The 57,671-nt window shown below is 28.9% G+C and carries 40 protein-coding genes, 7 tRNA genes, 2 rRNA genes, 2 pseudogenes and 1 riboswitch (2 of these 52 running past the window's edge); of the genes and pseudogenes, 41 read left to right on the plus strand and 10 right to left on the minus strand.

The window, feature by feature from the left end; genetic code table 11:
* The 15 genes from DIC82_04155 to addA all read left to right on the plus strand — a co-directional run.
* Positions 1-1,699: ribosomal RNA gene (locus DIC82_04155) — 23S ribosomal RNA — on the plus strand (it extends 1,215 nt beyond the left edge of the window).
* A 179-nt stretch (positions 1,700-1,878) separates the two neighbouring features.
* Positions 1,879-1,995 (plus strand): 5S ribosomal RNA (gene rrf / locus DIC82_04160).
* Between the two features lie 9 nt (positions 1,996-2,004).
* Positions 2,005-2,081: transfer RNA gene (locus DIC82_04165), tRNA-Met, on the plus strand.
* Position 2,082: 1 nt separating this feature from the next.
* Positions 2,083-2,158, plus strand: a tRNA-Ala gene (locus DIC82_04170).
* A 214-nt stretch (positions 2,159-2,372) separates the two neighbouring features.
* The gene (locus tag DIC82_04175) at positions 2,373-2,894 is read left to right on the plus strand and encodes a transcription repressor NadR (protein AWK50293.1); all 522 of its coding nucleotides are present in this window, start codon (positions 2,373-2,375) and stop codon (positions 2,892-2,894) included.
* 2 nt (positions 2,895-2,896) lie between these two features.
* Positions 2,897-4,291, plus strand: coding sequence for an FAD/NAD(P)-binding oxidoreductase (locus DIC82_04180; protein AWK50294.1), 1,395 nt, complete (start codon positions 2,897-2,899; stop codon positions 4,289-4,291).
* Between the two features lie 16 nt (positions 4,292-4,307).
* Positions 4,308-4,535: a hypothetical protein gene (locus DIC82_04185; GenBank protein ID AWK50295.1), complete on the plus strand. Its 228-nt coding sequence runs from the start codon at positions 4,308-4,310 to the stop codon at positions 4,533-4,535.
* A gap of 367 nt (positions 4,536-4,902) precedes the next feature.
* Positions 4,903-6,180 carry a serine--tRNA ligase gene (locus DIC82_04190; GenBank protein AWK50296.1) on the plus strand — a complete coding sequence of 426 codons (1,278 nt, stop codon included), beginning with the start codon at positions 4,903-4,905 and terminating at the stop codon, positions 6,178-6,180.
* Positions 6,181-6,560: 380 nt separating this feature from the next.
* Positions 6,561-6,651: transfer RNA gene (locus DIC82_04195), tRNA-Ser, on the plus strand.
* Between the two features lie 39 nt (positions 6,652-6,690).
* Positions 6,691-6,781, plus strand: a tRNA-Ser gene (locus tag DIC82_04200).
* Positions 6,782-7,060: 279 nt separating this feature from the next.
* Positions 7,061-7,151: transfer RNA gene (locus DIC82_04205), tRNA-Ser, on the plus strand.
* A gap of 34 nt (positions 7,152-7,185) precedes the next feature.
* A tRNA-Ser gene (locus DIC82_04210) sits at positions 7,186-7,276 on the plus strand.
* Between the two features lie 253 nt (positions 7,277-7,529).
* Positions 7,530-8,012, plus strand: a complete 483-nt coding sequence (locus DIC82_04215) for an N-acetyltransferase (protein AWK50297.1) — start codon at positions 7,530-7,532, stop codon at positions 8,010-8,012.
* A 35-nt stretch (positions 8,013-8,047) separates the two neighbouring features.
* Positions 8,048-11,503, plus strand: coding sequence for a helicase-exonuclease AddAB subunit AddB (gene addB / locus DIC82_04220; protein ID AWK50298.1), 3,456 nt, complete (start codon positions 8,048-8,050; stop codon positions 11,501-11,503).
* A 13-nt stretch (positions 11,504-11,516) separates the two neighbouring features.
* Positions 11,517-15,260, plus strand: a complete 3,744-nt coding sequence (gene addA, locus DIC82_04225) for a helicase-exonuclease AddAB subunit AddA (protein AWK50299.1) — start codon at positions 11,517-11,519, stop codon at positions 15,258-15,260.
* 164 nt (positions 15,261-15,424) lie between these two features.
* Here addA and DIC82_04230 read toward each other — a convergent pair whose 3' ends face one another.
* A complete protein-coding gene (locus tag DIC82_04230; protein AWK50300.1) occupies positions 15,425-16,606 on the minus strand; it encodes a murein L,D-transpeptidase in 1,182 nt (393 codons plus the stop codon).
* A 163-nt stretch (positions 16,607-16,769) separates the two neighbouring features.
* Here DIC82_04230 and DIC82_04235 point away from each other — a divergent pair, with 163 nt between their 5' ends.
* The 3 genes from DIC82_04235 (at position 16,770) to DIC82_04245 (ending at position 18,526) form a co-directional block, all read left to right on the plus strand.
* Complete coding sequence (locus tag DIC82_04235; protein AWK50301.1) at positions 16,770-17,252, plus strand: DUF1189 domain-containing protein; 483 nt, start codon at positions 16,770-16,772, stop codon at positions 17,250-17,252.
* 105 nt (positions 17,253-17,357) lie between these two features.
* Positions 17,358-18,263, plus strand: coding sequence for a two-component sensor histidine kinase (locus tag DIC82_04240; protein AWK50302.1), 906 nt, complete (start codon positions 17,358-17,360; stop codon positions 18,261-18,263).
* Between the two features lie 188 nt (positions 18,264-18,451).
* Positions 18,452-18,526, plus strand: a tRNA-Arg gene (locus DIC82_04245).
* A gap of 46 nt (positions 18,527-18,572) precedes the next feature.
* On the opposite strand, the gene DIC82_04250 is transcribed toward DIC82_04245, so the two are convergent.
* Positions 18,573-19,466 (minus strand): phosphatidylserine decarboxylase, encoded by an 894-nt coding sequence (locus DIC82_04250; protein AWK53032.1) that lies wholly within the window; start codon positions 19,464-19,466, stop codon positions 18,573-18,575.
* Positions 19,467-19,909: 443 nt separating this feature from the next.
* On the opposite strand from DIC82_04250, the gene DIC82_04255 reads away from it, so the two are divergent.
* Positions 19,910-20,494, plus strand: a complete 585-nt coding sequence (locus DIC82_04255) for a TetR/AcrR family transcriptional regulator (GenBank protein ID AWK50303.1) — start codon at positions 19,910-19,912, stop codon at positions 20,492-20,494.
* 47 nt (positions 20,495-20,541) lie between these two features.
* Positions 20,542-21,330, plus strand: coding sequence for a haloacid dehalogenase (locus tag DIC82_04260; protein ID AWK50304.1), 789 nt, complete (start codon positions 20,542-20,544; stop codon positions 21,328-21,330).
* 79 nt (positions 21,331-21,409) lie between these two features.
* On the opposite strand, the gene DIC82_04265 is transcribed toward DIC82_04260, so the two are convergent.
* Positions 21,410-23,005: an ABC transporter ATP-binding protein gene (locus DIC82_04265; GenBank protein AWK50305.1), complete on the minus strand. Its 1,596-nt coding sequence runs from the start codon at positions 23,003-23,005 to the stop codon at positions 21,410-21,412.
* 183 nt (positions 23,006-23,188) lie between these two features.
* Positions 23,189-23,782: a hypothetical protein gene (locus tag DIC82_04270; protein AWK50306.1), complete on the minus strand. Its 594-nt coding sequence runs from the start codon at positions 23,780-23,782 to the stop codon at positions 23,189-23,191.
* A 222-nt stretch (positions 23,783-24,004) separates the two neighbouring features.
* On the opposite strand from DIC82_04270, the gene DIC82_04275 reads away from it, so the two are divergent.
* The 11 genes and pseudogenes from DIC82_04275 to DIC82_04325 all read left to right on the plus strand — a co-directional run bounded on the left by DIC82_04275 (position 24,005) and on the right by DIC82_04325 (position 37,234).
* Entirely contained in the window at positions 24,005-24,649 is a 645-nt protein-coding gene (locus DIC82_04275; protein AWK50307.1) for a hemolysin, read from the plus strand.
* A 310-nt stretch (positions 24,650-24,959) separates the two neighbouring features.
* Entirely contained in the window at positions 24,960-25,775 is an 816-nt protein-coding gene (gene proB / locus DIC82_04280; protein ID AWK50308.1) for a glutamate 5-kinase, read from the plus strand.
* A gap of 15 nt (positions 25,776-25,790) precedes the next feature.
* Positions 25,791-27,053, plus strand: coding sequence for a glutamate-5-semialdehyde dehydrogenase (locus tag DIC82_04285; GenBank protein AWK50309.1), 1,263 nt, complete (start codon positions 25,791-25,793; stop codon positions 27,051-27,053).
* A 162-nt stretch (positions 27,054-27,215) separates the two neighbouring features.
* The gene (locus DIC82_04290; protein ID AWK53033.1) at positions 27,216-27,671 is read left to right on the plus strand and encodes a GNAT family N-acetyltransferase; all 456 of its coding nucleotides are present in this window, start codon (positions 27,216-27,218) and stop codon (positions 27,669-27,671) included.
* Between the two features lie 78 nt (positions 27,672-27,749).
* Positions 27,750-28,109, plus strand: coding sequence for a methylglyoxal synthase (gene mgsA, locus DIC82_04295; protein AWK50310.1), 360 nt, complete (start codon positions 27,750-27,752; stop codon positions 28,107-28,109).
* Positions 28,110-28,403: 294 nt separating this feature from the next.
* Positions 28,404-28,651 (plus strand): annotated as a pseudogene (locus DIC82_04300) (ferrous iron transport protein A).
* Positions 28,652-28,656: 5 nt separating this feature from the next.
* Complete coding sequence (gene feoB, locus DIC82_04305) at positions 28,657-30,771, plus strand: ferrous iron transport protein B (protein AWK50311.1); 2,115 nt, start codon at positions 28,657-28,659, stop codon at positions 30,769-30,771.
* A gap of 232 nt (positions 30,772-31,003) precedes the next feature.
* Complete coding sequence (locus DIC82_04310; GenBank protein AWK50312.1) at positions 31,004-31,783, plus strand: short-chain dehydrogenase; 780 nt, start codon at positions 31,004-31,006, stop codon at positions 31,781-31,783.
* A gap of 599 nt (positions 31,784-32,382) precedes the next feature.
* Positions 32,383-33,432, plus strand: a complete 1,050-nt coding sequence (locus DIC82_04315) for a carbamoyl phosphate synthase small subunit (protein AWK50313.1) — start codon at positions 32,383-32,385, stop codon at positions 33,430-33,432.
* A gap of 14 nt (positions 33,433-33,446) precedes the next feature.
* Positions 33,447-36,665, plus strand: coding sequence for a carbamoyl-phosphate synthase large subunit (locus DIC82_04320; protein ID AWK50314.1), 3,219 nt, complete (start codon positions 33,447-33,449; stop codon positions 36,663-36,665).
* A 332-nt stretch (positions 36,666-36,997) separates the two neighbouring features.
* Positions 36,998-37,234: a hypothetical protein gene (locus tag DIC82_04325; GenBank protein ID AWK50315.1), complete on the plus strand. Its 237-nt coding sequence runs from the start codon at positions 36,998-37,000 to the stop codon at positions 37,232-37,234.
* A gap of 52 nt (positions 37,235-37,286) precedes the next feature.
* On the opposite strand, the gene DIC82_04330 is transcribed toward DIC82_04325, so the two are convergent.
* Together DIC82_04330 and DIC82_04335 are read right to left on the minus strand one after the other, a co-directional pair.
* Positions 37,287-38,396, minus strand: a complete 1,110-nt coding sequence (locus DIC82_04330) for an HD family phosphohydrolase (protein AWK50316.1) — start codon at positions 38,394-38,396, stop codon at positions 37,287-37,289.
* A gap of 154 nt (positions 38,397-38,550) precedes the next feature.
* Positions 38,551-40,449: a glutamine synthetase gene (locus DIC82_04335; protein AWK53034.1), complete on the minus strand. Its 1,899-nt coding sequence runs from the start codon at positions 40,447-40,449 to the stop codon at positions 38,551-38,553.
* 504 nt (positions 40,450-40,953) lie between these two features.
* Here DIC82_04335 and DIC82_04340 point away from each other — a divergent pair.
* The 5 genes from DIC82_04340 (at position 40,954) to DIC82_04360 (ending at position 46,797) form a co-directional block, all read left to right on the plus strand.
* The gene (locus DIC82_04340) at positions 40,954-41,733 is read left to right on the plus strand and encodes a glutamate racemase (protein AWK50317.1); all 780 of its coding nucleotides are present in this window, start codon (positions 40,954-40,956) and stop codon (positions 41,731-41,733) included.
* 101 nt (positions 41,734-41,834) lie between these two features.
* Entirely contained in the window at positions 41,835-42,359 is a 525-nt protein-coding gene (locus DIC82_04345; GenBank protein AWK50318.1) for a peptidylprolyl isomerase, read from the plus strand.
* 60 nt (positions 42,360-42,419) lie between these two features.
* Positions 42,420-42,797 carry a DUF3783 domain-containing protein gene (locus DIC82_04350; GenBank protein AWK50319.1) on the plus strand — a complete coding sequence of 126 codons (378 nt, stop codon included), beginning with the start codon at positions 42,420-42,422 and terminating at the stop codon, positions 42,795-42,797.
* A 15-nt stretch (positions 42,798-42,812) separates the two neighbouring features.
* Positions 42,813-43,481, plus strand: a complete 669-nt coding sequence (locus tag DIC82_04355) for a DNA-binding protein (GenBank protein ID AWK50320.1) — start codon at positions 42,813-42,815, stop codon at positions 43,479-43,481.
* Between the two features lie 124 nt (positions 43,482-43,605).
* Positions 43,606-46,797, plus strand: coding sequence for a peptidoglycan-binding protein (locus tag DIC82_04360; GenBank protein AWK53035.1), 3,192 nt, complete (start codon positions 43,606-43,608; stop codon positions 46,795-46,797).
* Between the two features lie 100 nt (positions 46,798-46,897).
* On the opposite strand, the gene DIC82_04365 is transcribed toward DIC82_04360, so the two are convergent.
* Both DIC82_04365 and DIC82_04370 read right to left on the minus strand, forming a co-directional pair.
* Positions 46,898-47,881 (minus strand): radical SAM protein, encoded by a 984-nt coding sequence (locus DIC82_04365; GenBank protein AWK50321.1) that lies wholly within the window; start codon positions 47,879-47,881, stop codon positions 46,898-46,900.
* A gap of 182 nt (positions 47,882-48,063) precedes the next feature.
* Positions 48,064-49,137, minus strand: a complete 1,074-nt coding sequence (locus tag DIC82_04370) for a transporter (protein ID AWK53036.1) — start codon at positions 49,135-49,137, stop codon at positions 48,064-48,066.
* Between the two features lie 287 nt (positions 49,138-49,424).
* Here DIC82_04370 and DIC82_04375 point away from each other — a divergent pair, with 287 nt between their 5' ends.
* On the plus strand, positions 49,425-50,351 hold the full coding sequence (locus DIC82_04375) for a TIGR01212 family radical SAM protein (protein AWK50322.1): 927 nt from the start codon (positions 49,425-49,427) through the stop codon (positions 50,349-50,351).
* 107 nt (positions 50,352-50,458) lie between these two features.
* Entirely contained in the window at positions 50,459-51,187 is a 729-nt protein-coding gene (locus tag DIC82_04380) for a 2-phosphosulfolactate phosphatase family protein (protein AWK50323.1), read from the plus strand.
* A gap of 152 nt (positions 51,188-51,339) precedes the next feature.
* Here DIC82_04380 and DIC82_04385 read toward each other — a convergent pair whose 3' ends face one another.
* On the minus strand, positions 51,340-51,561 hold the full coding sequence (locus tag DIC82_04385; GenBank protein ID AWK50324.1) for a (2Fe-2S)-binding protein: 222 nt from the start codon (positions 51,559-51,561) through the stop codon (positions 51,340-51,342).
* A gap of 162 nt (positions 51,562-51,723) precedes the next feature.
* Between DIC82_04385 and DIC82_04390 the strand changes: the two are divergent.
* Positions 51,724-51,891: pseudogene (locus DIC82_04390) on the plus strand (DNA-binding response regulator).
* Positions 51,892-52,178: 287 nt separating this feature from the next.
* On the opposite strand, the gene DIC82_04395 reads toward DIC82_04390, so the two are convergent.
* The gene (locus DIC82_04395) at positions 52,179-52,991 is read right to left on the minus strand and encodes a MerR family transcriptional regulator (GenBank protein ID AWK50325.1); all 813 of its coding nucleotides are present in this window, start codon (positions 52,989-52,991) and stop codon (positions 52,179-52,181) included.
* A 272-nt stretch (positions 52,992-53,263) separates the two neighbouring features.
* Positions 53,264-53,353: riboswitch (cyclic di-GMP riboswitch) on the minus strand.
* 323 nt (positions 53,354-53,676) lie between these two features.
* Here DIC82_04395 and DIC82_04400 point away from each other — a divergent pair.
* Positions 53,677-54,732: a cell division protein FtsZ gene (locus DIC82_04400; protein ID AWK50326.1), complete on the plus strand. Its 1,056-nt coding sequence runs from the start codon at positions 53,677-53,679 to the stop codon at positions 54,730-54,732.
* 588 nt (positions 54,733-55,320) lie between these two features.
* Positions 55,321-57,671, plus strand: partial view of an isoleucine--tRNA ligase gene (locus DIC82_04405; GenBank protein AWK50327.1) — the 5' portion only. 763 nt of this gene lie beyond the right edge of the window; the window shows 2,351 of its 3,114 coding nt (coding positions 1-2,351); its start codon is at positions 55,321-55,323; its stop codon lies off the right edge, out of view.

The following is a 57,671-nucleotide window of genomic DNA, read 5'->3' on the forward strand; positions in this document are numbered from 1 at the left end:
TGTGAGCGGTAGAGGAGCGTCGTAATCGGGCTGAAGTCGTACCGTAAGGAGCGGTGGACTGATTACGAGTGAGAATGTTGGCATTAGTAGCGAGATGTAAGTGAGAATCTTACAGGCCGAATATCTAAGGTTTCCTGAGTAAAGTTTGTCTTCTCAGGGTTAGTCGGGACCTAAGGCGAGGCCGAAAGGCGTAGTCGATGGACAATTGGTTGATATTCCAATACCACTACAATCGTTATTATCGATGGTGTGACGGAGAAGGATAGGATGTGCTAGCTATTGGATGCTAGTCTAAGCGTTTAGGGAGTTAGGATAGGCAAATCCGTTCTAACAATTCTGAGGCGTGATGGGGAAGGTTCTACGGAACCGAAGTATCTGATTCCATGCTTCCAAGAAAAGCATCTAGAAAGAGAAGTAGTGCCCGTACCGCAAACCGACACAGGTAGATGAGGAGAGAATCCTAAGGCCGACGGAAGAATTGCAGTTAAGGAACTAGGCAAATTGACCCCGTAACTTCGGGAGAAGGGGTGCCTGCAGCAATGCAGGCCGCAGAGAATAGGCACAAGCAACTGTTTAACAAAAACACAGGTCTCTGCTAAAGCGTAAGCTGATGTATAGGGGCTGACGCCTGCCCGGTGCTGGAAGGTTAAGGGGAATGCTTAGCGGTAACGCGAAGGTGTGAACTTAAGCCCCAGTAAACGGCGGCCGTAACTATAACGGTCCTAAGGTAGCGAAATTCCTTGTCAGGTAAGTTCTGACCCGCACGAATGGCGTAATGACTTGTGCACTGTCTCAACTGCAAATCCGGCGAAGTTGTAGTGCGAGTGAAGATGCTCGCTACCCGCGATTGGACGGAAAGACCCCGTAGAGCTTTACTGTAGCTTAGCATTGAATTTCGGTATTGTCTGTACAGGATAGGTGGGAGACTGGGAAACCAGAGCGTCAGCTTTGGTGGAGTCGTTGTTGGGATACCACCCTGATAGTATTGAAGTTCTAACTGGATGCCATGAAACTGGTGACAGGACATTGTTAGGTGGGCAGTTTGACTGGGGCGGTCGCCTCCTAAAATGTAACGGAGGCGCCCAAAGGTTCCCTCAGAACGGTCGGAAATCGTTCGAAGAGTGCAAAGGCAGAAGGGAGCCTGACTGCGACACCTACAAGTGGAGCAGGGACGAAAGTCGGGCTTAGTGATCCGGTGGTACCTCGTGGGAGGGCCATCGCTCAACGGATAAAAGCTACCTCGGGGATAACAGGCTGATCTCCCCCAAGAGTTCACATCGACGGGGAGGTTTGGCACCTCGATGTCGGCTCGTCGCATCCTGGGGCTGAAGTAGGTCCCAAGGGTTGGGCTGTTCGCCCATTAAAGCGGCACGCGAGCTGGGTTCAGAACGTCGTGAGACAGTTCGGTCCCTATCCGTCGCGGGCGTAGGAAATTTGAGAGGAGCTGTCCTTAGTACGAGAGGACCGGGATGGACTGACCTATGGTGTACCAGTTGTTTCGCCAGAAGCATAGCTGGGTAGCTAAGTCGGGAATGGATAAACGCTGAAAGCATCTAAGTGTGAAGCCAACCTCAAGATTAGATTTCCCATAGCGTAAGCTAGTAAGACCCCTTGAAGACTACAAGGTTGATAGGTCAGAGGTGTAAGTATGGTAACATATTTAGCTGACTGATACTAATAGGTCGAGGGCTTGACCAATATATAATCAAGTTGTAAAATATACATTAATATCTATATGCAATTTTGAAAGAACAATTCTTTCAATAAAATAGCACAAACGATAGTTTGAGTCAGTTTTCTTTAAAGGAAACACTAACTCACATACGTTCGTTGGTGTGCAGTTTTTCAACCAAATCGTAGATTTGGGAAAAACAAGCATCTCGTGACGATGGCATAGAGGTAACACTCCTTCCCATTCCGAACAGGACAGTTAAGGTCTATAGCGCCGATGGTACTGCACGGGTGACTGTGTGGCAGAGTAGGACGTTGCGAGGTAGATTAAAAGGATCTTTAGCTCAGTTGGTTAGAGCAACCGGCTCATAACCGGTAGGTCTAGGGTTCGAGTCCCTGAAGGTCCACCATGGGGGTTTAGCTCAGTTGGGAGAGCACCTGCCTTGCACGCAGGGGGTCAAGGGTTCGAATCCCTTAATCTCCACCAGTATAAAGTTATGAAGTAATTCATAACTTTTTTTTGTTTACATAATTACTTTATTTAGATAGTCGAAGAACAAAATATATAGATTATAGTTATTATAAATTTTATTACTTTTGATAGTTTTTTAAAGTATAATAATAAGAAGAATGATATAGAGGAAACATATTTATAAATATTAATAATATATGATAATTGTAATTAGTAATAGGAGGAAAGTATGAATTCTATTGATAGAAGAGAAAACATAATTAAACTACTCTTAGAAAGCAATGAACCAATAAAAGGAAGTGTAATAGCAAAAAAGTATTCTGTAACTAGACAAGTAATAGTAAAAGATATAGCAATTCTTAGAGCTAAGGGAAAAAACATAATAGCAACTCCAGATGGATATATGATTAATAAAAATGAAAATAAGGTTAAAGCAATTATTGCAGTAACACATAATGAAGAAGAAATGTTTAATGAAATGAGTATAGTAATTAAATATGGTGGAACAATTGAAGATGTGGTAGTAGAGCATCCTTTATATGGACAAATAGCTGGAATGCTTATGATTAAAAATTATAATGAATTAAATAAATTTGTTGAAAAATATAAAGAGCAAAGGGCTAGATTATTATCAGTATTAACTAATGGAGTTCACCTTCATACTATATCAGCAGAAAGTGAACATAATATTCATTTAATTATATCAGAATTAAAAAAGTGCAATTTTATAGTTTCAGATTTGGAGGATTAATGATGGATTATGATGTATTAATTTTAGGTGGAGGCATAATTGGCTGTGCAGTAGCATATGAACTTTCCAAATACAATATAAATATAGCTTTAATTGAAAAGGATTATGATATAGCAAATGATCTGTCTTGCTCTAATACAGCAGTTATTTATGATGGTTCAGAAACATATGATGACAGCATGTGTAAATTAGAAAAAGTAGGAATGAATTTAATTAAAAAGCACTGTAAAAAGTTTAATATTAAATATAATAAAGTAGGTGCATTAAGAGTTTCATCAAATCAAAATAAATATAGTATGTTTGATATAATGTATAAAAATGCTAGACAACGTGGTATAGATGGAATACATATAATAGATCATAATGAAATTTATAATATAGAGCCTAATTTAGGTATAAATGCAAATAAAGCTTTATATTCTGAAAATGTTGCATTAATTTCTCCTTATAACTTAGCTGTTTCTTATGCAGAAGTAGCGGCTGATAATGGAGTTAATTTTAGATTAGAAGAAGAAGTTATAGATATTAAAAATATTTCTAAGGGATTTAAGGTGACTACAAATAAAAACAAATTTACTTGTAAATTTGTAATTAATACAATTTCGAATGAAATTTCTACTTATAAGCAAAATGAAGTTTATAGTGAGATAAGAAATAAAAAAATGAAATATATATTGTTTAATCAAGAATTAGAGAATAATATAAATGGTGTTGTTATTAATGATATTGATGATGATACTTTTACAATAAATATTTCAACATCATCAAAAGGAAATTTAATAGGAATTAAAAGTAAACATTGTTTGAGTTTAGAAGAGGAGCTAGAATTATCTGAAAGTATTTTAACTGGTATAAAGAAAGAATTAATAACTAATATGTTTACAGAAACATATAGTGGAAATGGTATTTGCATAGATGATAGTAATATTAAAGATGGATATATAAAGGTTACAGGAAATCATTATGCAAAAATAACAATTGCACCAGCTATTGCTTTAGATATTGAGGAAAAAATTAAAATAAATATGAATATAACTAAAAAAAGAGATTATATTGATAAAAAAAGAGAAGTCTATGTATTTAGAAATATGTCTAAAGAACAAAGAAGTAAAGTAATTAATTTAGATGAAAGGTATGGAAATATTATTTGCAGTTGCAATAGTATTTCAGAAGGAGAGATTGTCGATTCTATAAGAAGACCTTTAGGGGCAAGAACTGTAGAAGGAGTAAAGAGACGTACAGGAATAGGCCTTGGGAGTTGTAATGGATCATATTGTAATATGAAAATAATAAAAATTTTAGCTAGAGAAATGAATAAAAGTATTTTAAGCATAGTAGATGATTCTATGGATTCTAAGGTTTTGGTAGGAAGGATTAAGGAATTTAATGAAATATAATTAGGAGGAATTAGTATTGATTAACAAAGATATTTTCACAAGCTTAGTTAGATTAAAAAGTGATATGAATTATAAAGTTGTGTCAGTAAAAAGTAATAAACCTATAGAAAAAGATTTATGGAGAGAATTTTCAAAAGTTCTTAGTAGAATCTATGTAAGTACACCGATTTATATTGGAGATATCATTTGTAAGAATATAATGAATACTGGTATAGATATAATATGTACTAAAAGGATAGATTAATGTTAAATTAATTATTTATAGAATAAGATGAATTTCTTATTTTAATTATGCTAAAATATATTGACAAAAGCAACTATTTTGTAATATATTTAATTTAACTTAATATAAAAAACTTGTGATGAGGACAGTAGTAATTTTATAATTTTAAGAGAATCAGTGGTTAGGTGTGAACTGATAATTATTAATTATGAATCCACCTCTGAGGGACTATGATGAGTAGTACGGTATATATCGTTAAATAATTAAGTGGATAATATTTATTTATTATCAATTAGGGTGGCAACGCGGAGTTCTTCGTCCCTTTTATAGGGAGTGGACTCTTTTTTTGTACAAAAAAATATGATTTTATTTTAGGAGGAAGTATTAAATGTTAGATTTAAAAAGAATTAGAAGTAATCCAGATGAAATTAAGAATGCTTTATCAAATAGAGGAGAAGATTTTGATGTTACAGTTATTGATGAAATAATAACACTAGATGAAGAACGAAGAAGAATATTAGTAGAAGTTGAAGCATTAAAAAGTAAAAGAAATCAAGTTTCAAATGAAATTCCTAAGCTTAAGAAAGCAGGTGAAGATGTTACTGCAATAATGTCTGAAATGAGAGAATTAGGAGATGAAGTTAAAGCTTTTGATACTAGAGTAACGGAAATAGATGAAAGAATAAAGTATATAATGCTTAGAATACCTAATATACCTAATCCACAAGTACCAGATGGTGGAAGTGATGAAGATAATATAGAAATAAAGAAATGGGGAGAACCAAGTAAATTTAGCTTCGAACCAAAAGCACATTGGGATTTAGGAACTGATCTTAATATATTGGATTTCGAACGAGGTGGAAAGGTTGCAGGTTCTAGATTCACTATTTACAAGGGATTAGGAGCTAGACTAGAAAGAATGATAATCTCTTATTTCTTAGATAAGCATACATGTGAAAATGGGTATACTGAAATATTACCACCATATATGGTTAACAGAGAAAGTATGACTGGAACAGGTCAATTACCAAAGTTTGAAGAAGACGCATTTAAAGTTGAGAATAATGGATATTTCCTAATTCCTACTGCTGAAGTTCCTGTTACCAATATGTATAGAAATGAAGTATTCTCTGCGGCAGAGTTACCAATTAAACATGCTGCATATTCTGCATGCTTTAGAGCAGAAGCCGGTTCTGCAGGTAGAGATACGAGAGGGCTTGTTAGACAACATCAATTTAATAAGGTTGAATTAGTTAAGTTCTGTAAACCAGAAGATTCTTATTCTGAATTAGACAAATTAGTTATTGATGCAGAATCAGTATTACAAGGATTAGGATTGCCTTATAGAATAGTTAGAATATGTAAAGGTGATTTAGGATTTACTGCAGCTTTAAAATATGATATAGAAGTATGGATGCCTAGTTATAATAGATATGTAGAAATATCAAGTTGTTCAAATTTTGAAGATTTCCAATCTAGAAGGGCAAACATTAAGTATAGAGAAACTCCAAATGACAAACCACAATTCGTGCATACACTAAATGGATCAGGAGTTGCTATAGGAAGAACAGTTGCTGCTATATTGGAAAACTATCAAAGAGAAGATGGTACAGTAGTAATTCCTGAAATTTTAAGACGATATATGAATTGTGATGAAATAAAATAAACTTAATATGTATTTTATTTATTTTAGTATAGATAAGTACGGTGAAAATTAAAACTATAAAAAATTTCAAGAAAATAAAGGGAATGCATTGTTATGATTACTGAATATTTTGATGTAATTATAACAAGAGCATTACCTTTTATTTATGAGTAAGGTATATATTAAAAATATAAGAGTAACTTGCAATTTGAATATTAACATGTTTATTGAAATTTAAGTTATTTAGTTCAACAATTGGTTATATTTTAGCAGAGTGTTGATTAATGAATACAATAGTTTTAACTTGGAAAGGAAAGATTAATTATATATAATCAAATAATTTAAAAAAAATGTTGACATAGTTATTATTCATTGTTATAATAATAATTGTCGTAAGACGTGGAAAGATGGTCGAGTTGGTTTAAGGCACCGGTCTTGAAAACCGGCGTGCGTGTGAGCGTACCTAGGGTTCGAATCCCTATCTTTCCGCCACTTTTTTTTTACCTAAAAATAGTAATTAAGAGGGCACATGGAGAATTACTCAAGTGGCTGAAGAGGCGCCCCTGCTAAGGGCGTAGGTCGGGTAACTGGCGCCCGGGTTCAAATCCCGGATTCTCCGCCAAGAACATCTAACAAACTTGTTGGATGTTCTTTTTATGTATACAAAAAACAAATTATAAGTTAATAGTTTTTTATTTAGGAAATTATATTAATTATTATATCAATCAAATTATCTAGATGATAAATAGTTTAGATTCAAGTATATATTTAGATATACTTTAAATATATAATAAGGGATAATATATTATGTATTAAAAATTATTTTAATAAAAATGAAATTATTTTAATAAAAATGTTGACAGTTATACTCTTGATTGGTATAATAATTTTTGTGAGTTATGGAAAGATGGTCGAGTTGGTTTAAGGCACCGGTCTTGAAAACCGGCGTGCGTGTGAGCGTACCTAGGGTTCGAATCCCTATCTTTCCGCCACATTATTTTAAAAGTTAAAATATAGAGGGCACATGGAGGATTACTCAAGTGGCTGAAGAGGCGCCCCTGCTAAGGGCGTAGGTCGGGTAACTGGCGCCCGGGTTCAAATCCCGGATCCTCCGCCAAAAACATCTAACAATTTTGTTAGATGTTTTTTTGTTTTTAAGAATTAATAATAATGTAAATATCAATACAATTCTATAAGATAACATGTCAAATATATTAGTATATTTACTTATTATTTTTTGAATATATCTAAAACACAGAAGCTATAAAAATAGATTTTTTTATCAGATGAATATAAATTGTAAATTTAAAATATTATAATTAGAGGTATAATTATAATATTTTAAATTATTTAGCTAAAGAAGGTGAATTATGCTTAAAGGACATAATGTATATTTAAGGCTAGTAGAAAAAAAAGATATAAGTATATTGTACAAACTATCTAGTGAAGAAAAAGTTAGAAAATATAATACAATACCAAATGATATACAAAATAATAATCAAGGAAATAATTTAAGAAAAGCATTAAGTATAATTAATGAAAAAAAGGTTTTGATTGGGTTTATAACGTATAATAAAAGTAATGATTGTAATAATGTATATTCTATAGGAATAACAATTGGCAGTAAGTATTGGGGGAAGAAATATGGTCAGGATGCCATAAAAACCCTATTAAAGTATTTATTTGAAGAACTTAATGCTATAAAGGTAGGATTAGAGGTTATAAAGTACAACTTAAGAGCTATAAATTGTTATAAAAAATGCGGTTTTGTAGAAGAGGGCATTAGAAGAGATAAGGTTCATATTGATGGTGAATATGTAGATACTATAATTATGAGCATACTTAGAGAATAAGTAATTGATATATAAAGTGAGAGGTGAAGATACATATGAGTATAAGATTTATTTACGGAAGAGCAGGAACAGGGAAAAGTAAGTTTTGTATTGATCAAATAAAAAATAATATAGATGAAGAGGCTGACAATAAATTAATTTTATTAGTTCCAGAGCAATATACATTTAATACTGAAAACAAGATTTTAAAGTTTATTGGAGAACGCGCTCTTTTAAGAACAGAAGTATTAAGTTTTAAGAAAATGGCGCATGAAGTTTCTGAAGAATGTGGTGGACGTGTTAAAGAAATAATAAAGGAATCTGGAAGAAACATGCTAATTCATAGAGTATTAAATGAAAATATAGATTATTTAGATTATTTTAAGAAAATATCTAGAGAACAAGGATTTAACGAAATTATATCTGAGGTAATAAGTGAATTTAAAAAATACAATGTTGATATAGGAAACTTGAGTAAAATAGATAAAAAAATAGATAATATTGAATTAATGCAAAAACTCAAAGAATTAACAATAATTTATGAAGCATTTAATTCAAAGATGCATGAGAACTATATTGATGGGGATGATGAATTAACCTTATTAGTCAAGAAATTATTAGAAAATGATATATATAAAGGTGCTGAAGTTTGGATAGACGAATTTACTAGTTTTACACCTCAGCAATTGGATGTTCTGGGATTATTAGCGAAGAGATGTAAGAGAGTTAATATAACTCTTTGTATGGAAAGTAAATCCTTAAGTGGCGAAGAAATAACTGATATATTTTATACAATCAAGAATACAGAAAACAATTTATTGAAAATAATGAAAGAAAATAATATATCTTATGATGAACCTATTGATTTAAATAATAATATACAATATAGATTTAAAGATAACTTAGAACTTAAACATATTGAACGATATTTTTTTACTTATCCATTTAATGAATATTATAAAAGCTGTAATAGTGTATCCCTTTATAAAGCAAATAACATTTATGATGAAGTAGATAGAGTGGCAAAAAGTATTACAGAGCTTGTAAGGGAAAAAGGATATAGGTATAAAGATATATCTGTAGTTTGCAGAAATATGGATGATTATGAAAAAGTAACATCAGTAATATTCAAGGATTACGATATACCATATTTCTTGGACAAAAAAACTCAGTTATTGAGTAATCCATTGATTATACTTATAAGTTCTGCTTTTGAGATTTTATTTAAAAATTGGTCTTATGAGAGTATATTTAAGTATTTGAAAAGTGGATTAGTCGGAATAGACAATTCATATATAGATATTTTAGAAAATTTTATATTAGAAAACGGAATAAAAGGTTATAAGTGGACTGTAGAAGAAATAATTAGTGAAAAATGGTTTAATAATAATGAGGAATTAACAAGTGATAAAATATTAATATCTGAAGTTATGGATGAAATAAGAACACCTCTTATGATTTTTCATAACAAAATAAATGGAAAATATAAAGTTAAGAATATATGTACAGCTATTTATGAGTTTTTAATAGACGTAAAGGCTTTTGAAAGAATAGATGATTGGATTGAAAATTTTGAGAAGATTGGATTGGAAGATAAAGTTAAGGAATACAGTCAAGTTCAAAGTATAGTTATAGATATTTTAGATCAAGCAGTAGATGTAATTGGTGAGGAAACATTAGACTCATTTGAATTTTTCAAGATATTAAATTCTGGCTTTACAAATGAACAAATAGGTGTTATACCTGTAGCTTTAGATCAAGTTAATATTGGTGATATAGCAAGGATTAAAGGTAGAGATGTTAAGGTTCTTTATATAGTGGGAATTAATGACGGTGTATTACCAGCTTCTAAAAAAGATGAGGGAATATTATCTGATAGAGATAGATTAATATTAAATGAAATAGGAGTAAAGCTAGCATCAACTACTAGAAACAAAGTCTTTGAGGAACAATTTTTATTATATACTGCATTAACAATAAGTAGTGAATATTTAATGTTATCATATCCCATGGCAGATTTTGAAGGTAAGTCATTAAGGCCATCTATAGTTATACCTAGGATTAAAAAGATATTACCTAAATTAGTTGAAGAGAGTGAAATATATGATTTAAAAAGCCAAAGGGATAAAATAAGTAAAGTTATTGCACCCATTCCAGCATTTAATGAACTTATAGTTGCTGTAAGAAGAGATTTTGACAAGGAAGATATAGAACCTTACTGGCCAGAGGTTTATAGCTGGTTTAATGAAAATGAAGATTTTAAGGATAAGGTTAAAAATATATTTAAAGGTCTGAAGTATTCCAATGTAGGAGATAAAGTTGTAAAGAAAAAGCTTAGAAAGCTTTATCAAAATGAGATGGGAAAATTAGTGTTTAGTGTTTCAAGGATAGAAAAGTATGCTGAATGTCCATTTTCTTATTTCGTTCAATATGGCCTTAAGGCTAAAAATAGAAAGGTATATGAATTTACACCTCCTGATTTAGGCTCATTTGTACATGAGATGTTAGATTCATTTACAAACAAGGTTAGAGATGAAGGGATTTTATGGTCTGAATTAGATAATGAAAAATGTAATGCTCTTGTATCTAATATAATTGATAAAAAATTAAATGAAGAAAGTAATTCTATATTGAATAGTACAAAGAAGTTTAAATATTTAGCACAACGATTTAAGAGAGTAATTTCTAAATCTGTTTCAGTTATTGCAAATCAAATAGGAAAAGGTGAATTTGAGGTATTTAAGACTGAATTTAATTTTGGAAATTATAGTTCAGGTGAAGCTATAACTCTAGATTTAGAATCTAAAGAGAAAATATATCTACAAGGAAGAATCGATAGGATAGATACATTAGATTTAGATGGAGAAACCTATATTAGAATTATAGATTATAAGACAGGAGCTAAGAAGTTTGATTTAAATGAACTTTATTATGGATTACAAATACAACTGTTAGTGTATTTAGATGCACTTATTAAAAACTCTAAATATATATTAGATAAGCAAGTAAGACCTGGAGCAGTATTATATTTTAAAATAGATGATCCTATAATCAAAGGCAAGAAAGAAATGACTACAGAAGAGGTACAACAAGAAGTCTTAGATGCTTTAAAGATGAAGGGATTAGTTTTAAAGGATGCGAGAGTTGTTAGGGCTATGGATAAGAATATTGAGGGCTATTCATTAGTTATACCAGCTGCATTTAAGACCGATGGGGATTTTAAGGCTAATAGCGATGTAATAACAGAAAATGAGTTTACTTTGCTTAGAAAATATGTTAATAAAAAGATGGTTGAACTGTGTGAGGATATGTTGAGCGGAGATGTTAAAATACAACCTACTAAACATTCCAATAGAACTCATTGTGAGTATTGTGATTTTTCAGCAATATGCCAATTTGATACAAGTATAAAAGATAATAAATATAAAATTATAATGAAGAAATCTCAAAATGATGTTTGGAATGGCATAAAGACGGAAATAGATAATTCTAATGAAGCACGTAATTCTTAGGAGGAATTAATATATGGGTGAAACTAAATGGACTGATGAACAATTAAGTGCAATTGAAACAAGAAATTGTAACTTATTAGTTGCAGCGGCTGCCGGTTCTGGTAAGACTGCTGTATTAGTAGAAAGAATTATAAGGATAGTTACAAATGAAGAAAATCCAGTTGATATAGATAAATTATTGGTTGTAACATTTACCAATGCAGCAGCATCTGAAATGAGAGAGAGAATAGCTAATGCAATATCAAAAGAATTAGAAATAAATCCAAATTCTAAAAATCTTCAAAAACAATTAACGTTGTTAAATAGAGCTAATATTACAACCATGCATTCATTTTGTTTAGATGTAATTAAAAATAACTTTCATAAGATTGATTTAGATCCATCATTTAGAATAGGAGATCAAACAGAAGGCGTATTAATTAAAGCGGAAGTAATAGAGGAACTTTTTGAAGATAAATATGATGATGAAGATATAGAATTTACTAACTTAGTTGAAGCATTTAGTAGTTACAAGAATGATGATAATCTGAAAGATTTGGTTCTAAATATATACAATTTTACTATGTCAGGGCCATGGCCGGAAAAATGGCTTAATGATAGCGCAGAGGCTTTTAAGATTAGCACATTAGTAGAGTTAAATGAAACTAAATGGGTTAAGGTTTTAGTTGAAAGTATAAAAATTGAGATTGAAGGATATATAAAGATGATGGAAAAAGCCATTGAAATAATTAATGAAACTGATGGCTTAGAACCTTATTTAGATAATTTTATAAGTGAACTAGGAGATATAAGAAGTATCTATGAATCTAGTAATAATGGATTAGATGAAATGTATAAAGTATTATCATCAATTGTGTTTAGTAGATTAAAATCCATAAAAAAAGATAAGGTTTCAGATGAAGATGCGCAAAATACTGTAAAAAAGATTAGAGATGATATTAAAAAGAAAATATCCGAACTAATAAATAATACATTTGCAGTAACACCACAGCAAATGTTAGTTAATATTCAGGAGTCATATCCTTATATAAAAAAATTAACAGAAATTGTTTTAGAATTCAGTAATAGATTTAATAAAAGGAAAAAGGAAAAGAACATATTAGATTTTAATGATTTAGAACATTTTTGCTTGAGAATATTAATTGATTACGATGAAGACAAAAATATAATTCCATCTAAGGTTGCTGAAAATTTCAAAGAATACTTTGATGAAGTACTTGTAGATGAGTATCAAGATTCTAATAATGTGCAAGAAACTATAATAGGTTTGGTTTCTAGAAAAGAATCTGATAATCCTAATATGTTTATGGTTGGAGATGTTAAACAAAGTATATATAGATTTAGACAAGCAAAGCCTGAATTATTTATTGATAAATATAATACTTATAAATTAAATGAAGGGAAAAACAGAAAAATTCAATTATATAAGAATTTTAGAAGTAGAAAAGAAGTTATTGATGGAGTAAATTATATATTTAAAGAAGTAATGTCTAAAATAGTTGGGGAATTGGAATATACAGATGAGGAAGCATTAAATTTAGGCGCAAGCTATAAAGATAATGATGACAATGTAATCATTGGTGGTGCAATAGAGCTTAATATAGTAGATAAAAATTATGAAGGAACAATTGAAGATAGTTCAGGAGATTCATTTGAGGAGCAAGAAGAAATTGAGAATGTAAATTTGGAAGGTAGAATTGTTGCTAAAAAAATTAAAGAATTAATGTCTATAAATGGAGATAAAGTATTTAATGTTTTAGATAAGGAAACAGCTGAATATAGACCCTTAAGATATAAGGATATAGTAATTCTATTAAGAGCAACAAAAAATTGGTCTGAGAGCCTATTAGAAGAGCTAGGGGCAGAAGGAATCCCTGTATATGCAGATACAGGATCAGGATATTTTGAGTCAATTGAAATTAGAACTATAATATCTCTTTTAAAAGTTATTGATAATCCAATGCAAGATGTTCCGATGATAGCATTATTAAGATCTCCAATTATGAATTTCTCAGCAGATGAATTAAGTGATGTTAGACTTGTAAACAAAGATAATTATTTTTATGAAAATGTGAAGTATATAAGTAAAGAAGTTTATGACGTTAAAGAAATACTTTATTCAAAAGAATTAATAGACAAATGTAAGTATTTGGTTAATTGCATTGATAAGTGGAGAAATAAATCAATTTATATGGCAATTGATGAGTTCATATGGTCCTTATATATGGATACAGCATACTATGGATATGTCGGAGCTATGCCAAATGGAGTATTGAGGCAAGCAAATTTAAAAATATTGTTCCAAAGAGCAAAGCAATTTGAGAAAACAAGTTTCAAAGGTTTATTTAATTTTATAAACTATATCAATAAACTTATAAAGTCGTCAGGAGACATGGGAAGTGCTAAAATATTAGGAGAAAATGAAGATGTAGTAAGAATCATGAGCATTCATAAAAGTAAGGGATTAGAATTTCCAGTAGTATTCTTATGTGGAACAGGAAAGAATTTCAATTTAATGGATTTAAATAAGAATATGCTATATCACGATGAACTAGGACTTGGACCTGATTTTGTAGATTTAGAAAAAAGGTTTAGTATAGGAACTTTAGCTAAGGAAGCAATAAAAAAGAAGATGAAGCTTGAAACATTATCAGAAGAGATGAGAATACTTTATGTTGCATGTACAAGAGCAAAGGAAAAATTAATTATAACAGGTGCAATTAGAAACACTCAAAAAGCCATAGAAAAATGGATGAGTTCAGCATCATTAAATCATAATATTATTTTACCATCTGAAGTTTTAAAAGGAAGATCATATTTAGATTGGATTGGTATGGCATTATGTCAACATAATGATGGAATTAAACTTAGAGAGGCTATTGGTGTCACAAATGAAATATCAAGAGATGATGACTCTAAATGGGAAATAAATTTATGGAATAAAAATGATTTAATTAATAGAGTTGATTTAGAGGATATAGATACTGATGGTAAATATGAATCAAAAATTACTTATGTTGACTCAATGAATAAAACGATTATGGAAGAAGTAAATAGAAGATTATCATATGAATATCCATTAAAAGCATCAACTATTCTTAAAAGTAATATTTCAGTTTCTGATTTAAAGAGAAAAAATATTGAAGAAGATTATGATATTCAAGAAATTTATAGAGAAAAAGTTATAATTACGCCTAAATTCATTAAGGAGAGAAAGGGTTTAACTCCAGCTGAAAGAGGTACAGCAGTCCACTTTGTAATGAAAAAAATAGATTTTAATAGAGTTTCATCTATAAAAGAAATTGAAGAACAGTTACAGGAGTTAGTTGAAGGTGAATTCTTACTTAAAGAAGAATTAAAAGTTATTAATCCATATAAAATATTAAATTTCTTCAAATCTAGTTTAGGTAGAAATATACTTGAACTAAATGAGAGCGATAAAAAAATTTATAGGGAAGTACCGTTTTATACTGAAATAAGTAGCTTAGAGATAGATAATACTTTAGATGATAAATATAAGGATGAAAAAGTAAGATTACAAGGTATAATTGACTGCTTCTTTGAATATAATGAGGATTTAATACTTTTAGATTATAAAACTGATTATGTGAAAGATGGAGATGAGGATGCCCTTAAAGAAAAATATAAAAAACAATTAGATTATTATAGTGATGCAATATTTAAGATGACAGGTAAAAAAGTTAGCTATAAATATTTATATTCATTTTCTTTAGAGAAAGAAATTCAAATTGATTAAATTAAGGCACATGAAAGAAAATAACAAGTCAAAGATGCGATGTCTATTTTATCTTAAGACAAAATAGGATAGCATATTGACCTGTTATTTTTTGCAAGGTGCTTAAAAAAAGAATAAAAAGTTAATTAAATAATATTTTGTAAGTTTATATTAGATTAGATTGATTATTTAATTATTACTTTACTTCCTTTAGGAACATTAGTGTAAATCCATTTAGCATCATCAATGGAAAGTCTAACACAACCATGAGACGACGGCTTATTCATTGTATAATCTAAAACATTAGTTTTATCTTTATCAAATGGAACTGAATGAAATAAAATATCTCCAGTAATTTGAGTCCAATACTTACCTCCCTGTTCATATTTATCTGAAAAAAACCAATCACCCTTTTCTTTAATAGAAAAAGATCCAGAAGGAGTATCTTCACCACTTATTCCAGTAGAACAAGGACATAGTCTAACTAATTGCCATTTATCAGGTGTTCCTTTATAGATATAAGTTTTTTGATTTTCTAGATTCACGTTGATAAGGTAAGATGTAGTACTTTCAATATTTAATGTATTAATGTTATTTGGAGATATAGTAGTTGTTAATGCACGTGAGGAAGCTTCAATAATAGCAGAGTTCTTATCTAAGTATTCTTGTTGCTTTGCTTTAATTTCCATTACTTTTTCTTTTACATTAATATCATTTCCTAAGATATCACTATTGTTTGAAATTTTGGAGAGGGCTTCATTATAATAATCATTGCTAACTAGATTATCGCAATAAGCTAATAAGTTTTCTTTAAATTTATTTTTTGAATTATTTAAGTATATTAATGACTCAGAATAATTTAAATCTAAAGTAGAGACTTTTTTAAAACAAGATATTGCTTCTATATAGTTTTCAGTATTGAAATAATCTACACCAGTATTATAATTTTTAGTAGAATCCTGAATTAAATCTATTGAAGCAGAGATATTATATAATTGAGCATATGGTATTATATTATAACGTTGTATTTCCTTGAGTTGTATTAATGCATCTTCGGATGATATATTTTTATTTTGAATATCTTCTGACAAAGCAGTAATATTAGTATTAAAATAATTATAAATATCATTATTCATCATTAACAGCTTAAATGGATTAAAATTTTGTTTAGTTAATAATAAATTATTGGCTTCTGAGAATTTATAATCATTAAAATTTGTTTTAAAAGTACCAATGAATTTGTTATATTTATAAGATTCATAAATACCACTTAAACATATAATTATAAGTAATGCTAATAAACATATGATTTTCTTATATATCTTCTTAATTTTTGTTTTATTATGATAAGTTTTATTTATTTTCAAGAAAATGCCTCCTAGTCAAGTAACTAATAAGTTAAAAGAGTATTTGAATAAAACATAAATATTAAAATAACAGTATATCCTCTTTTATCTATAATATTGACAATAAAAGCAAATAATAAACATATGCATTATAAAACTAAATAATACTAATGTGGAGGGAAATGTGAAAGATAAAACTAATTTTTTTAAAAGGGTTATGACTTCTATATATGACATAAAGGTTTTTTCTAAATATGTTAAAGAAGGAATTGTTAAATCAATTTCATATGCAGTGTTACTTACTTTAATTTTAGTTGGAGTAAAAGATATTTTTATTGGATATAAAACTCATAATATTGAAATGATAAGTTTTATATATGCAATAGGTATGGATTTTGGAACAGCATTTTTAAACTTAATGTTTAATTGTTTAATTGTAACTGCGGTTGCATCACTTTTTACACTATTCATGAATATGGTAGTTAAATATGCTGCATTATATTCAGTAACGTTATATGCAGCTACATTGCCATTAATAATTCAAACTATATTGGAAACTGTTAATCCAGATATAAGTTTTGACACTATGTTTATTATAGGGACGTTAACGTATGTTATATTAATATTAAAGTATATAAAAGACGAAATAATAAAAAACCTTAATTAAAATTTTATTTAGGTCAGAGTTGTTAACTGGGAAAAAATATGATATTATATACTAAGGGTATATGGTAAAAAAAGTAAAATAGATAATAAAAAAGGGGATTTGAAAATGGTTGAGGTTGATATTTTAAAAGATGATCAGGTAGATAATGATTATATGTTAATCAAGGGGGAACTTGCGAAACTCTCAAAGGAAGAATTAATTAATAAGCTCATAAAATTATCAGAAGGTAAAAATGCTCAAGAAGATTTTATTTTAAATATTTCTCATGATTTAAGATCACCGCTAAATATAATATTAAGTATTTTTCAATGTTATAAGGATGAATATAAAGACATAGAAAAGGGTAGTGAATTTAAAGAACATATGGAAAGTATAAAAAGAAATGCATATAAGATATTAAAGCTTGTAGATAATCTTATAGATACTACAAAATTAGAAAAAGAATATTATAATCTTAAAAGATATAATTTAGATATAATTAATTTAATAGAATGGAATATATCATCTATAGATAAATACGCTAAACAAAAAAACATATCATTAGTTTTTGATACAAATGTTGAGGAATGTATTATGGCAATAGATCCAGAAGCAATAGATAGAATAATTATGAATTTAATTTCTAATGCAATAAAGTTTTCACCACAGGGAAGTAGTATATATATAAATACCTGGAAGAGCATTAATCAAATAACTATTTCAATAAGAGATGAGGGTATAGGGATACCTAAGGAAGAACAAAGTACTATTTTTAATAGATTTATTCAATCCTCAAAGAATAAAAATAATGAAAATTCCGGAAGTGGGATAGGTTTAGACTTAGTTAGATATTTAACAAAAGCTCATAATGGAAGTATAGAACTTATAAGTGAAGAGAATAGTGGGTCTGAGTTTATAATTAAATTACCTATAGAAATGTTAGAATTTAATGAAATACCACAAAATAAATGCTTAAATACTCAAAACAAAGTAGAATTACTTGAGTTAGAATTTTCAGATATTTATCTATAATAAATTAAGATAGATACTATAAATAGGTTATCTAAAAATAATCAAATAAACTTTATTTTTAGATAACTAATTCAAGATGGAAACACTATTTAATTAAATATTAAAATAATATTATATAAAATTAATATTATAAACTTGATTATTATAAGAGCTTGTGATAATATAAATTTGTTGTTTGAAATTAATATGGAGCGTTAGTTAAACGGATATAACCTACCGCTACGGACGGTAAATTGATGGTTCGATTCCTTCACGCTCTACCAAATTCATAAAAAGAATGGCTTAACCCTTGAAGTTAAGCCATTCTTTTTATTTTATAATTTTAGAACCAATACGTTCACCCAATTGAATTTTACATTCAAAGCCTAAATTAGATTGTTCTAAAATATCAGTATCTATTTTCACAGAATTTCTTTCAAAAAATAGTATTGTTGTTGATCCTCCAAATTTAAAATAGCCTTTTTCATCACCTTTATTTACGCGAATATTAGGTGAATAAGTTTGGAGTATTGAACCAACACAAGTAGCACCAACTTCTATATGTAGCACATCTTTAAAATTATCTGATTTAAATAATGACCATTCTCTTTTATTTTCGCAAAAAAGCTTAGGAATACTCTTCAGTGCTATTGGATTTACAGAATAGTAATGTCCTTTAATATAGTGATTTTCACAAGGGATGCCTGAGTCCACAAAGTGAAATCTATGATAGTCAGTAGGACATAGTCTTAATATAATGCATACTCCATTTGTATATTTATTAGCAATTGTGTCATCATTTATTAATTCTTTTAAACTATAGGTTAAGCCTTTAACTTGAATTATGTTATCTAAATCAATATTTTCATAAGCAGTAATTCTTCCATCACCAGGAGAAATTAATATATTTTCAGTTTTATTTAGTGGTCTAGCCTCAGGTATTAATTCCCTTATAAAAAAATCATTAAAGGAATTAAATTCAGAGGTTTTTTTCTTTGCCATGTCCATATCAATATTAAAACTTTCTATAAATGAGGGAATTTTATTAGCACTTAATTTTGTATCACAAAACATTCCATATATTTTAGAAAATAGTTTCTTTTTAGCAATAAGTTCAGTGATGTTTTTACCAATTGGAGATTCATATGTCCATTCAATGTACTTCTTCCCTGCAATGAGTTCTTCTTCATAGGTTTTTGTAGTTCTATTATATACTTCAATCATAAATTTAATTGTCAAAACTCTACAAAACAATACAGATAGAAATTCCATCAAGCTTTATAATGTTACAGTTATGACAAATAACCTCCATTTCTTATTTTAATTAGGCACGTGCATAAAATAGACTAGCATACTAACTTGTTATTTTTTTATGTGCCTTATATATATTCGAACTAAATTCTATAATAATACTATGGAATTAGTTCGAATTACTAGAAAATATGCTTTTAATAAATTATGTGTAAAAGATATGAATTAGTTTTATTATTTTTACACCTTAAGGCTAATTTTATCACATAAAATGAAAAATTCAAAAATAAGTTAAATTTAATAAATATATTATTAAATAATACGACGTATTCAATTGTAGAATTATGGTGTAATAATCATCTTGATGATATAATAGTTAATGGTAGAATTATGAAGGGGAAATGAGGAGAAGTATTATGAACAAAACAAAAAACTTGATATTTGAATCTGCAATAAAAGTATTTTCTGAAGCTGGATATAGAGGAGCTACAATGGATGATATAGCTGCAAATGCAGGACTTGTAAAAGGTACATTGTATTATCATTTTGCAAGTAAGGAAGAAATATTTAATTTTATTGTTGAAGAAGGACTTCAAATATTACAGAATCAAGTTAGTAAAGTTCAATATCTTAATGTAGGCCCAATTGAAAAATTGGTAAAAATATGTAGAATACAATTAACTTTTCTTTATGGATATACAAATTTTTTTAAAGTAGTAATGAGTCAACTATGGGGAAGTGAAAATAGACAAAATGAATTACGTAAAAAAATAAAAAAGTATATAAATGAAATTGAAATTAATATAAAAGTTGCAATGGAAAATGATGAAATCCAAAAAGGTGATACGGAACTTATAGCATTTCAATTCTTTGGGTCACTATGTTCATCTGCAATATATGAATCAATTTATAATGAAAGAACAAATTTAGAAAGTATTATTGAGAGTACAATAAAATTTACATTAAAGGGATTAGGAATAAATATTGAAACCGTAAATTAAGAATAATATTTGAATATATTAAATCGTGATAATAGGAGAGAAGTTAAATGAGGTTTTTAGCAAGTGATTTAGATGGAACTTTAGTTAGAAATAATAAAGTTATAGATAAAGATCTAAAAGCATTAAAGAGATTGAAGGAACTAGGGCATAAAGTAATAGTATCAACGGGCAGAAGTTTAAAAGGTGTAAAAGATATTTTAAGCGAATATCCTTTTGAGTACGACTACTTGGTTATGTGTAATGGTGGATTAATAATAGACAAGGAAAATAAAATAATACATGAAAAAGTAATACCTAATAAAATACAAAATAAAATAATTACCGATTTCTATAACATGGGAGATTCATTAATATATTATGATGATGGAAATGATACATATATGATAGAAAATGAATCAGTGGATATATCAAATGTAGATGCAGATTTCTTTAATCATTTTTCATATAAAATTACATTGGAGCATGCACTAAGTAACACTATGGATTCACAGATTATGAGTATTTTTAATGTATCACAATCAATAGAAAAATCAGAATTTATAAGAGATAATTTGTTGGAAAAATACAGTAAGCATATAGAAGCATTTAGGAATCAATGTTTTGTGGATATAGTACCTAAATATTGTTCAAAAGGAAATGCCATTATGAGAATATTAGAAGAGGAGAATAAGGGAACAGAAATGTTGTATGCAGTAGGAGATTCTTTAAATGATGTATCAATGTTCAATATTACAAAAAATAGTTATACATTTAATTCAGCAGAAGAAGTAGTAAAGCCACATGCTGATAATCTTGTTGATTACGTTTATGAAGTTGTAGAAGATATGTTAAGATAGAAAACCTATTAATAATTATATAAAGGAATGCCATTTAAAAGGATTTTTGATATTCCCTTTAAATGGCATTTTTCTAATTCTATTTATTAGAATTAGAGAATTCTAAGTATTCATCAAATGTCATAGTTTTATCAATTATAGAACCATCATCTTTAATATCTATAACTCTAGTTGCTATAGTTTGGATGAATTGGTGGTCATGAGAAGCAAATAGTATGTTACTGCTATAATCTTTTAAACCATTATTTACAGCTGTTATTGATTCAAGGTCAAGATGGTTAGTTGGTTGATCTAACATTAATACATTAGCATTAGAAAGCATCATCCTAGATAACATACATCTAACCTTTTCTCCTCCAGATAATACATTAGCTTCTTTTAGTGCTTCTTCTCCGGAGAATAACATTCTACCTAAGAAACCTCTAATATAGCTTTCAGACTTTTCTTCTGAATATTGTCTAAGCCAATCTACTAAAGAAAGGTTACAATCATCGAAGAATTTTGAATTGTCATTTGGGAAGTAAGAATTAGTAATAGTTATTCCCCATTTGAATTCGCCACTATCTGGTTCCATTTCGCCAGCTAATATTTTAAATAATGTAGATACAGCTATTTCATTACCAATAAGAGCAATCTTATCTCCTTTATTAACCATGAAACTTACATTGTCTAAAACTTTAACTCCATCAATAGTTTTAGATAAATCCGTAACTGATAAAATATCATTACCAACTTCTCTTTCAGGTTTAAATCCTACAAAAGGATATTTTCTGCTTGATGGTTGTATATCATCTAAAGTAATTTTATCTAATAATTTTTTACGAGAAGTTGCTTGCTTAGATTTAGAAGCATTAGCACTAAATCTTGCAATAAAGTCTTGTAAATCTTTAATTTTTTCTTCCTTTTTCTTGTTTTGATCTTTTGATAATTGAAAAGCTAATTGACTTGATTCATACCAGAAATCATAGTTACCAACATAAATCTTAATTTTTGCAAAGTCAACATCAGCCATTTGAGTACAAACTGAATTTAAGAAATGTCTATCATGGGATACAACTATAACAGTTCCATCAAAGTTACCTAAGAAGTCTTCCAACCAGTTTACAGCTTTTAAATCCAAGCCGTTAGTAGGTTCATCTAGAATTAATATTCCAGGATTACCAAATAGAGCTTGAGCTAAAAGAACTTTAACTTTTTCTCCTCCAGTTAATTCTGATACATTTTTAAAATGAAGATCTGTTCCTATTCCTAATCCTTGTAGAACTGAAGAAGCTTCAGATTCAGCTTCCCAACCATTAAGTTCAGCAAATTCACCTTCTAATTCAGAAGCTTTAATTCCATCTGCATCAGAAAAATCAGTTTTTGCATATATTTCATCTTTTTCTTTCATTATTTCATATAGTCTTTCATTACCCATTATTACAGTTTCTAGAACTTGAAAATCATCATATTTATTATGTTCTTGCTTTAACACTGACATTCTTAAGTTAGCAGCAATCGAAACTTCACCAGTATTAGGTTCTATTTCTCCAGACAGTATTTTAAGGAATGTACTCTTTCCAGCACCGTTGGCACCAATAACTCCATAGCAATTTCCAGGAGTAAATTTAAGGTTGACATCTTCAAAAAGTTTACGTCCACCAAATCTTAGACTAACATTTGATACGTTTATCAATCTTTCTACCTCATTTCATATTATTATAATTATTATAGCAATGTACAATGCACAGTTTTCAATGCACAATTAAGGCAAATTTCCTTAATTGTGTATTGTAAATTGTGCATTGGTAATTACATAAGTAGTTTCGTTTCATGTTGATTATTATATCATACAATCAATGTATTTTGAATTAGTATATTACTTGTAATCTTTAGGAGTGCCAAAACATTCATCTATTAATCTTTCACTCATACGTCTATAGAGATTGCTCATGTTGACATATGCACATATAAGCAAAAGTTTTTCTTCATATTCTCCTAGAGTGTCATCCTTAGTATTTACCAGCTGTTTTATATTATTATAGATTTTATTTGAAGAATTTTCGATATCTTCTAAATTCAAATCATAGATATCAAGAAAAGATTGATATACATCATTTAAAGGATATTCCTGTTCTTTTTCAAAAGAATCAACTATAGGAGTTAAAATAGTTTTAATATCAGTTAAAGATAGACATCCTTTTAAGTTATAAATTAAACCCATTAAAATAAGATGATTTTTAGTATACTTTTTATTTTTAATTTTCATTAGAAGATTACCTTTTACATAATTATTAATCATGGTTTTAGTAAGAACTTTATCATCATCATTTCTTTTAGTGTAGCTTAATTTACTTTCAAAAAGTTGCATTACTTGATCCATGTACAAATCAATTTCAGGAAAAGCATCTAAATTAATATTATTAGATGCTTTCTGTGAATTTATATAGCTATCAATATTAAAGTCATTCATAAAATTTCACTCCTCACATAGTAATAAAAACTATGTCTTTTATTATAATTTCAATATTAATCGAAAGAAAGTGATAATTCAAGCATTTATGGGTAAAATACTAATTATCAATAGAAAATAAGGAAAAATAACTTTTGCAATATAAATGGATATATGAAATAATTATCAATATACTAACACGTAGTTATCAAAACTATGTGTAATTAAATGGGAGGTAAGAGGATGGAGAAATATTTAAGAGAACCTATTAATGGATTAACTCATTGTATTGGTGCAGTATTGTCATTATTTGCTTTGATTGCTATGTTAGTTAAAGCATATATAACAGAAAGTTCTGCAATAACATTTGGATCAGTATTATTTTTGGGAGTAAGTATGATTTTATTATACAGTGCATCAACAACATATCATTGGGTAAAAGCTAGTGATAAAGTAATAAAAATGCTAAAAAGATTAGATCATTCAATGATATTTATTTTAATTACAGGATCATATGCTCCATTCTGTTTAGTGGCATTAAACGGGAAAATAGGGACGAATTTATTTTTAGCTGTAACAATATGTTCAGTTATAGGAATAGGATTCAAATTGTGTTGGGTAACTTGTCCTAGGTGGTTAAGTAGTGCAATGTATATAGGAATTGGTTGGTTTGCAATAGCTGCAATATATCCAATATCGAAAGTTTTACCAGTAGCAGGGTTAGTATGGTTCGTTTTAGGTGGAGTAATGTATACAATAGGTGGAGTAATATATGCATTGAAAACAGAAAAAAGGATATGGCTATTTGGAAGACATGAGATATTTCATGTGTTCATTATGCTAGGTACATTGTGTCACTTTATTTGTGTATTTTCATATATAATTTAAAGAAGAGATAATATGAAACTAAAAAATGAATATTAAAATTTATATTCTGCTGGTTTTGATTATTAAATAAATATAGGACTAAGGGATTCGATTTGCATCCTTTAGTCCTTTTTTATTTAGTATTAGAAGATTCAATTTCTATTTTAGCAAACCTCCTTAGAAAATACATTTATTAACAATAACTATACTAAAAATTGGAGTTATAATCCAGGTGAAAGTTTAGGGATAATATTTTCTATCTTGATAAGATAAATTAGGTATAGTAAGATAAAATATAAGAAATAAATATCACTTTTAAGGGGATGTAAAAATGGGCTTTCGTCAAAGATTAAAAGATGCCAACAGAATAGTTGTAAAGGTTGGTACATCGACATTAACTTATGATAATGGAAATATTAATTTAAGTAGAATTGAAAAATTAACAAGGGTTCTATCTGATATAGTTAATTCAGGTAAACAAGTTACTCTTGTAACATCAGGTGCAATTGGTGTTGGTGTGAATAAATTGAAATTAAAAGAAAAGCCCCAAAGTATAAGAGAAAAGCAAGCAGTAGCATCAGTTGGACAATGTGAATTGATGCATATATATAGTAAATTCTTTGGAGAATATAGTCACATAGTAGGTCAAGTTTTACTTACTAGGGATGTAGTAGAAGATGATCATATTAGGGAAAATGTGTGTAACACATTTGAAACCTTATTGGAGAAGAAAATAATCCCAATAGTAAATGAAAATGATACAGTTGCAATAGATGAAATAGAGAATATAGTTAGATTTGGAGACAATGACAATCTATCAGCTATAGTAGCATCATTAATTAATGCAGATTTGCTAATAATATTATCTGATATAGATGGATTTTATGATTCAGATCCGAGAAGCAATGATGAAGCAAAATTATTAAAAGAAGTTAGGGATATAACACCTGAATTAGAAGAATGTGCTGGAGGGGCTGGCTCCAAATTAGGTACTGGTGGAATGATTACAAAAATAACAGCAGCTAAAAAAGCGACCAAAGCAGGGGTAGATATGGTTTTGGCTAATGGTAGTGAACCAAGTATATTATTAGAGATTTTAAGTGGTGAAGAAATAGGAACTTTATTTTTATCATCTGTAAAAAAATAGGATGGAGGTTAAAAGATGAATGAATTATTAGGAAAAAATTATTTGGTAGATATGGGGCAAAACTCAAAAGAAGCATCTTATGAATTAGGTATTGCATCAACAAAGGAAAAAGATGATGCACTGATTTTTATGGCTGAAGAATTGATTGATGCAAAGGAAGAAATAATTAAAGCTAACGAACTAGATTTAGGAGTTGCTAAATCAAAAGGTACATCAATAGCTATGTTAGATAGATTAGCACTAAGTGATGAGAGAATTGAAGGAATGGCTGATGGACTTAAAGATGTTGTTAAACTTCAAGATCCAATTGGTGAAGTAATTTCGATGTGGCAAAGGCCAAATGGATTACAAATAGGACAAAGGAGAGTGCCAATTGGAGTTGTAGGAATAATTTATGAAGCAAGACCTAATGTAACGTGTGATGCAGCAGCACTTTGTTTAAAGACAGGAAATGCTGTTATATTAAGAGGTGGTAGTGAAGCTATTAATTCGAATAAAGCTATAGTTAAGGCTTTAATTAAGGGGATTGAAAGAGCTGGATTACCTAAATATTCAGTTCAACTTGTAGAAGATACAAGTAGGGAAATTGCAACTGAGATGATGAAATTAAATGAATTTATAGATGTTCTTATTCCAAGGGGAGGAGCCGGGTTAATTCAATCAGTTCTTAAAAATGCTACTATTCCAGTTATAGAAACAGGTACTGGTAACTGTCATATATATATAGATGAAAACTGTGATTTTGAAATGGCAAAGAATATTGCTGTTAATGCAAAGGCATCAAGGCCTTCAGTTTGTAATTCAGCTGAAAAGCTTCTAGTAAATGAAAAAATAGCTAAGGACTTTTTACCAATAGCAATTAAGGCTTTAAGAGAAAATGGAGTTTCAGTTAAAGGTGATGAAGCATCACAAGCTATAATAAATGATATTGAAAAAGCTAATGAAGAGGATTGGGGAAAAGAATATTTGGATTATATCATGGCAGTAAAAATAGTTAAGGATGTAGATGAAGCAATTACTCATATAAATAAATATGGAACAGGGCATTCAGAAGCTATCATTACAGAAAGTTATAAAAATTCTCAAAAGTTTCTTCAAAGAGTAGATGCAGCAGCAGTTTATGTTAATGCTTCAACAAGATTTACAGATGGTTCTGAATTTGGATTTGGAGCTGAAATAGGAATAAGCACTCAAAAGTTACATGCTAGAGGTCCAATGGGACTTAAGGAATTAACAACAATAAAATATATTATTTATGGAAATGGACAAATAAGATAGAAGTTTAAGTATCGACATATATAATAAAAATATGAGGGAGTGGCTTTTTAGAGAAGTACCCCTATATTTTTATTTACTTTCATATTAAGAATTGTACATGTTTAAATTAATCAAAAAATAAGTTACTAGAGGTAAAATATTATGAATGGGAGAATAATACAAATGAATAAATGGAATATTAGGGAATTTAATAAATTAACATTGAAACAATTATATGAAATAACTAGAAGTCGATGCGAAGTATTTATCCAAGAGCAGAAGATTATATGTGAAGAAGAACTTGATGGATTAGATGATAAGTGTATACATGTATTTTTAGAAGAAAATGAAAGAGTAGTAGCCTATTGTAGGATAGTTCCAAAAGGAATAAATCATGAAAACATATCAATTGGAAGAGTATTGGTTTTAAATGAATTTAGAAAAAAAGGTATTGCCCAGGAAATGCTTAAGGAAACTGTTGAATATATTAAGTCAAATTTTCAAGAGAATAAGATTGTGTTATCTTCGCAGCTATATGCAAAATCATTATATGAAAATGTTGGATTTATTGTAACATCAGATATCTATGAGGAAGCTGGAATACCTCATATAGAGATGCATAAGTTGTTAATAAAATAATCTTTTTTTATTTATGGAATTATAGTATAATTTCAATGTGAAAACGTATTACAAAAATGTAAAAAGGGGATGACAGTTATGAAAATTGCTTTAATAGCTCATGATAAAAAGAAACAAGAAATTATTGAATTTGCAAAAAAGCATAAGGAAATATTAGCTAAGTATGATTTAGTTGCTACTGGAACAACAGGAAAGATGATATCAGAAGCAACTGGGCTTGAGGTTAAGAGATATTTATCTGGGCCATATGGAGGAGATCAACAGTTAGGTGGGCGTATTGCTGAAGGTCAGATTGATTTAGTAATATTTTTTACAGATCCACTAACTTCACAACCTCATGAACCTGATGTATCAGCATTACTTAGAGTGTGTAATGTACATAATGTAGCAGTTGTTACTAATATAAAAACAGCAGAGCTTATAATAGACAAATTTTAATTAGTGGACATGCTCTGATATAAAAATGAAGTAGTATTTTTATTGCAATGATATTTATGGGATTTATAATTCATATGTAGTGATTTTAGAATATACTAATAAATAAAGTGTATTCCGAATGATTACTATGAAATTATAAGTCTCATTTTTATTTATGTATATTAAAAAATACAAGTTAAAAATAAAAGATACTTTCGAAGTACTTTTAATTGGAAAATAAAAAATTAGAACCTAATTTCAAAAAAAATCATAAGTTATTAGTAGCACCATAAATTAATTTTCGGGGAGAAAGTAATGGATAAACAAGAAGAGATATTAAGTAAGATAAATTTAGATGAAGAAGTTAGAGTGGTTGAAATTGATGCTGAGGGGAACTCAGAAGAAGATTCTTTGATTTAGGAATAATAAAGAATACCATTATTGAACCACTATATATAAGTCCCTTTGGAGATCCAAAGGCCTATTTAATAAGAGGAACAGTTATTGCTATTAGGCATGATGAGGCTAATAAAATAAGAGTTAGAACAATTAGTAAGGAGTGAGCTTAATGGGGCTGACTAAAGGTTCTATGGGAATTAAAATAATAGAAAGCGGTGATAAAGATAAGAAATATGATTTTACAATTGGACTAGCAGGAAATCCAAATGTAGGTAAAAGTACTGTATTTAATACACTTACAGGACTTAACCAACATACAGGAAATTGGCCTGGTAAGACAGTAACTAATGCCGAAGGTTTATATGAGCACAATGACAAAAAAATAAGAATTATAGATTTACCGGGAACTTATTCCTTATTATCTGATTCTGAAGAAGAGGAAATAGCAAGAGATTATATTTGTTTTGAAAATCCAGATGTTGTAGTTATAGTAGCAGACGCAACATCTTTAGAAAGAAATTTAAATTTATTTATACAAATTTCAGAGATAACAGATAATATAATTTTATGTGTAAATTTAATGGATGAAGCTAATAAGAGGGGAATATCAATAAATGAAGGTGAATTAAGTAATATATTAAATATAAAAGTTATCAAAACATCAGCAACTGATAAAGTAGGATTTTCAGAATTAAAAGATGCAATTAATGAAATAGTTATTAATAATCAAAATAAAGTTAGAACTATAACTTATAGCGAGGATATTGAATTTGCAATAAAGAGCGTAGAGGAATTATTGAAAGATTTCATTATGGATAATAAGAAAAAAAGGTGGATTTCTTTAAGATTATTAGAAGGAAATAAGAAAATAAAAGCAAAAATTAAGATGAAATTTAATATAGATGAAATTATATTACAAAAGATTAGTGAAATAGCTATAAAGACAGAAAAACATATGAATAATAAATGCATTGGAGATGAATTAGTAGAACAAATAATTAAAAGAGCAGAAGAGGTAACTAAAGCAGTAGTTAAAAATAAAACTAAATATGATGATTTTAGTAAAAAGGTAGATAAAGTTCTAGTATCTAGAATGACAGGAATTCCGGTTATGATACTACTATTAATATTAATACTATGGACAACAATAACTCTTGCGAACTATCCATCTCAAGTTTTGAGTTATATGTTTGAAGAAATAGGCTTATGGTTGAAAGATTTATTGCAAAGTGTAATTTTACCTAAATGGATAGAAGGCATATTAATGGATGGTGTATATGCAACATTAACGTGGGTAATATCTGTAATGTTACCACCAATGGCAATTTTCTTTCCAATGTTTACATTACTTGAGGATTTAGGTTACTTGCCAAGAATAGCATTTAATTTAGATAAGTGCTTTAGAAAATGCTCTTCATGTGGAAAACAAGCACTAACAATGTGCATGGGGCTTGGCTGTAATGCAGCAGGGGTAATAGGCTGTAGGATAATAAATTCACCTAAAGAAAGATTTATAGCAATTTTAACAAATGTGTTCATGCCTTGTAATGGTAGGTTTCCTATGTTAATTACAATTGCTACAGTATTTGTTGGAGGAATGGCAGGTGGATTTAATGGAAGTCTCTTTTCAGCAATTATAGTAACCACAATGATTATTTTAGGTGTATTTATGACATTAATAAGCTCTAAGATATTAGCTAAAACTGTATTAAAAGGTACGCCATCACATTTTATTTTAGAATTACCTCCTTACAGAAAGCCTCAAGTAGGTAAAATATTACTCAGATCACTAATAGATAGAACATTATTCGTACTTGCAAGGGCAATTGCAGTTGCAGCGCCAGCTGGAGCAATTATTTGGATATTCGCAAATGTTATGATAGGCGATTCATCAGTATTAATGTATTGTACAAGTTTTTTTGATCCCTTTGCTAAGATTATAGGGATTGATGGTTATATAGCAGTAGCATTTATCTTAGGACTTCCAGCAAATGAGATTGTAATGCCAATTATGATAATGAGTTATTTAAAGCAATCAACAATGATAAATATAGATGGATTTGATGGCTTAAAAGAAGTACTTTTAGCTAATGGATGGACAACTCTTACTGTAATAAATACTATGATATTATGTATAATGCACTTTCCGTGTGCTACAACATTACTAACAATAAAAAAGGAAACAGATAGCATTAAATGGCCAGTTATAGCATTTATACTCCCAACAATACTAGGAATAGGACTTTGTTTTTTAACAACAATAGTATATAGAATTGTAGCTTGAAATAAACTTAAAGGTTTGAATGTATATTTAGCATTTAAGCCTTATTTTAGGTATCTTCAAGATTAAAACTTCTAAAAAGTGATAATAAATTATTATATGTTAGTATAATATACTTTTTTGATATAATTACGTAAGGCATATTCAAAAAAATAAAAGATCCAATATAAATCACATCTTTAAGTTTGTTATATTTTTTGATATGCATAAAAGAATAAGAGAAGGAAAGAGAAAAATGAATATTTTAAATAGATATACATTGATAACTGGTGGGACCGAAGGAATTGGTCTAGAATTAGCAAAACTTTTTGCTGCTGACAATCATAATTTAATTATCGTAGCTAGAAATCAAGAGAAATTAGAAGCTATTAAAGTTAAATTTGAAAAAGAATATAAAATAACTGTAGAGATAATACAAACTGACTTATGTGTGGATAAATTCTGTGAAAAAATAATAAAAGTTGTGGAGGAAAAAAAATTCATTGTGGATAATTTAATAAATAATGCGGGTATTGGTGGTTTTGGATTTTTCAGCGGATCAGATGATGGATTTGAGGAGAAATTAATAAATATAAATATTATTGCATTAACTACTCTTACGAAGTATTTTATAAAAGATATGATTAAAAGACAAACTGGTGGGATCTTAAATGTAGCATCAACAGCTGCTTTTATTGGAGGACCTAAGATGGCTATGTATTATTCGAGTAAAGCATATGTTTTATCATTAACAGAAGCAATTCATGATGAAGTGGAAAATTTAGGCGTAAAGGTAAGCTGTCTTTGCCCAGGACCAGTAAAAACATCATTCCAAGAAAAGTCAGGTATAAGAAAGTCAGAAAAAGCAAAAAAATATTTAATGGATGCGAGTAAGGTTGCAGAAGAAGCTTATTTAGGATTCTGGAAAGGAAAGACAATAATCATTCCAGGTTATAAAAATAAATTATTAATCTTAGTGAATAAGTTAATACCAAGATTATTAAGTAGAAAAGTAATATTAAAGAGCAATAGTTAGTACAGATGTAAAAAGTGAAAACTACTCTTATGCAAATTGACTGAAATAAGAATTAGTGCATTTATTTCTATACTTGTATATATATAGAATAAACAAGAATAATTTAGGCTTGGATATTTATAATTTAGTATAATATGGACAATGAATAAAAATTCATATTAAATGCATTTTTATACTTTAAATAATTATACTTATGTGATAGTATTAATATATTGTATGAATATTTATTCTAAATACATAGAATAAAATTAATAAAATATGATTAAAATAAAAAGAATTATATTAAATATATAACTATCCTTAATTTATCTTGACATAACATCATCTATCAACTAAAATAGTTGAAAAGAGAAAATTTTAAAAGTTAAGGTACACTTTAACTTGGTCCTGTGAGGCCAAAAAGGGAGCATAACTATGATATTTGGAAGCATAATGAAAAATTTCATAGCTTATTTTTTGAAATCAATATATGTAAGGTATATCACAGGATAGTGAAGAGAACAGTTTTACTGTAGTCTCTTTGTTATCCTTTTGTTTTATATAAAAAAAGATTCATAAGGTGTAGTTTTAGCAAAAATATATTTGTAGGAGGCTTGAGCATGAAGGCAAAGCTTATATTAGAAAATGGTATGGTTTTTGAAGGTAAAGCTTTTGGATACCTAAAAGAAAGCGTTGGAGAAGTAGTATTTACAACTGGTATGACAGGTTATCAAGAGGTGCTTACTGATCCATCTTATTACGGACAAATAGTAACTATGACTTATCCTTTAATAGGAAACTATGGAATCAATATTGAAGATATGGAATCTGATTCAATCAAGGCAAGAGGTTTTATCGTAAGAGAAAAATGTGATTTACCAAGTAACTTTAGATGTGAATTGACATTAGAAGATTTCTTAAAACAAGGAAAAATAATTGGATTAGAAGCGATAGATACAAGAGCACTAACAAAGGTTTTAAGAAACAGTGGGACAATGAGAGGAATAATTACATTAGAAGATGTTGATGATGAATATGTTAAAGAAAAAATAGCAGGATTTTCAACAAAGGAAGCTGTAAAGACTGTAACTACAGAGAAGTCTTATACAATTCAAGGAACAGGAAAACATATAGCTATTATGGATTTTGGTATAAAAACTAATATTATAAGAAATTTTAAGAAGAGAAATTGTAAATTAACTGTATTCCCAGCTACAGCTACAGCAGAGGAAGTGTTAAGTGTAAATCCAGACTTAGTATTCTTATCTAATGGACCTGGAGATCCGGAAGACTTAGATTTTGCTATAGATAATATAAAGAAATTAGTTGGCATTAAACCAATAACAGGTATTTGCTTAGGACATCAATTATTAGGATTAGCTTTAGGTGGAAAAACTACTAAGCTAAAGTTTGGACATAGAGGATGTAATCATCCAGTTAAAGATTTAGAATCCAATATTGTTCATATAACTTCTCAAAATCACGGTTACGTAGTAGAAAAATTACCAGATGATATAGAAGTTACTCATGTAAATATAAATGACGGAACTGTCGAAGGAATGAAGCATAAGACTTTACCAATATATTCAGTTCAATTCCATCCAGAAGCATCAGCAGGTCCAAAGGACAGCGAATACATATTTGATAAATTTTTAGAATATGCACTATAGGAGGGGTAAATAAAATGCCATTAAATAAAGATATAAAAAAAGTTTTAGTTATAGGATCAGGTCCCATAGTTATAGGTCAAGCGGCAGAGTTCGATTATTCAGGAACTCAAGCTTGTGAAGCATTAAAATCAGAAGGTATAGAAGTTGTACTTGTAAATTCAAATCCTGCAACAATAATGACAGATAAAGAAGTTGCAGATAAAGTTTATATAGAACCATTAACAATAGAATTTGTTGAAAAAGTCATTGCTAAAGAAAGACCAGATAGCTTACTTGCAGGAATGGGTGGTCAAACAGGGCTTAACCTTGCTGTAGAATTAAATGATGCTGGTATTTTAGAGAAATATAATGTTAATGTAATCGGAACATCTATTGCATCTATTAAAGAAGGTGAAGATAGAGAATTATTCAGAAACATGATGAATAAAATTGGAGAACCAGTTATAAAAAGTGAAATTGTAACTGATTTGCAAGCAGGATTAGATTTTGCAGCTCAAATTGGATACCCAGTTATAGTTAGACCTGCGTATACTTTAGGTGGATCTGGCGGTGGTATAGCTAATGATCAACAAGAACTTGAAACTATATTGAAATTAGGACTTCAATTAAGTACAATAAGTCAGGTTTTACTTGAAAAGAGTGTTAAGGGTTGGAAAGAAGTAGAGTACGAAGTAATGAGAGATTCTTATGGAAACTGCATTACTGTATGTAACATGGAAAACATAGATCCTGTTGGTATACATACTGGTGATAGTATAGTTGTTGCTCCATCACAAACTCTTTCAGATAAAGAATATCAAATGCTAAGAACAGCATCAATAAATATAATAAATGCAGTTGGAATTGAAGGTGGATGTAATGTACAATTCTCATTAAATCCAAATAGCTTTGAATATGCAGTTATAGAAATAAATCCTAGAGTTTCAAGAAGTTCAGCTTTAGCATCAAAAGCAACAGGATATCCTATTGCTAAGCTTGCTGCAAAGATTGCGCTTGGATATGGATTAGATGAGATAAAAAATGCTGTAACACAAAAGACTTATGCATGCTTTGAACCAGCACTTGACTATGTTGTAGTTAAAATACCAAAATGGCCATTTGATAAATTCTTTGGGGCTGATAGACAATTAGGAACTAAAATGATGGCTACTGGAGAAATTATGGCTATAGGAGCTAACTTTGAGCAAGCATTTTTAAAGGGTATTAGAAGTTTAGAAATAGGAAAGTATTCTTTAGATCATAAGAAATTTAAAGAACATAGTATTTCAGAATTAAAAGACTTAGTAATGAAGCCAGATGATGAAAGAATTTTTGCATTAGCTGAAATGATAAGAAGAGACTATATGATAGAGAAAATAAGCAAAATCACAGGAATTGATATGTTCTTCTTAGAAAAAATCAAATGGATAGTTGAAGAGGAACAAAGATTAAAACTAAGCAAGATTGAAGACTTAGATAAAGAATGGTTACATAACTTAAAGAAAAAAGGATTTTCAGATAAAGCTATTTCAGATATGTTAAAGGTAAGTCCCGATGATATATATAGATTAAGAGACATATGGAATATAAAACCTTCATATAAAATGGTTGATACTTGTGCGGGGGAATTTGAAGCATTATCACCTTATTATTACTCAACTTATGAGCAATATGATGAAGTTGAAGTATCGAATAATAAGAAAGTTATAGTTATTGGTTCTGGTCCAATAAGAATAGGTCAAGGAATTGAGTTTGATTATGCTTCAGTACATTGTGTAAAAGCATTAAAGAAACTTGGAATTGAAACTATTATAGTTAATAATAATCCAGAAACAGTAAGTACAGACTTTGACGTATCTGATAAATTATATTTTGAACCATTAACAGAAGAAGATGTTTTAAATATAATTGAAAAGGAAAAACCAGATGGTGTAATACTTCAATTTGGTGGTCAAACAGCTATTAAGCTTGCTAATTTCTTGAAGGAACAAAATATTGTAACCCTTGGAACTACAGCAGATCAAATAGATTTAGCTGAAGACAGAGAAAAGTTTGATGATTTATTAGAAAGATTAGATATATCAAGACCAAAAGGTAAGGGAATATGGTCATTACAAGATGGATTGGAAGAAGCAAGAAGATTAAAATTCCCAGTGCTTGTTAGACCTTCATATGTAATTGGTGGTCAAGGAATGGAAATAACTCATGATGAAGAAGAATTAACATTCTACTTGACTAATGCTTTTGCTAAAGATAATAAGAATCCAATTCTTATTGATAAATATTTAATGGGTAGAGAAATAGAAGTAGATGCTATATCAGATGGAGAAAATATATTAATCCCAGGAATAATGGAACACTTAGAAAGAGCTGGAGTTCATTCAGGAGATAGTGTTACTATGTATCCAAGTCAAAATATATCTGATAAGATAAAGGCAGATGTATTAGATTATACTAAGAAGCTAGCACTAGCAATTGGAATAACAGGAATGATAAATATTCAATTTATAGAATTTGAAGGACAATTATATGTAATTGAAGTTAATCCAAGAGCATCAAGAACAGTACCTTATATAAGCAAAGTAAGTGGAGTGCCAATCGTAGATTTAGCTACACAAGTAATGCTGGGAGCTAAAATAGTAGACCTAGGATATGGAATAGATGTATATAAAGAACCTAAATTAGTTTCAGTCAAAGTTCCAGTATTCTCAACTCAAAAATTGCCTAATGTTGAAGTATGCTTAGGACCTGAAATGAGATCTACAGGGGAAGTTTTAGGTATAGGAAGAAACTTAAAAGAAGCTCTTTATAAGGGATTTGTTGGAGCTAATATGTATCCATCAAAAGAAAAAGGAAAAATATTAGCAACAATAAATAAACATGATAAAGCAGAATTCTTACCTATAGCAAAAGATCTTGCGGCAGTTGGATATAAGTTTATAGCAACTACAGGTACTGCTGAATTATTAAGAAATGCTGGTATAGAAGTAGAAGAAATTAGAAAGATTAACGAAGAAGAACCAAACATCTTAGATATAGTTAAAAATAGAGAAGTAGATTTAGTTGTAAATACACCAACTAAGGGAAATGATTCAAAGAGAGATGGTTTCTTAATAAGAAGAGCAGCAGTTGAGAGAAATGTAGGTGTAATTACTGCATTAGATACATTAAGAGCAATTGCTGATGTAGAAATTGAAAAGCTTGATGAAAATAAAGATTTAGAAGTATTTGATATAGCAGCAGAATATAAATAGTATAAGATTTTAAATGGAAGAGATGTTTATCTCTTCTATTTTTTTGTTAAAATTAATATTTATCCGATAGCTAGCATCCGTAACACTCCCACTTCTTCAAGTTGGAGATAACGGTTGCACCCTCCTAGACATTGTTATCCTTGGAGGTATAAGTTCAACTAAGATTCAGATGGGGATCAAATCACACCTGAATCTTAGTTGAACTTGATACCAATATAATCAAATACAATATTGCAATTTAAGATGAAAGTTAGCATATATTAGTTGACAAGCAAACATGCGTTCTATATAATATAATCAATGAACATATGTTTGCTAAGGAGATGTGTATTATGAAAGAAATGGGAAATTTTTTTGTGAAATTAAATTGTAGAAATATAGATAATATTAGAAGCTTGATAATAGATAGGCAAGGAAATTATATAGATAAACAAGAAAAATACATAATGTGTGCAGGAAAGTATGACAAAAATGGTTGGACATTAGTTTTTAGAGCGAGAAGCTTTGAAGAGGCTGAAAAACTTGCAAATATTAATCCATTCATGCATAAAAGGGAAAAAATAAACTAAAGTATTAATCAATAATAAAAAAATAAGCTACATTTAAATTTAGCAGCTTATTTTATATTTCATATCTTATATCAGAAATAACAATTGAAAGAGTTTCTATTAAATTAATTATAGAACCAATTTTATTTTGACAATTACTTTTAACTATTTTTACAAGAGGTCTTAATGGGAAGTTTGGAAGTGTTTTTTCAACTATTCCTATGTCGCCATTACTAAGACTTACAATTGTTCCTTGAGGAAAAGGAATAACAATTCTGCAAAATATATTAATCATATCATAATCGAATAATGTACCAGCATTGGACATTAAATATTCTAATGCATCACTTGGGCACATAGCTCTTTTATATGGTCTATCAGATGTTAATGCATCATAAACATCTGCAATGCTCACAATTCTAGCTAAATAGCTAATCTTATCACCTCTAAGACTATTAGGGTAACCTAATCCATCGAATCTTTCATGATGTTGTAATACTATTAATTTGATATGAGAACTTAAATCAAAAAAATTCTTTATGAAGTCATATCCATACCTTGAATGACATTTTATTATTTCAAATTCTTCGGGAGTTAACCGACCTGGCTTTTGAAGAACTTCTTTTGGTATAAATGATTTTCCTATATCATGAATTAATGCACCAATACAAAGATAAGTCAATTTTTTCTTAGGTAGATTTAGACTAATACCAAGGATAATAGATATTACAGCAACATTCACACAATGAGAATAAGTGTAGTTATCCATACTTTTTATATCAACTAAAGAAAGCAATACATGCTTATTTGATAAAACATTATCTACTATATCTTCTGCAACTTCATTAATTGAATTAAAGTACTGTTTTTCATATCTTGTATATTCATTAAGAGTACGGTTTTCGAATTTATGAACTGAGGCTATTCTTTCTATATCACAAAAAGTTTCCTTAATTATAGAAATAGATTTTTGTCTTAATTCTGGTTTTATAACGTCTTCAATTTCTATAGAGCTATATTCATCAATTATGTAAAGGGAAAGTATTTGGAGTTCTTTGATTTTTTTTAATATGTCATCTGTTAATAAAACACCAGATCTAAGTAAACATTGACCATCACAAGAATATATAGCTTTACCCAATAATGAGTTTTCTCTGATACATTCAATAGGAACTAATCGCATAGTATATACCTCGCAAAATTAATAATAATTATTATATAAATAACATGTAAAATTATACTATAATAATAAAGGAATGTGAAGATAATAGTTTAAAAAACAATATAATATAGAGTATCTCCAAGTAATAATTATTTTGAGATACTCTATTATAATATTAAATATCTAAAAGGTTCATTCTATAAACTGAATATAAAGTTCTAAGTTGACTCATCTTATCTTCAAGTTCAAGATATAGTCTTGATGCATCAGCATAATCTTCATTATTGAAAGCATCTTTAATTTTTGTGAAAAGACTTTTACTAGTATAAGTATCTTTCATTATATAGATTCTTAAGTCGTGTAATTTCATCCAGTTAGAAATATCTAAGTCTAATACTTTATCTAATGAATGAATAGGCTTAAATGACCTAACTTCATCCATATAATTATTAATAACACGCTTAGTTATTTCTGTAGACCATCTTTCAATAGCAGCTAATTTAAAGCTATTAATTATAGCATCTGTAAAAACATCATTTCTTTTTAATGCTTTAAGTTTTGATGGATTACTATCTAATTGTGCTAAGTTTTCATAAACAGTTGCAGGTGCTTTACCAAAATATTTATTTCTTTCTGCCTCTGTAAAGTCTTCAAATATATTTTGTTCAGTTCTATAAGCTCTAGCCTTTTCAAGATAATCAGCAGAGTCTCCAGCTTCTTTAGAAAGTTCAGCAAGAAGTTCAGCTTCAGTTTTGTTATTTTCTACTGCATATATAATACCATCAAGCATTGACATATAAGAAACAGCCATTACAAGATAAGTATTTGAATGTGGATTTGGAGATCTAAGTTCAAATCTTGTAGCCATTGGAGAATTAAAATCTCTAATTAATCCTGCAAGTACAGTTCTGTTTCTTGATGGATTTTCAGGAGATAGACCAAGTGAAGTTACAGTACAAATAGGTGCTTCAAATCCTGGTTTTAATCTCTTTAATGAATTATTTGTAGAAGATACAAATGGATTTATTACTTCATAATTCTTAAGAAGCCCCATTATAGCTCCATATCCAATTATGCTTAAGAATTGATCCTTAGGACCATTAAATATGTTAACTCTCTTTCCTGTTTTTAATTTTAAGCTAACACCTAAATGTGTATGCATTCCTGAACCAGCTACATTGTCTATTGGCTTTGCCATGAATGTAACATCAAGACCATTTCTTCTAAACGTTTCTTGAATAAGTATTCTAACAAATAATTCATTATCTGCAGCTTGAACAGCATCAGAGAATTTCCAATCAACTTCTAATTGCTCCATAACATGATCATAATCTCCAGAGGAAGTTAACTTTGCCTTCACTCCACCAACTTCTTTATGGCCCATTTCAGGTTCAAATCCATACTTCTCCATTAAAAGAAGAGTCTCTTCTAAAGAAGTTCTTACAGAACCCTTTGTACGAGTCCAATACTGTTCATGTAGAACTTGTGAAGTAGATAATTCTTCAACTTCTGCGACAATATTAGGTGTTTTAACCCAGAATTCTAATTCAGTGGCAGATGTTACAATTATTTCATCAATATCGCTTGCTGTAATATTAAATGATTTTAATGTCTCAGGATGATCAATAAATATAGTCATAAGATTTTCTTTAAATGTAGAAACTGCAGAAGTTAAAATGTGTCTTGAGTCTACTGCTTTATTATCATGATATAAGAAACAAGGAATTCTTAGAGTTCCTACTGGTTTATTAGTTTCAGGATCTATAAAATTATAGTTGTAATCTATAATCCATTTACAATTTAAATCGGTGACCATATCAACTTTTGCATTATCTAAAGTTGCAATACCTGGCAATACTACAGAAGAACCATCTGTTTGAACTGCAACCCCTTTTAAAAATGAATCAATGTCGTCTAAAAAAAGATTAACGGGTATTTTTTCATCGGTGTCATTTCCAGATAGGTCAATTCCTACAAATGAAGCAAATTTGATTTCAGGATGATTATTTAAAATTTCTTTTAAATCCTTAGCATTATGATTTTCTTTAGCAATTATATAAAGTAAATTATTCATATAGTTGTTTATTATAGCAATGCTATAATAAAACATTCACATCCTCTCTAATAATATCGAATAAAATATAGAATTATCTTTTTAATGTTCGTATTTTTAATTATAACAAAATTCTATTATAAGTAATTAATACTGTCAATATATTTAACCAATATTCAAACAACAACACAGCATGTTATTTTATTTCATATAATTGATATATATATTGTATATATTAATATGTTATTAATTATATACCAAATTTATGTTAAAGGTATAGTTAATAACAATTTGGATATAGATTTAATGTAAAATTAAATTTTTTATTTTAAATTGCACATTCAATTGAAAACATTTGAAATTATTTATGGTTATGCAATTTTTATATAATATCTAAATAGATAGGTGAATTAGAATTGCTAGACATGAGATAAATAAAGTAATAAAATATTTATTAGATAAGGTATATTTAACTTTAGTTTTAGTTAATGTGATTAATTTAGAAAAAGATGGAGTGAGGACACTTTGAATATTAAGAATAGTCCCATAGGATTTTTTGATTCAGGGGTGGGTGGTTTAAGTGTAATGAAAGAAGCAATTTCTATCATGCCAAATGAAAACTTTGTATACTTTGGAGATTCAATAAATGCTCCTTATGGAACTAAGGAGCTAAATGAGGTTAGAAATCTCACTTTAAATGCAGTGGATTTTTTATTAAAAAAGAATGTTAAAGCAATTGTAGTAGCCTGTAATACAGCAACGAGCGCTGCAATTGAAGAGATTAGAGATAAATATAAACATATTGCTATAATAGGTATAGAACCTGCTTTAAAGCCTGCTGTTGAACTTAATAGAAAAGGTAATATAATAATAATGGCAACACCTATGACATTAAGAGAGAGGAAATTCAAGCTTCTCATGGATAAGTATAAAAGTGAGTCTGATATAGTATCATTACCTTGTGCAGGTCTTGTGGAATTTATAGAGCAAGGAATATTAGATGGAGAACTATTGGAGAGCTATTTGAAGGAAAAGTTTAAATTTTATTTAGAGGACGATATAGCAGCGATTGTTTTGGGGTGTACACATTATCCATTTATAAAGAAGGCGTTATCTAATGTTATTGGAGATGATATACCCCTTATTGATGGTGGAATTGGTACTTCTCATGAATTAAAAAGAAAATTAATAGAAAGAAACTTGCTAAATAATTCAAAAGAAAAAGGAAATATAGCAATTTATAATTCTATAAATGATAATAAAATTATAGATTTCTGTTATAATCTAATTAATATAAAAATATAGATGTAATTCAGATTATATAAGAAATTTATATAAATAAAGAATTTAAATTTATATTTTAGATAATAATATTTAAGATTGATATCGAGAGGAGAAATTTTAAGATGAAGAATCCAATTATTACAATGACTATGGAAAATGGTGGGGTTATTAAGGCCGAATTATATCCTGAAATAGCACCAAATACAGTAAGCAATTTTGTAGATTTAATTAATAGAGGTTTTTATGATGGATTAATATTCCACAGAGTGATTCCTGGTTTCATGATTCAAGGGGGATGTCCAGAAGGTAGTGGTATGGGAGGCCCAGGATATTCTATAAAGGGAGAATTTACAGGCAACGGTTTTAAAAATACCTTAAAGCATTCAAAAGGAATATTATCAATGGCTAGATCTATGCACCCAGACTCAGCAGGAAGCCAATTTTTCATTATGGTAGCAGATGCTCCACCCTTAGATGGACAATATGCATCGTTTGGTAAAGTTATTGAAGGTATGGAAGTAGCAGATAAAATTGTTGCTCAAAAAACTGATATGTCAGATAGACCTCGTGAAGATCAAGTGATAAAAAGCGTTACAGTAGATATGCAAGGTGAAGAAATTAAAGCACCTCAAATAATTGAGGAATAAAAGAAAAAGACAAATTAGTTATAAAGATATAAAAAGGTAAAATGAAGAGAGGTGTCAGAAGTGGCTATAAGTGATAAGTGCATATTAGCATATGGATTAAAGGAAGAAGAAATTAAAAAGATTGAGAGCCAAAATATTAAGGTAATAGAAGTAAAGAATAGTATGGTCTTAATGAAAGTAGAAGATATAATATGTAAAAGTAGCAATGAATATTCTTATGATGAATTGCCATTAAATGAAAAGGCACTTATTTTTAATGGATTTAAAGATCAACAATTAAAAGTTACTATTAGATATATTAGAGGATTTATTAAAGGTGGAGTGTTAGCTGTGTCTACGGCACAAAATTATAAGTGGACTTTTAAATATTTATTAGAACATTTAGTTGAAGAAAGAGAATGGTTTGAGGCATCTAAAAAAAAGAATGAGTCAAACTAAAGGGGAGAAAGTAAAGTGAGTCGTGTAGGAGAGAATATAAAACAAGCTAGAGAAAAAAGTGGTATGACTGTTAAAGCCTTAGCTAAGAAGTTAGGTGTAGCAGATAAATACTTAAATGAAGTTGAAATGGGAAGAAAAGTTGCTCCGGAATCATTTATAGACAAAGCTGCTAAGATTTTAAAAGCTGATTTAAATGATATAAGTATGGTTGTTACAGATGAAGCGCTAATGGAAGAAAGGAAGACTTTAAAAGAGATTCCTAAGAGAAATGTAGAGAGCTCAGAAGTATGGACAGATGCTTTTTCATCAGTACTTAGAAGTGTTCCAATATATACTTATTCATTATCTAATAAAAAGGGATCTAAAGAGATGCCTATTCACTCAAATAAAATAGAAAATTATCCCCAAGATAAGGTATTTTATTTAGAAATAGAAGATAATGAAATGAATGGCTTTAGAATGTTAAAAGGTGATATTGCTTTTGCACATAGTGTAAAAGAAGTGAGTAATAATGGATTTTTCTTAATTGACTATAAGGGAAGTAGAAAGATAAGACAAGTAAAAATATTAGGAAATTCAAAGATACTTTTAGTTAGCAATGCGGGAAGTTTGCTTACTGAAACTATGGAATTAAAAGAAATAGATGTAATTGCTAAATTAGAAAGAATTGAAATTACATTATAGTAAAAAGAATCATAAATAAAAAGATAGAGGTTAATTGAATATTTCAATTAACCTCTATTTTTGTTACATATAAATACTTAGTTGCATAGTATATTTATATATACTTATTTAGGGTGTGGTTGTTATCATAGGTTTGGAACGACAAATATCATCAAAAGTGGATGCATCAATAGGGTTATTAACAAATGTACCAACATCATTATTAGATAAATTAGGGTATAAATTCAATTTAGAAAATCAAAGCAATAATATAGAACTTGTTATTTTATATAGGGATAGTGCAGATCAAACAAAGGCATTTATTGAAGGTTTGGGTGGAAAATTTCAAGATTTAGGATTTAATTTTGCAATTGTTGAGATACCTATAAATAAACTAGAAGAACTATCAGTAAGTAACACAATTCAATATATAGAATTACCTAAGAATTTATATGAGCAAGATCAAGAAAGTAATAGGGTATCTTGCATACTTCAATTAACTCCTAATTTTGATGTTTCAGGTGACGGTGTGTTAATTGGATTTATAGATTCAGGGATAGATTATACACATCCAGCATTTATGAATACAAGTGGAACTACAAGAATAGAGTATATTTATGATTTAAGTACCGGAGGGAATATTTATAATAAGCAAATGATAGATGAAGCAATAAAATCTAATAATCCATTATCAATAGTTCCATCCAGTGATAATACAGGCCATGGAACTCATGTGACAGGAATTGCATGTGCTGGGGGAAATATAAACCCAATGTATAAAGGGGCAGCACCTAATGCTTCTATAGCAATGGTAAAGGCAGCAAGAGGTGTAACAGTTTTAAGTTCTCAGATAATGCAAGGAATCAAGTTTTTATTAGATAAGAGTAAAGAACTCAATATGCCTTTAGTTATTAGTATTAGTTTAAGTACAAATGATGGAGCTCATAATGGAAGTAGTTTATTGGAACAATACATTAGGACAATAGCAAATTTAGAGAGAGTAGCAATTGTCATTGCTGCTGGAAATGAGGGCGATGCAGGACATCATGTTGGAGGTGAATTAAATAAAACCCAAAGAGATATTTTTAACATAGCAAGTGATGAAAGATCAGTTGTAATGAATATGTATAAATCAATTTTACCTAATATATCAATTAATATAATGAATCCGACCGGTCGTAGCAGTGGAGATATTACTATACAAGAAGGATATATTCAAGGTGCCATAGGTAGTGATAGATATGATATATATGTAGCAGGAGCTAAACCATTTGAATTAAATAGTGAAATTAAAATAATTCTTTCTGCTAGATCTGAATATCTTCTTGAGGGAGTATGGACTCTGGAAATCAATGTTTCAAATGAATATTTAGGGGATTATTCTATATGGCTTCCAGTATTAGAAGGACTTAATCCTAATACAAGGTTTTTAGAACCAATTCAATTAAATACTTTAGGAATACCTGCAACAGTAGATAATATAATTGCAGTGGGAAGTTATAATTATAGAACTAACAATCTTTCATCATTTAGTGGAAGAGGGGCAGAAAATCAAGGAAGCGTAGTAAGACCGGATTTAGTTGCACCAGGAGAAAATATACTGGGGCCGGTTCCAAATGGAAGCTATGATAGTAAGACAGGAACATCAATGGCAACGCCACAAGTATCAGGAATATGCGCGTTAATTATGCAGTGGGGAATAGTTAAAGGAAATGATCCTTATATGTTTGGACAAAGATTGAAGTACTATTTAATAAGGGGTGCAAAAAGAAGACGTATAGATGTAGTATATCCAAATCCTTTATGGGGATATGGAGAAGTTTGTGCTTTAGATAGTCTAAACTTAATTAAAGACGATTTAAGTGCTATTTTAAGTAGAGGAAATACAAATGATAAAGATATATCAGTAACAAATATAGCATTTAATAAATATAATATTTTGAGGAAAAATATCAAAGGAAAGAGTATGGATAATATGAGTAATGGAAAATCAACTTCTAATATGGGTAGATTAAAAGTTCAATGCTTTAAAGGGAATGATTATATTCCAATTGATAATGCTAAGATAACTGTAAAGGGATCATTAGAATCTGAAAATTTGAAAAGTATTGAGTTAGTTACGGATAACGTTGGATTAACAAAAGAAATAGAATTAGAAGCACCACCAGTAGAATATTCTTTAGATGAGAATAGTAATGAGATTCCTTATAGTTTATATGATATAACTGTCGAAAGAAGTGGATTTATACCGATAGTAATAAGAGGATGTCAAGTGTTTCCTACACAAGTTGCATATCAAATATGTAATTTAGAAGCTAATTTAGGAAGAGGAGATATGAGACAAGAAGTTATAGATATACAACCTAATACATTAAATGGGAACTTTCCACCGAAGATACCTGAAGAGGTTGATAAGCCGTTACCACTACCAAGTTCAGGCGTTGTATTACCTCAACCTATAGTTCCAGAATACATTATTGTTCATCAAGGTAGTCCAAATGATATGTCAGCACCAAATTATAAAGTACCATTTAAAGATTACATTAAAAATGTAGCTTCATGCGAAATATATTCAACTTGGACATCATCAACTATAAGGGCAAATGTTTTTTGCATGATATCTTTTACGTTAAATAGAATTTATACTGAATGGTATAGGGGAAAAGGGAAAAATTTTGATGTAACAAGCTCAACAGCTTATGATCATGCATTTAATTATGGAAGAAATATTTATGATAACATAAGTGTAATTGTAGATGAGATATTTTCTACTTATGTAAGGAGAATTGGAAAGAAACAACCTCTTTTAACACAATATTGTGATGGCAAGAATGTGAAGTGTCCAGAATGGTTAAGCCAATGGGGCAGTCAATCATTAGGCGCACAAGGTAAGGTTCCGTTTGAGATATTGAGATATTATTATGGAAATGATATTGAATTAGTTACAGCCGAAAAGGTTGCTGGTAGCCCTCAGTCATATCCAGGAAATGAGTTGACTATTGGATCATCGGGTCCGCCTGTAAGGACAATCCAAAATCAATTAAATAGAATAGCTAGAAATTATCCTTTAATTCCAAAGGTTGCTGAAGATGGACAATTTGGAGCAACGACTGCAGAGGCAGTAAGAGTATTTCAACAGGTATTTACATTACCACAGACAGGAGTAGTTGATTATGCAACATGGTATAAAATATCAGATGTTTATGTTGGAGTAAGTAGAATAGCAGAGCTTAGAAGTACTTGTGAGCAACAAAGTATAATGACAAAAAATGAGTTTATACCACCAGTTGAATCACGTTTAGATAATAAAAGGAAAATGCCTAGATTTTATTACTGAAATTAAGAATATACTCAAATTCAAAACTGCACTTATGTATATATCCTACTGAAACAAAAGCATCAGTTTTATTTTAGTGGTATATATGCATAAGTATAGTTTATTTTTTTACACCATCCAAATTAAAAGAGGGTATAAAAGCAGATGTATTAGTGCCTTCATCTTGAATAAACCCATTTATAATTCCAAGTTCTACAGCATAATTAATTAGACTATCATAATGTTTTGGATTAAGAGATTTATTTATTTCAGGGTAATCACAAGCTTTAAACATAGGTATATATTGATTCATTAAGCTTATATAGATATCATCCCTATATCTATTATAAATAAGATCAATTACCTTTTTGGAATCAAAAAGAAGTCCTGGAAGCATTAAGTGCCTTACAATAACACCTTTAAGGATATTACCTTTTGAATCAAATTTAGGATGACCAACTTGACTTATCATTTCATCAATTACTTTTATGGCATTAGAAGCATACTCATTTGCTTTAGAATATTTAATTGCATATTTATCATTAAAGTACTTAAAATCTGGCAAGTAAACATCAATATATCCATTTAGTGATTTTATTGTTTCAATAGAGTCATAACTATTTGTGTTATAAAGAATAGGAAGTGTTAATTTATTTCTCTTTGCTATTTTAAGCGATTCTATTATTTGAGGAACATAATGGGTTGGGGTAACTAAATTAATATTATTTGCTCCTTTTTCTTGAAGTTCTAAAAATATTTCAGATAGTCTTTCAATAGATACTTCCATCCCAGTAATGGATGCTTGATTTATTGAATTTTGAATATTTATATTGTTTGAAGTAGAAAAAGTAGTTTCTTTGGATGCAGATCCTTGACTTATATCATGATTTTGACAAAAGACACATTTAAAGTTACAATGAGAAAAAAATACAGTACCAGATCCATTACCTTGAGAGATAGGTGGCTCCTCCCAAAGGTGTAAAGAAGCTCTGGCAATTTTAACTTTATTTGAAGCTTTACAAAATCCAATTTGATTATCATTTCTATTAATTTTACAATTCCTATGACAAAGAGTACATTCATCTAACATATCTAAATAATTCATATATACCAAATCCTTATTAAAACATTTTTATAAAAAGTATATCATAAGTAGATAAGCAAGAGTACAAGTTTTATATTTAGGTTCTCCAACTTAATTAACTTGTGCATACGAGTTGATTTCCTTAAAAATGATTTGGTGTGAATCACTTACTCGGCGAGCGAATGCGAGTCAAGTTTCATTATTTACTTTTTAGATATCTTAGAAAAGTCTTTTTTATGTTTAAAGAAAAATATTATACATTGAGATATGAAAATTAAACTTAATAAGCCAAACATAGGATATAGTTTAGTTATAAGATTTCCAAATCCAAGTTGAGAAATTAAAAGCGCAATGCCTAAAACTATAAATATGGATTTATTAAATTTAATATGAAAGGATTGCTCTAGGGTTTTACTTATTGAATACACATCTGAAACCTCAGTAGAAAACATTTCTAGCCATATAATTACAAGTAACAAAGCTTGAATTATATGACCAAATCTATTTGCTACAAAAAGTAGTGGAATTTCATAGTTATATATATAAGGCTGATTAACTGTTAATAATAGATTTATCATTAAACAAAGTATTGTGAGGCCAATTGCACCAGTTATTACACCAACAATCATAATTTTAGGTTTTTTCATTTGAGTACTAAGTGGAACCAAAACTCCTGATGCTGAGAGTGTATTATATCCTGCATACAATATTGTTGAAATAGCAAGTCCTGATTTTTGGGGTGGAAAACTAGATATATTACTGAGTGAAATTGTATCTTTACAAAATGCAAAATATAAAGCTGTAATTAAAGTGAGCGTTCCAATTAATCCTGGAACAATAAAAGAATTAATTTCAATTAAGCCTTCAGTGTCTCGCAGAAGAAAAAATATTGCAATTAAAATCATTATTAGTGAACCAAGTATTTTTGGTATCCCAAAAAATTGATGAATTAACGCTCCACTTCCAGCAAGTATTATAGAAGCACTAGAAATCAGAAAAAAGGTGGTTATAAAACCGGTAAATTTCCCCAATATATTAGGACTTATTATATTTATAACATCACTGTATGAACTGAGATTATAAGTAATGCTTATTTGTGAGATTAGAGAACTCATTACAATATAGAAGATACCACAAGCTATGATACCTAAAAAACTGTTTAATCCATACTTAGTGAAGAATTCTGTAATCTCTTTTCCAGAGGCAAGTCCAGCACCGACAATTGTCCCAATAAAGACTGTGGAAACTTGAAAGACTTTGATTAAATCCTTTTTCAACATTTATCCTCCTTGAAGAATGTTCTTGTATTAATATATAAGGTTTACTTTTGATTTATTCTTTAAATTTACAATATTTAAATAAGTAATTTTAGGTATAGTCTAAAAGTGACTGTTATGCTAGTCTATTATTTTCTTTAAGATGTATAATGTACATTTAATAATTTACAAGGTACAATTAAGGAAGAAAGATTAACTTAGATTTTTTTTAACATATTAATGTAATTTATAAAGATTATTATATTTGCGGATAAGATTGAAACATATTATGTAGATAAGGAGGAAACATGAATAATTTTTGGAATGGAAAGAGGTACCATAGTCTAAACTATTTTTTAAGAGATAAATTTGGGGAAAAGGTATTTAAAGTATCTCTAGATGGCGGATTCTCATGTCCAAATAGGGATGGAAGAATAAGTAGTGGTGGTTGTCTTTTCTGTAGTGAAAGCGGTTCAGGAGATTATGCTGGAGATAGGGAATTATCTATTACAAAGCAATTTAATGATATAAAAGAAATGATGGCACATAAGTGGAAAAGTGGAAAGTATATTGCCTATTTTCAAGCTTATACTAATACATATGCACCTACTGGAGAATTAAGGAGTAAATATGAAGAAGCTCTAAACCAAGAGGGGGTTGTAGCAATTGCTATAGCCACAAGGCCAGATTGTTTAGATGAAGATGTACTGGATTTATTAGAAGAGATAAATAGTAAGGTTTATCTCTGGATAGAACTTGGACTGCAAACTTCAAATGATCAAACTGCTAAGAGAATAAATAGAGGATATAAATTAGAAGTTTTTCAAGATGCAATGAGGAAATTAAAAGAAAGAAATATTGATGTAGTAGTACATGATATTTTAGGACTACCAGGTGAAACTAAGGGGGATATGTTGAAAACCATAGATTATATCGCTCATTCAGGGGCTAAGGGAATTAAGTTCCACTTACTTCATCTAATGAGACAAACACCGATGGTAAAAGTATACGAAAAAGGTGAACTTGAATTCTTATCACAGGAAGATTATATAAATTTAATAACAAAAGGTATATCAATGCTCCCTAAAGAAATGGTGGTACATAGATTAACAGGAGATGCACCAAGGGAACTTTTAATTGGACCTATGTGGAGCTTAAAAAAGTGGGAAGTTTTAAATTCAATAGACAAAGCGTTAGAAGATAATGATTTGTGGCAAGGAAAAAATTTTAAGTAGATAAGTGAGAATCGAGTTTCCTTAAATAATAAACAAGAGCATAGTTACTACAAGTATAATATTTTGACAATGAATATAAACACAATATACAGCGGGGGTACTTATAAATGAAAGTAGATATTATAATATCAGCAGATGATATAACTGAAAGTAAAATTAAAAATAAGATTGCAGTCGTAATAGATATGTTTAGAGCAACTTCTGTAATAGTTACAGCATTAAGTAATGGATGCAAAGAAGTTATTCCTTATTTGACAATAGAGGAAACATTAGAGCATGCTAAGACACTTAATAGAAAAGATTACATATTAGGAGGAGAAAGAAAAGCAGTTAAAATAGACAGTTTTGATTTATCTAATTCTCCATTAGAATATACAGATAGGGTAATAAAAAATAAGACGGTATTAATGACTACTACAAATGGAACTAGAACTCTTACAAAATCAACTTCTGCTAAAAGAATATTAATAGCAGCTATGATAAATGCAAAAGCAGTAGCTAAAGAATTACTGCGCATAGATGAAGATGTAGTAATTATTAATGCAGGAACAAATGGAAATTTTTCAATGGACGATTATATTTGTGGTGGATATATAATTAATGAAATGTTAAATGAAGATAAAAATTTAGAACTTACGGATATATCAAAGACAGCTAATATTATATATGAGGCGAATACTGATATCATGAGTTACGTAAAACAAGCAACCCATTATTCAGTTATGAAATCTCTCAAATTAGATGATGACATTGAATACTGCACTAAAAAGAGCATTATTGAAATAGTACCAGAATATAAAGATAACAAGATAACTTTGACGTCTAATGTTGAATAAGCTTTATTGCGATAAATACAGGAATAAGCAGTATGCAATAAACGGAGTTATATAGTTAAAAGTAAAATAATTTAAATGCGGTATTATTCTGAGATGAATAATACCGCATTTTTAGGCACATGAAAGAAAATAATTATTTCCAAGTTTTTAAATTAATAAATATCTTCTTGAGATTGTCTTAATAGCTCATTTATTCGGGGAGAACAATTTTTCCCCTTGCAAGGACCACTACCTGCACCAGTAGCATTTTGAACTTCTTCTAAAGTAGAAGCACCATTTTTAATAACTTCTTTAATTTTAGCCCGGGTAATTAGTTTACAAGTACAAGTTTTTGTTAATTTATCTAAAATAGACTCATTTAAATTATTATCCATATTAATTCTCCTAAAAATATATTTTCTAAAACTTTAAAGGGTATATTCCTTATTTAAATTATACATTTTAATTTACAAATTATAAAGAATATTTAAAAAAGTAGATTTATTATTATAATAGATAATTTTCATGAAGTTATGAATACAAAAGTAGTTATGGATGTTTTGAAATATATGTCTAAAAATTGTTTGAATACAGGCGTGATTATATTAACAGCAAAGGAAGAACTCGGAGATAAGCTCAAGGCTTTCAATTTAGGAGCTAATGATTACTTAACTAAGCCATTTTTTATGGAAGAATTAAAGGCTCGTATCAATTCCATTTTAAAGAAAGCAGTTGGGTTCATTTGGATATGATAAGTATCTTATAACAATGATCTAAGTGAATTCTACTTAGATTTAGCAGAAATTAAGGAAAAAAATTTTAAGGTTGTTAAACCAAAATAAGAAATATCTGTTCAATGGGATTATGATAAGATTAAAAGATCAGTTGTAATATTAGTTTCAAATGGAGTTTTACAGTAGCTATATATTGGATAAAGCAAAAACAATAATAAACCTAAGAATAAATCGAGAAAAGTAATGATACTTGATTTGTTCTTAGGTAATTATTTTTTTTATATAAATCCAAACAGTTTTCCTATAAAACTCTGCTTTTCTTTATGTGCGTCCACCTCTTGTTGAACATAGTAAGCCTGTTCTATTACATTCTCAAACCTTTTAATTTCTTCTATTAAACGTCTATCCCTAGAGATACATAGTTCATTAAATTTATCAAATTTTAAATCTATGTTATCTTCTAATGAAAGCTTTTCAGATATTGAATTATCTATTTTCATAGAAAGCTCATTGTATAAATCTTTGTTAGTTTTAGATTGTACATCAAATTTATAATCAATATATTCTTTGATTTCTCTTAATATATCATCTTTAAACAGTGCAAATTGATTATTTTGTTCTTCGCCTATTACTTTCACGGTTTTTTGAACAGACAATTCATTACTCTTATCAATTTTATTACCTAAAGACTCTCTTAGATTATCAATTTGTTTATTTTCTAAGTCTAGAATTGTTCCTATAATTTCTTTAGCTGATATTGAATTATTTTCCTTTATTTCTATTAAATCTTCAATATCTAAAGGCAATTCTTCGCAATATTTTTGAACTTCTTTAATAGTCATTCCTTTATTTTTTAAGTTAATCAAAAATTCAAGCTTATCAATATCTCTATTTGTATATCTTAATTCCTTATCTAATATTTCTATTTTTAAAATATTATCAAAAATACTAGTATAATATCGTATATTACTATCTTCTTCATCTAATAAAGTAGCTACTTGGTTAATGGAATAATACAATATATCCCCCCTTCTCTTAGTTTTTACAATGGCTTCTTCATGAATGTTCATATGTTTATCTTCAAAATTCATAATATTTTAAATCCTCCTTCTTAGACCTAACTTAAATTAACGTGGTGTGCTAGTTAATTTATTTTAAGAAAAACCATAACAAAATTTAATCATCCAAATTATTTAATAAAAATATTAGCTGATAAATATTACATAGGTCATAATATCAAAACTTCATTTTAAATATAATCACAGAAAATATATGAATATAGGGAAAATTAAAGGTGACTATGTAATCATAGTCACCAAAATATAACGAAAGCAAATAAATATGCAATTTATTATAATTATATTTTGGTAACCTGACAATCATAGAAAATAAAATTCTCCTTAGACTCATGGCTTTGCGACCCTACTTTTCAATAAGTGTGCTAGTATCATTTATATTTATAAAAATAATCCTATATAAAAATTAAGCTTATAATAAAAAGAAATAATTTACAAGATATTTAATAAGAATTAGCATAACAAATTTAATTAGTAAAAAATTAATGTATTCACCTTTAAATTAGTTATATTATAATATAAATTGTAACAAAAATACATTGATTAATATATTTTTCCTTTAAGTATTAGACAAAATAGTATAAAATCATATCATTATGAAATATATTCTAATAACTGTCACATAACTAAATATAGTATTTAAAAAATTTTTAAATAGTAAAATAATAAAACGTATATTAAATAAATAGGAGGATTAATTATGGAAAAGAGCAAGATGTTATTAGTTGCATTAGGGCAAGGCGCTGGGAATATAGTAGATGGACTATTAAGTAAAAATAAGAGCTATAATGGATTATTCTTTAATAGCAGTTTATTTGATATTAAGCCATTAAAGAATGCTAATATAGAAAAAAATGTATATCTATATCCAGGTGCTGATGGTTCTGGAAGAGATAGAAATAAATCAAAAGAGATGATAAAGGATAATGCAAATGCAATTGGAACTTTATTAAGAAAATACCCTCAAACAGAAGTGATGGTCATTTTTACAAGTATGGCAGGTGGAACCGGATCTGGTGCAATTAAAACTTTCATACAGATAGCTTCTGCTGCTATTCCATCCACAAAAATAAATGTAGTAGCAATTTTACCAAGTTTAACAGAAGATCAGTTATCATTTAAAAATACTATAGAATGTTGGAATGATATTAATGGTGTGATTAACCTAATTAACGATATTAAATTCATAGATAATAATAAAAGGAATACCTATAAGGAAGTAAACAATGAAGTAGTTGAGAGTTTAGATTTAGCATATAATTTAATTGGTATTCATGCTGATGGGAATATTGACAAGAAAGATTCATTTAGAATAAATACAGCTGATGGCTCCGGACTTGTTTTAAAACTTTATGATGGATTAAAAGATGCGAAAACTGCTATAGATTTAGCCATAAAAAACAGTGTGTTTGCTCAACCAGATATATACGATTGTGATTATTTAGGTATAAATTTAAAGGTAGATGGTTATGACCCAAATGAAATTTCTAAATGTTTTGAAGTTTATAAAAGTACATACATCACATATAATAATTCATTTAATACAGTTGTTCTTGGTGGTTGTGAAACGCCGACAGAATCAATTAAATTAGTGAAAATGGCATTAGATGATAAATCTAAAAGAAAGTTATCAAGAGATAAAAAGAGAAGTGTTATTATAAATTTTGATAATGAAAACATTAGTAAAGAAAATAATTCTGGAAGGGAAGAATTATATACATATGATGATGAAGAATTAGAATTTTCTTTTGATTAATAGTGTAATAATTACGTTGTAAAGCATTTATATGAAGAATAAAGCTATCTAAAATAGAAACCACTATTTATTTTGGATAGCTTTATATTTATGTAAAAGTACTATCACTTAGTAGTAATGCTAAAATTAGATGTAAGTCTCTGAAAAGTGCAAATGATTACATTGAGGTAATAAAGTGAATTTTATTTCAATATTTCACTATTAATTGACATTTAAAAATCATTAATATATAATTATTAAAATAAAAGACTATGATTAGGAAAAGTATCTTAGATGTTATTTTTAGAGAGTAGCTGTGTGGTGAAAAGCTATATTAAATCTTAGAGAAAATCACCTAGGAGTTGGGGACTGAAAGGCAAGAATTTGCTAAATAAGTTATCACGTAATAGCCTGCGTTAAAGGATAGAGTATTTATGTACTTGAAATAAGGCATTTAATTGTTAATTTAAATGTTTAACCATAGGTGGTTTGCGAGTTTAACTTCGTCCTGTAGGATGGAGTTTTTTTACGTCCATAAAGGGATATAATAAAGGAAACAGTTTCATTAGAAAAATATATAGTTTACTCAGAATGAAAGGGGAAAATTTAATGTACAATAAAGTAGATTCATCAAAGGGCACTGTAAATATGGAACAAGACATTGCAAAGCTTTGGACAGAAAGAGATATTATAAAGAAGAGCTTTGATTCAAATCAAGATGGAGAATATTTTACTTTCTATGATGGCCCTCCAACAGCAAATGGAAAGCCTCATGTTGGACACATATTAACAAGAGTTATGAAGGATATAATCCCAAGATATAAAGTTATGAAGGGATATAAGGTTATAAGAAAAGCTGGATGGGATACACATGGACTTCCAGTAGAATTAGAAATAGAAAAGAAGCTTGGAATTTCAGGAAAAGAACAAATTGAAGATTTTGGTATAGAGAAATTTGTTACTGAATGTAAAGATAGTGTATTTTCATATGTTAGTCTATGGAAAAAAATGTCTGAACAAATAGGTTATTGGGTAGATATGGATGATCCATATGTAACTTACCATGATAACTATATTGAGTCTGAATGGTGGGCTTTAAAACAAATGTGGGATAAGAAATTGTTATATAAAGGTCATAAGGTTATGCCTTATTGTCCAAGATGTGGAACTGCCCTTTCATCTCACGAAGTAGCGCAAGGATATAAGGATGTTAAAGATTTAACTGCTACTGCTAAATTTAAGGTTAAGGGAGAAGAAAACAAGTATATACTAGCTTGGACAACAACTCCTTGGACTTTACCGTCTAACTTAGCATTATGTATTAATAAGGCATACACATATTGTGAAGTAAAAGTAGAAGATGAAATATATATTTTAGCTAAAGACTTAGTAGGAAAAGTTTTAGGGGACAAAGAGCATGAAATAGTTAAAGAATTTAAAGGTGAAGAATTATTAGGCGTGGAATATGAACAATTAATGCCTTTTGCTAAAGTTGAAGGTAAAGCATTTGTAGTAATTCATGGAGATTATGTAACACTTTCAGATGGTACTGGTATAGTACATATTGCACCAGCTTATGGTGAAGATGATAGCTTTGTTGCTAAGAAAAATGGAATCACATTTGTAAACTTAGTAGATACAAATGGTAACTTTGTGGAAGAAGTTACACCATGGGCAGGGAAGTTTGTTAAAAAGTGTGATGAAAGTATTGTTAAATATTTAGAGGAAAACAATCAATTATTTAGTGCACACAAACATACTCATTCATACCCACATTGCTGGAGATGTGATACACCACTTTTATACTATCCAAAGGATAGTTGGTTTGTTGCAATGACAGAAATGAGAGATAAATTACTTGAAAATAATAATAAAATAAACTGGTATCCTGATAATACTAGAACGGGAAGATTTGGTAAGTTCCTTGAAAATGTAATTGATTGGTGTATTTCAAGGGATAGATATTGGGGAACACCACTTCCAATATGGGAATGTGAATGTGGTCATAGAGAATGTATTGGTAGTAGAGAAGAATTAGAAGAAAAAGCAACTACAGAATGTAAGGGAATAGAATTACACAAACCTTATGTAGATGCAATTAAATTAAAATGTCCACATTGTGAAAAGGAAATGAAGAGAACTCATGAAGTAATTGACTGTTGGTTTGACTCAGGTTCAATGCCTTTTGCACAATGGCATTATCCATTTGAAAATAAAGAAACTTTTGAGGCAAATTTCCCAGCACAATTTATATCAGAAGCTGTTGATCAAACAAGAGGATGGTTCTATACATTACTTGCTATTTCAACATGTATATTTGATACAAATTCATTTGAAAACTGTATTGTATTAGGCCATGTTTTAGATAAAAAGGGAATTAAGATGTCTAAACATAAGGGAAATGTTGTAGATCCATTTGAAGTGCTAAATAGTCAAGGAGCAGACGCTACAAGATGGCATTTCTATACTGCAAGTGCACCATGGCTTCCAACAAGATTCTCTGTTGATGATGTTGGAGAAGCTCAAAGAAAGTTCTTAGGAACATTATGGAATGTATATTCATTCTATGTTCTATATGCTGAAATAGATGACTTTGATCCAACAAAGTATGCAGATTTTGTTTCAGATAATATAATGGATAAATGGATTATATCTAAATTAAATACATTAATTGAAACTGTTGATGATAATTTAAATACTTATAAAATTACTCAAGCAGCGTTAGCTATTGAAGATTTTACAGATGAATTATCAAATTGGTATGTAAGAAGAAATAGATCAAGATATTGGTCACAAGAATTAAGTGATGATAAAATAGGTGCTTATGTAACTTTATATAAAGTATTAACAAATTTAGTAAAGGTCGCATCACCATTTGTACCATTTATGACAGAAGAAATTTATCAAAATCTAGTTGTAAATCTTGATAAAGATGCAGCTGAAAGTATTCATTTATGTGC

The organism is Clostridium beijerinckii (assembly GCA_003129525.1).
In the GTDB taxonomy this organism is placed as follows: domain Bacteria; phylum Bacillota; class Clostridia; order Clostridiales; family Clostridiaceae; genus Clostridium; species Clostridium beijerinckii_D.

Excerpts from the sequence above, each read along its gene's own strand:
- DIC82_04175 (AWK50293.1), top strand. The coding sequence starts at position 2,373 with ATGAATTCTATTGATAGAAGAGAAAACATAATTAAACTACTCTTAGAA.
- DIC82_04180 (AWK50294.1), top strand. The coding sequence starts at position 2,897 with ATGGATTATGATGTATTAATTTTAGGTGGAGGCATAATTGGCTGTGCA.
- DIC82_04190 (AWK50296.1), top strand. The coding sequence starts at position 4,903 with ATGTTAGATTTAAAAAGAATTAGAAGTAATCCAGATGAAATTAAGAAT.
- DIC82_04215 (AWK50297.1), top strand. The coding sequence starts at position 7,530 with ATGCTTAAAGGACATAATGTATATTTAAGGCTAGTAGAAAAAAAAGAT.
- addB (AWK50298.1), top strand. The coding sequence starts at position 8,048 with ATGAGTATAAGATTTATTTACGGAAGAGCAGGAACAGGGAAAAGTAAG.
- addA (AWK50299.1), top strand. The coding sequence starts at position 11,517 with ATGGGTGAAACTAAATGGACTGATGAACAATTAAGTGCAATTGAAACA.
- DIC82_04240 (AWK50302.1), top strand. The coding sequence starts at position 17,358 with ATGGTTGAGGTTGATATTTTAAAAGATGATCAGGTAGATAATGATTAT.
- DIC82_04250 (AWK53032.1), bottom strand. The coding sequence starts at position 19,466 with ATGATTGAAGTATATAATAGAACTACAAAAACCTATGAAGAAGAACTC.
- DIC82_04255 (AWK50303.1), top strand. The coding sequence starts at position 19,910 with ATGAACAAAACAAAAAACTTGATATTTGAATCTGCAATAAAAGTATTT.
- DIC82_04260 (AWK50304.1), top strand. The coding sequence starts at position 20,542 with ATGAGGTTTTTAGCAAGTGATTTAGATGGAACTTTAGTTAGAAATAAT.
- DIC82_04270 (AWK50306.1), bottom strand. The coding sequence starts at position 23,782 with ATGAATGACTTTAATATTGATAGCTATATAAATTCACAGAAAGCATCT.
- DIC82_04275 (AWK50307.1), top strand. The coding sequence starts at position 24,005 with ATGGAGAAATATTTAAGAGAACCTATTAATGGATTAACTCATTGTATT.
- proB (AWK50308.1), top strand. The coding sequence starts at position 24,960 with ATGGGCTTTCGTCAAAGATTAAAAGATGCCAACAGAATAGTTGTAAAG.
- DIC82_04285 (AWK50309.1), top strand. The coding sequence starts at position 25,791 with ATGAATGAATTATTAGGAAAAAATTATTTGGTAGATATGGGGCAAAAC.
- DIC82_04290 (AWK53033.1), top strand. The coding sequence starts at position 27,216 with ATGAATAAATGGAATATTAGGGAATTTAATAAATTAACATTGAAACAA.
- mgsA (AWK50310.1), top strand. The coding sequence starts at position 27,750 with ATGAAAATTGCTTTAATAGCTCATGATAAAAAGAAACAAGAAATTATT.
- feoB (AWK50311.1), top strand. The coding sequence starts at position 28,657 with ATGGGGCTGACTAAAGGTTCTATGGGAATTAAAATAATAGAAAGCGGT.
- DIC82_04310 (AWK50312.1), top strand. The coding sequence starts at position 31,004 with ATGAATATTTTAAATAGATATACATTGATAACTGGTGGGACCGAAGGA.
- DIC82_04315 (AWK50313.1), top strand. The coding sequence starts at position 32,383 with ATGAAGGCAAAGCTTATATTAGAAAATGGTATGGTTTTTGAAGGTAAA.
- DIC82_04320 (AWK50314.1), top strand. The coding sequence starts at position 33,447 with ATGCCATTAAATAAAGATATAAAAAAAGTTTTAGTTATAGGATCAGGT.
- DIC82_04325 (AWK50315.1), top strand. The coding sequence starts at position 36,998 with ATGAAAGAAATGGGAAATTTTTTTGTGAAATTAAATTGTAGAAATATA.
- DIC82_04330 (AWK50316.1), bottom strand. The coding sequence starts at position 38,396 with ATGCGATTAGTTCCTATTGAATGTATCAGAGAAAACTCATTATTGGGT.
- DIC82_04335 (AWK53034.1), bottom strand. The coding sequence starts at position 40,449 with ATGAATAATTTACTTTATATAATTGCTAAAGAAAATCATAATGCTAAG.
- DIC82_04345 (AWK50318.1), top strand. The coding sequence starts at position 41,835 with ATGAAGAATCCAATTATTACAATGACTATGGAAAATGGTGGGGTTATT.
- DIC82_04365 (AWK50321.1), bottom strand. The coding sequence starts at position 47,881 with ATGAATTATTTAGATATGTTAGATGAATGTACTCTTTGTCATAGGAAT.
- DIC82_04375 (AWK50322.1), top strand. The coding sequence starts at position 49,425 with ATGAATAATTTTTGGAATGGAAAGAGGTACCATAGTCTAAACTATTTT.
- DIC82_04380 (AWK50323.1), top strand. The coding sequence starts at position 50,459 with ATGAAAGTAGATATTATAATATCAGCAGATGATATAACTGAAAGTAAA.
- DIC82_04385 (AWK50324.1), bottom strand. The coding sequence starts at position 51,561 with ATGGATAATAATTTAAATGAGTCTATTTTAGATAAATTAACAAAAACT.
- DIC82_04395 (AWK50325.1), bottom strand. The coding sequence starts at position 52,991 with ATGAATTTTGAAGATAAACATATGAACATTCATGAAGAAGCCATTGTA.
- DIC82_04400 (AWK50326.1), top strand. The coding sequence starts at position 53,677 with ATGGAAAAGAGCAAGATGTTATTAGTTGCATTAGGGCAAGGCGCTGGG.